Consider the following 57,067-nt stretch of genomic DNA (forward strand, 5'->3'; position numbering starts at 1 on the left):
GAGCTTCTATGCCGATGATGCGCTGGTGCGGGTGATCGACCGCAACAATCCGCCGAGCAAGCCGCGCGAAATCCGCGGGCGCGCGGCGATCACGACGTTCTGGGACGACATCTGCAGCCGGGCGATGACCCACAAGGTCGACACCACCATCGCCCACGGCGACAGCCTGGCATTCACCCAGGCATGCGCCTACCCGGACGGCACCAAGGTGTTCTGCGCGGCAATGCTGGAGCTGAAGAACGGCCTGATCGCGCGCCAAACCGTCGTGCAGGCCTGGGACGAGTAGATCAACCCGCGGCCTGAGCCGCAAGTGATGGAGGAGAACCAACATGTTCAGCGCCAGATGGCAGATCGATGCCAAGTTCGGGCACAAGCAGACGGTGCTCGAGCTGATGCGGAAATGGGAACGCGAGATCGGCTCGCAGGTCGGCCTCACCGAGCTCAAATTCCAGATCATGACCGGATCGATCGGCGCCCGTGAAGCGACGGTCGAGTCGCATCACCAGGTCGAAAGCCTGGCCCAGTTGGAGGCGATGTTCGCCAAGATCGGCAAGATCGACGCGCACGCCAAATGGGGCAAGGAGATGGAGCCCTATGTCGTGTCGGGCACCAGCCTGTGGAACATCTATCGCATCGTGGAGTAGCGGCTGGAGTTCTTCTCCCGTTCACGGGAGGAGATGCCGCAGGCAAATGAGGGGCAGCGCCGGCATCGTAGAAGCTTGCGCTGCCCCTGATCCGGCGCCCGGCCCTTCGCTATGGCTCCGGGCGTTCGTCGCTTCGATCGACAAATCGTTGTCGATTGATCGCCAGCGGCGACCGCTCCTCACCCATGCGCAACCATCACATGGCGCACGGCGGTATAATCCTCCAGCGCATAGAGCGACATGTCCTTGCCGTAGCCGGATTGTTTCAGGCCGCCATGCGGCATCTCGTTGGTCAGCATGAAATGGGTGTTGATCCAGGTGCAGCCATATTGCAGCCGCGCGGCGGTCGCCATGGCGCGCGAAACATCCTTGGTCCACACGGATGACGCCAGGCCGTAATCGCTGTCGTTGGCCCAGGCCACCGCCTCGTCCACTTCCGTGAAGCGGGTTATCGAAACGACGGGGCCGAACACTTCGCGGCGCACGATCTCATCCTCCTGCAGCGCGCCGGCGACGACAGTCGGCTGGTAGTAGAAGCCGGTGCCCTCGCCCGGCTTGCCGCCGGTGGTGATCTCGATGTGCTTCAGCTCCGAAGCACGTTCCACGAAGCTCGAGACGCGGTCGCGCTGGCGCCGCGAGATCAGCGGCCCGATTTCGTTCTCGGCGTCGTCTGATAGATTGTATTTGATGGTCGAGACGGCGGTGGAGAGATCGGCGACAAGCTTGTCGTAGATCTTCTTGCCGGCATAGATGCGGCAGGCGGCGGTGCAGTCCTGGCCGGCATTGTAGTAGCCGAAGGCGCGCAGGCCTTTGACGACGGCGCCAAGGTCGGCGTCGTCGAAAACGATGACCGGCGCTTTGCCGCCGAGTTCCAGATGCGTGCGCTTGACCGATTTGGCGGCGGCCTGCAGCACCTTCTTGCCTGTGGCGACGTCGCCGGTGATCGAGATCATGTTGACCTTGGGGTGGTTGATCAGCGTGTTGCCGACGCTGTCGCCGCGGCCAAGCACGACATTAACGACGCCCTCGGGCAGGACATCGGCCAGGATCGTCGCCAGCTTCAGCGCCGTCAACGGCGTCTGCTCCGACGGCTTGAAAACCACCGTGTTGCCGCCGGCGATTGCCGGCGCCAGCTTCCAGGCCATCATCATCAGCGGATAGTTCCATGGCGCGATCGAGGCGACGATGCCGATCGGGTCGCGCCGGACCATCGAAGTGTGGCCGGGCAGGTATTCGCCCGCGACCACACCTGGCATAGAGCGCACCGCCCCGGCGAAGAAGCGGTAGCAGTCGACGATGGCCGGGATTTCGTCATTGAGCACCGCATTGATCGGCTTGCCGCAATTCAACGCCTCCAGCGTCGCGAACTCCTGCGCCTCGGTCTCGATGCGGTCGGCGATCTTCAGGAGGTAGCCGGAGCGCTGTGCCGGCGTGGTGCGCGACCACAAGGCGAACGCCTTTTCGGCGGCGCTCACCGCCGCCTCGATCTGTGCCTGGCTGGCCTCGGGCAGATTGAGGATGGTCGCCCCGGTCTTCGGATTGAGGATCGGCTCCTCGGTCTCGGTGCCCTTCTCGAATTTCGAGCCGATCAGCATCTGGGTGTCCATTGGTGTCTCCTTGGGCAGAAGCGAATGGTAATTAGTGAGTAGTGAGTAGTGAGTACTGAGTAGTGGGTAGTTAAAGAGCGGACCAATCTACTCACTACTCACTACTCACTACTCACTACTTTCATTTGCCCGAACCGGCGATCTGGTCGCCGTCGCGGGTCAGGTAATAGGCAAACAGGATCGGCAGCAGCGTCACCAGCACGACCACCATGGCCACGACATTGGTGACCGGGCGCTGGCGCGGGCGGATCAGTTCCTCCAGCATCCAGATCGGCACGGTCTGCTGCTGGCCGGCGGTGAAGGTGGTGACGATGACCTCATCGAACGAGAGGGCGAAGGCCAGCATGCCGCCTGCGAGCAGTGCGGTGGCGATGTTGGGCAGCAGGACATGGCGAAAGGTCTGGAAGCCATCGGCGCCGAGATCCATCGAGGCCTCGATCATCGAACCGGAGGTGCGGCGGAAACGAGCGACCGCGTTGTTGTAGACGACGACCACGCAGAAAGTGGCGTGGCCGAGCACGATCGTCCAGAACGAGAACGGGATTTCGGCCAGCGAAAAGGCCGAGCGCAGCGCGATGCCGGTGATGATCCCGGGCAGCGCGATGGGCAGGATGACCAGCAGCGAGATGGTCTCGCGGCCGAAGAATTTCGTCCGTGACACAGCTGCGGCGCAGAGCGTGCCGAGCAGCAGCGCGATCGCGGTCGAAATGGCGGCGACGCGCACCGACAGCGACAGCGCTTCCCAGACATCGGGCCGGTTCCAGGTGACGGCGAACCATTGCGTGGTCAGCCCCGGCGGTGGCCAGACGAAGCTCTTCTCTTCCGTCGTGAAAGCATAGACGAAGATCAGCAGGATCGGCAGATGCAGGAACAGCAACCCGCAGGCGGCGGCGATCTTCAGGCCGAGGGGAGGGGATTGACCACGGTCAGAGCGCATCGAAAGCCCCCATTCGCTTGGCGCCCCAGAGATAGAAGCCCATGATGACGATGGGCACCACGGTGAAGGCGGCGGCGAGCGGTATGTTGCCGGCGGTGCCTTGCTGCGAGTAGACGGCCTGGCCGATGAAGAGGCGCGAGGTGCCGATGATCTGCGGGATGATGTAGTCGCCCAATGTCAGCGAGAAGGTGAAGATCGAACCGGCGACGATGCCGGGCAGCGCCAGCGGGAACAAGACGTTGCGGAATGTCTGCCCCGGCGAAGCACCGAGATCGGACGAGGCCTCGACCAGATTGCCAGGCACCCGCTCGAGGGCTGCCTGAACGGGGAGGATCATGAACGGCAGCCAGACATAGACGAACACGATGAAAGTGCCGGTGAACGACACCGACAGCGAATTGCCGCCGACGACCGGCAGTGACAGCCAGGCGTCGAGCAGCCACAACAAATGCAGCTTGGCGAGCAGCCAGGTTAAAATACCTTCCTTGGCCAGGATCAGCTTCCAGGCATAGATCTTGACCAGGTAGCTCGACCACAGCGGCAGCATGACGCCGAGATAGAACAGCGCCTTCCAGCGGCCGCGCGCATAGCGCGCCGCATAGTAGGCGATCGGGAAAGCGACGATGGCGGAGGCAAGCGTGACCAATGCGGCCATCGTCACCGTGCGCAAGATGATGTCGAGATTGGCCGCCTGGAGCAGGTCGCCATAGGTCTTCAGCGTGAACTGGCGGTTGATGAGGCCGGAGAACTCGTCGATGGAGAAAAAGCTCTGCGCCAAAAGCGCGAACAGCGAGCCAATATAGACGATGCCGAGCCACAGCACCGGCGGCGCGAGCATGAGCAGCAGCAGGATTTTTGGCTTACGCCAGAAGAGGTCGGAGAGCGCACCGCGCATGCCGCCGCTGCCGGGCAGGATGGCGGGCGCCGTGGCACGCGGCATGGTAGCGTCGAGGCTCATACCGGCTCGTCCATCAGGTGCAGATGCTCGCGGTTGAAGGTGAGCATGACCGCCTCACCTTCCGCCGGCAGGGGCGTTCCCGCAGGCACCACGGCGTGCAGTTTCAACCCGTCGGCATCGAGCGCCAGCCTTGTCGTGGCGCCGAGATAGTTGGTCGAGACGAGGCGCGCGGCGACGCCTTCGCCGCTCGCCGCGCGGCCGACACGAATGGATTCAGGGCGCAGGCTGCCCCAGCGGTGCTGGCCGGAATAACGCTGGACGAAATCCGGCGGCAGCACGTTGGAGGAGCCGACGAAATCGGCGACGAAACGCGTGCTCGGCCGCTGATAAATATCCTCGGGCGTGCCGATCTGCATGATCCTGCCATCGTTGAAGACGGCGACGCGATCGGCCATCGACAGCGCCTCGCCCTGGTCGTGAGTGACGAAGACGAAGGTGATGCCGAGCGCCTTCTGCAGCGATTTCAGCTCTTCCTGCATGTTTTCGCGCAGCTTGAGGTCGAGCGCGCCGAGCGGCTCGTCGAGCAGCAGCACCTTGGGCTGGTTGACCAGGGCACGGGCGAGCGCGACACGCTGGCGCTGACCCCCGGAAAGCTGGCCGGGCCGGCGCGCGCCATAGCCGGGCAGCCGCACCAGCGACAGCGCTTCTTCCGCCGCCTTGTGCCGCTCGGCCTTGCCGACACGCTTGACCATCAGCCCGTAGGCGACGTTGTCGAGCACGTTGAGATGCGGGAACAGCGCGTAGTCCTGGAACACGGTGTTGACGTTGCGGCGGTAGGGCGGCACGCCCTCGGCCCGCTCGCCGAAGATCGAGATGGAACCCGCCGTCGGCTGCTCGAAGCCGGCGATGAGACGCAGGCACGTGGTCTTGCCCGAACCGGACGGCCCGAGCATGGCGAAGAATTCGCCCGGCGCGATGTCGAGATCGACAGCGTCGACAGCGCGAACGCTGCCGAAATGGCGCGAGGCTTTTTGAAAGGAAACGGCTGATATCATGGGGTGTCCTGATCTTTCAGGCTCATCAAATTTTCAGGCGATCGCGCCGCCCCTCATCCGCCTGCCGGCACCTTCTCCCCGTATAGTGACGAGGAGAAGGGACAAGCACCAACGCTGGCAACTGCCTCTCCCTGATCTTCACGGGGAGAGGCAGGGGTGAGGGGCAGCGCCTACCTCTCTAGCGAAGCGAACTCACCGGCCGCCTATGACGCCGATGTAATCCGAGACCCAGCGGTAATAGGGCACGCATTGGTTGTTCTGGGTGGCGCATTTGGAAACCGGCGTCTTCCAGAACTTGATCTTGTCGAAATTGTCGTAGCCGTTGGTCTTGCAGCCTTCCTCGCCGAGCAGCTCGTTGCCCTTGCAGGCGGCCGGCACGACCGGCAGCGAGCCGAACCAGGCGGAGACATCGCCCTGCACCTTCGGCGCCAGCGAATGCTCGAGCCACATATAAGCGCAGTTCGGGTGCGCGGCGTCGGCTTCCATCATGGTGGTGTCGGCCCAGCCGGTGACGCCTTCTTCGGGCACGGTCGAGGCGACCGGCTTCTTGGCGGCGACCAGCGTGTTGACCTGGTACGGCCACGAGCCTGATGCAACGACGCCTTCGTTCTGGAAATCGTCGACCTGGATGGCGGCGTCGTGCCAGTAGCGGCCAACCAGCGTGCGCTGGACGCGCAGCAATTCGAGCGCCGCCTTGTACTGGTCCTCGTTCAATTCGTAGGGATCCTTGATGCCCAGTTCCGGCTTGTGGAACATCAAATAATTGGCGGCGTCCGCTATATGGATCGGTCCGTCATAGGCCTGGACGCGGCCTTTGTTGGACTTGCCATCCGGCAGCTTCATCTCCTCGAAGACGACGTTCCAGCTCTTCGGTGCTTCCTTGAAGACCTCGGTGTTGTACATCAGGATGTTGGGACCCCACTGATAGGGGACGCCGTAGTGCACCTTGTCGACGGTGAACCAGGGCGCGTCCTTCAGCCGGTCGTCCACCGTCTTCCAACTCGGGATGAGATCGGTGTTGATCGGCTGCACGCGCTTGCCGGCGACGAGCCGCAGCGAGGCATCGCCCGAAGCCGTGACGAGGTCGAAGCCGCCCTCGTTCATCAGCGAGACCATTTCATCCGAGGTGTTGGCGGTCTTGACGTTGACCTTGCAACCGCTCTCCTTCTCGAAGGCGCTCACCCAGTCATAGCCCTTGTCGGTCTCGCCGCGCTCGATGTAGCCCGGCCAGGCGACGATGTTGACCTGACCTTCGCCCTTGCCGAGTTCCTTCACCTGGGCGATGGCCTGACCGGAGAAGGTCAGCGCGACCGTCAAGGCAGTGCACGACTTCAGGAATGAATGCATATCGATCTCCCATTTTGGCACGTGATCCTGAAACCGCTCCGGTTGTCGCCAGATCACGCGCGGACTGAAAAACTTGTCAGCTCGTCCGTTGGACTTGACGCCACTCTGATGGCAGCTTTGGTCCTTCCAACGGAAGGTGCTTTGAAAATCCCGGTTTCGCAAATTCATTTATCAGAAGGCCGATATCGGTTTTTCCGATATACTCCCTCAGGCCAGCGCCGTCACCAGCCAGCAGGCGGCGTTGAAACGAGCCTGACCATCCTTTACGAAAGGGGCGAAGGCAGCAGGCAACACCGTGATAATTTTTTCGGCCGTCGCCTGGTCGACCTCGCGCAGCGCGGCGGCGAGCGGCCCTAGCCGGGTGGCATACATCATCAGATCCCCTTCGGCGATCTTACATGGTAAGTTCGCCTGTCTGACGTCGATTGACGACCAGCCGCTCGCCTCAAGTATCCGCTTCACCTTGGCGCCGTCGGCAAAGGCAAACTGCCCCGGCGCATCGGGGTCTGGCGCGGGTGCGGTCGGCAGGAAAGGCGCAGCCGCTCGCCCGGCGGTCGTCATGAAATCGTTCTCCGCCGGACTGCGCCAGGCAACAAAGGCGAGTTTGCCACCGCGCCTCGCTGCCTGTCTTATGTTGGAGAACGCGGCCACGGGATCATCGAAGAACATGATACCAAAGCGCGAGACAACAGCGTCGAAGCGACCTGATTCGAACGCATACGTCTGGGCATCGCCCACTTCAAAACTTGCGTTTGCCACCTCTTCCGCCTGCGTGCGTTCTGTCGCCAGAGCGACAAGCGGCTGCGAAATGTCCAGCCCAACACAACGTCCGTTGTTGCCGACGCGGCGCGCCACCGCCAGAGTTGTCGCGCCGGCGCCGCAGCCGATGTCCAGGACGTTGCCCCCTTCCCCGGGATAGCCGGCATCGACTACCAGCCGCTCGAACGGCGCCAGAATCTCGTCAAGGATCGGCTGCATTTCGACCCAGGCCTTTCCGCTGGCGTCGTTCCAGAGCGCGGCTTGCCGTGTGTTTGGCTGTGCGGATCGCGACATAACGGACCTCACTTTTCTGTTGCTCTCACCAATCGAGCCATCACTTTACGAGTTCAAGCCGACTTGAGGTCAAGCATGAAAGATATGGACATTGCCGAAGTGTCGCGCCGCACCGGCGTACCCGCATCGACACTTCGTTACTACGAGGAGAAGGGCCTAATTGCTTCGACCGGCCGTCGCGGCCTGCGTCGCTTGTTCGATCCGGCTGTCCTGGAACGGCTCGCCTTGATTGGGCTTGGACGCGCCGGCGGATTCGCACTGGACGAGATTTCCGCGATGCTGACGCCCGACGGCCTGCCGAAAATGGATCGGGCGCGCCTGGATGCGAAGGCTAACGAACTGGACCACACCATCCAGCGCCTGACCGCGATCCGGGAGGCTTTGCGTCACGCCGCCCGATGCCCCGCCGCTCGGCCGATGGAGTGTCCGACGTTTCGCCGCGCCGTCAGGCTTGCCGGCGCCGGCCGCTTCGAGGTTGCTCCGCTCGGGCCTTTCAAAGCGGAGCCGGTTCCCGCCACAAAGCGCAAGCGCAAGACTGACGGCGTCGCCGGGAGCAGACCACACTAGCGGCGCACCGTCCGCTGCGACTGGGCAAGACCCACAAAATCGCGCGCCGCGGCGGCCAAGCCAGATCCCCGCCGCCAGACCATGCCAACCTGCACCACCGGCAAGGAACCGGAAATGTCGCGCGATTCGATGCGGTCGCCCTCCAGCGACCAGGGTCGATAGACGAGGTCAGGCAGCAGCGCCACGCCGGCCCCGGTGGCGACGAGGCTGCGAACGGCCTCCACGGAACGGGTGCGGAAGGCGACATGCGGCCTGGCGCCGATCGCCGTCAGCAGCTTGCCGGTGTTTTCCTCGATCTCGTCAACGGTCAGCATGATCAGCGGTTCGGAGGCGATATCGCCGATGCCGATAATGTCGGCGCCAGCCAGAGGATGGCCGAGCGGCAGCCACAGCCGGTAAGCCGAGACTTCGAGGATTTCCGATTGCAGTGCAGTGCGGTCGCGCAAATTGGAGGTGACCATGACGGCAATGTCCAGCTTGCCGCCGATCAGGAGATGTTCGAGGTAGTCGCCATTGTCCTCGATGGCCGAGACCTCGACGCCGGGATAGGCGCGGCGGTAGCGTGAGAGCAGATCCGACAGCACATAGCCGGCGACCAGCGAGGTGACGCCGAGTTGCAGCCGCCCGCCCGCCACGGCCTGCTCGCCGGAAAAAGAGCGGCGGGCGTCGGACACGTCGGCGAGAATCTTTGTCGCGTGACGCAGGAACTGGTGACCCTTGTGGGTGATGTTGAGGCCGCGCGGATGGCGCTCGAACAGTTCGACGCCAAGATCGCTTTCAAGTTCCTTGATCGCCTCGGTGACCGACGATTGCGAGATGGAGAGGTTTTGCGCCGCGCGCGATACCGTGCCTTGCTCGGCGACGGCGATGAAGAACTGCAACTGCCGGATGGTGAAGGCCATTGCCGGACTAAACACCGACGCAGCCGCGAAGAAAAGCCGATGGCGAAGCTTATCCCATGGCTGGATGCCTGGCCCTGGCTCAGCCCGGCATCGGTCGGATGCGCCGCCAGCATGCCGGGCCATAGCGCAAGGCAAGCATGAATGCCGTTTCCAGCGCCAGGACAATAGCGACGATGCGAAAGCCGACGGCGAGCGGGCTCTGGCCGCTGCCATGCAGCGCATAGCCTGTAAGCAGAAAGCCGGCATTCCAGAGCGTGGCTCCGGCTACCGTCGCGACCACGAAAGGTAAGGCTGGCAGGCAGAGCGCGCCGGCCGCGATCGGCAAATAGTTGCGCACCGTCGGAATGAACTGCGCCAGCAGGGAAACCCTGACATGGTTGCGGCGATAGGCCTGGCCAAGCTTGCGGTAGGTCTCGGGGCGCAAGAAGACATATCTGCCGAACCGCTCGACCAGCCTGTCGGCGCGATCGATTCCGATCCGGCGGCCGACAGTGTACCAGACGAGACAGCCTGTCGTTGAGGCCAGCGTGGTCACGCCAAGCAGAATTGCCAGCGTCCCATCGTCAGGCGCCGCCGTCATGCCGAGGAACAGCAGCAGCACATGCGAGGGCGGGATCGGCAGAATCTTCTCGGTAAAGGCGAGGCAGAAGACGCCGAACAGGCCGAAGCCGAGAATGGCCGACAATGGTCCCGTCATGCGAAGCGCCAGTCGTAGGTTCCTGACGTGTTGAGCCTGGTGATGCGATAGACCGTCGCCGGCGGGAAGTTGCGAAAGGTATGGCCAACCCGCGTAACCCCGAGATCGAGCCTGTCGAGCAGCGACTGGTCGAATGGACAGCGCCGTCCGAGCGTGAACTGGTAGAGCGCTCCGCCGGGGCGAACGTTGGCGAAAACACCTTCGAGAATCGCAAATGTCCTGCGCGGCGAAATCAGCCGGAAAGGCAAGCCGCTGACGGCGGCGCCAATCGCAGGCCGTTGGAAGAGCGAGAGATGGCGCAGACCGACGGCGTCCATTTCGAAAATCCGGGCGGCAGGAAAACGACGCATGAGCAGTGCGGCGAAATCCGGATCGGATTCGATCAGCGTCAAATCTTCCTCCTTCACCCCGCGCGACAGCAGCGCCCTCGTGAACGGCCCGGTTCCTGGGCCGAGTTCCAGCACGGGCCCGGTCTCGGGTCCAATGTCACAGGTCATCAATGCCGCCAGGCTGGAACTGGACGGCGTGACGGAGCCGACCCTGAACGGCGCGACCGTCCACGCCATGAGAAAGGACAGAGCATCATTTGCGGGCATGGTAACCTCGATCCCGGACAACATCACGCCAACCAGTTTGGTGTGGCCACGTGGTTTCGTTTCAGCGCCATTGGTTTCGAGCGTCAGGCCCGACCTGTTGCATATTCGGGCCTGACGCCTTCACGTCGGCGCGAGCGATTCGTGCCGACCCGGGTTGTTTGCCGCGATTGGGTTGCATAGACATTGCGCAATTTCGCTGAGGCCAAGAAAGTGCCTGTCGACCGCAGTCCTTCGGCTTTGCCATGTTTACGCAATGTTGGCGCGGTAGCGCCCGGCGCGGTTTTCTGAGGGATTGTCGATGCGTATCTTGCTGGTCGAAGACGAACCCGAGATGGTTTCGGCCCTGCGTGCCGCGCTGAAGCGCCACGATATGGTGGTCGATCACGCCGGCACATTGCTGGAGGCGGAGGGGTTCGTTGCCGTCGACAGCTATGACGCCATCCTGCTCGACCGCCAGTTGCCGGATGGCGACGGGCTGTCGCTGGTGCCGAGACTGCGTTCGGCCAGGAACACCTCGCCCGTGCTGGTGCTGACGGCGAGAGGCGACACGTCGGACAAGGTCGATGGGCTGGACATGGGCGCGGACGATTATCTGGCAAAGCCATTCGCGTTCGAGGAACTGCTTGCCCGGTTGCGCGCGCTGCTCAGGCGCCCGGCGCCGCTGCAGTCGCAGTTCATCCGCGCCGGCGATCTGGTGCTCGACGTCGGACATCGCGAAGCCTCTATCCGCGCCGAACCGCTCAGCCTGCCGCGCCGCGAACTCCTTGTGCTGGAGGCTCTGATGCGCCGCACCGGCCGCATGGTGCAGCGCGAGGCGCTGATGGAGGCGGTGTTCGGTCTCGACGACGAGATCCAGTCCAACGCGCTCGACACGCACGTCTCGCGCCTGCGCCGCAAGCTCGCCGATGCCAATGCCGGGGTGACGATCAACGGCATTCGCGGCGTCGGCTATCTCCTGCGCGAGACGACATGAGCGCCAAGCGATGAGCCTCAAGCGCCCGCATTCGCTGAAATGGAGCTTGGTGCTGCGCATCGCCTTGCTGCAATGCGCCATGCTGACCCTGATCATCGTCGGCATTCTCGGCGCCATGCTGGCCACCGGCCTTATCCCGCACGATTACGAGGACGGCACGATGGACGTGCTGGCGGATGCGGTGACACGCGATGCCGGCGGCAAGTTGGTTCTGCGCGAGACCTCGGACCTGACGAAGCTGCGGTCGGGTGTTCCCGACCTCTGGTTCATCATTCGAGACAAGCAGGGGCAAAGGCTGCAGGAGGGGACCGTGCCGCCCACCTTCCAGCCTTTCACCGGACTGCTGGACACGATCAGCGACGCCCGTATCGACCATGCAATCGGACAAGCCGCGCCGCCGGAGGGAAAGATCCGCTGGACCGACACGATGGCCGGCAACGTCCAGATTTTCAGCGGCACCAAGGGCGGGCTTTCGCTGCTGCGTCTGCTCGGCCAGGCGCCGCAATTCTTCCTGCAGGGCATATTGCCGCTCGCCGGGCTGATGGCGCTGGCCACGCTGTTCGCGACGCCATGGGTGGTGCGTGGCGCTTTGTCGGGACTTGGCCATGCGGCGGCCGAGGCTGAGCGCATCGACATCGACCAGCGCGGCGTGCAGCTGCCGCTGAAGGACGTGCCGACGGAAGTGACGCCGCTGGTCAAGGCCGTGAATGCCGCCCTTGCGCGCCTCGACAAGGGCTATGAGCGCCACAAGCGCTTCCTCACCGACGCCGCCCATGAGCTCAGGACACCGGTAGCCATCCTCAACACGCGCCTCGCCTCGCTGCCGGCGACACCGGAGCGGGCACGGCTGCTGCAGGACGCGGCCAGGCTTTCGACGCTGACCGACCAGTTGCTCGACCTGCAGCGCCTCGACCGGCAGACGTCGCCGTTCGAAGCGGTCGATCTCGTGGCGACCGCGCGCGGCGTTATCGTGGACCTCGCGCCGATGGCGTTTTCTGCCGGTTACGAAATGTCGTTCGAGCCGGAACGGGACACGATTTTCGCCACCGGAGACCGCACCGCCATCGAGCGCGCGGTGACCAACATCGTCCAGAACGCCATCGAGCATGGCGGTCGCGCTGGCAAGATCACCGTCGGCGTCACAACGCCCGCCATCATCGAGGTCCGGGACGAAGGCGACGGCGTCCCGCCGGGCGAGCGGGAGCGCATCTTCGAGCCCTTCTATCGGCTGCGCCCGCAGGATCATGGCGCCGGCCTCGGCCTCAATCTCGTGCAGGAAATCATGTATCTCCATGGCGGCCGCATCGATATCCTCGATGGCAAGCCCAGCGGCGCCTGCTTCAGGATGAGTTTTCGCGCTTTACCCGTTTAGCCTTGCCGCCAACCTCGCAAGGCCGCTGGTGCGTTTGACATTGCGACAAATCGTAACTAACTAAGTTACATGAAGCGTAATAGCCGACTGTCCTCCACTCTGCACATCCTCGTTCACATGGCCGAGAAGCCCGAGCAGGCTCTGACCTCCGAGCAGCTTGCCACCTTCATCCATACCAATCCGGTGGTGGTGCGCCGGACCATCGCAGGCTTGCGTGACGCCGGCATCGTCACCTCGTCACGCGGACATGGCGGCGGCTGGCTGCTCGGGCGCGCGCCCGAGAACATTTCACTGGCCGAGATCAGCCTTGCCCTTGGCGAGACGCTGCTGCCGTTCAGCACCGAACCGGAAAGCCCGGGCTGTCTCGTCGAGCAAGCGGTGATCGCCGTGCTCGACGATTTTCGCATCGCGGCCGAGAAGCTGCTGGCGGAGAAGCTCAGCCGCATCACGCTGGCCGACCTGACAGCCGATTTTCACCGTCGTTTCGACCTCGTTGGAGTTTCCAGCCATGCAGTATGATCTTGCCGTTATCGGCGGCAGCTTCGCCGGCCTGTCCGCCGCCATGCAGGCGGCGCGGGCGCGGCGCACCGTGCTGGTGATCGACGCCGGCCAGCCGCGCAACCGCTTTGCCGCGCATTCGCACGGCTTTCTCGGCCAGGACGGACGCACGCCTGGAGCGATCCTGGACGATGCAAGGCGGCAATTGCTTGCCTACCCGACGGCCAGGCTTGTGACCGCACGGGCGGACAAAGCCATTGCCAACAGCAGCAGCGATTTCGAAATCACCACCGATGGCGGCGAGACGTTCGGCGCCGCACGACTGGTGCTGGCAACCGGCGTGCGCGACATCCTGCCGGAGGTTCCGGGGCTTGCCGAGCAATGGGGCAGAACCGTGCTGCATTGCCCCTATTGCCACGGCTACGAGGTTTCCACCGGGCCGCTCGGCGTGCTCGCGACCGGCCCGATGTCCATGCATCAGGCGCAACTGATTTCCGATTGGGGCGACATCACGCTGTTCGGCAACGGACTGATCAAGCCCGATGCCGACGAGATGCATGCGCTTGAGAGCAGGAATGTAAGGTTCGAGCCCGCGACGGTCAACGAACTGAGCGATGATGGCTCCGGCGGCTTGGTTGTCCATCTCGTCGATGGCCGGCAGGCTGGCGTCAAGGCGATATTCACCGCGCCACGCAACACGATGGCGAGCCCGCTGGCCGAACAACTCGGCTGCGGCCTCAAGGACGGCCTGCTCGGCCCGATGATATCAGTCGATGACCGGCAGCAAACGACGGTTCCCGGCGTCTATGCCGCCGGTGACGCGGCACGTGCGATGCACAACATCGCCTTCGCCGTGTCGGGCGGCACCTTCGCGGGCGTGTGCGCCCACCAGTCGCTGGTCTTCGGCTAAATTCCGCCGGCCACGCTGAGGCGCGCCCCGGCTTGCGCCAGTGCCGCGGCAATGTCGTGCGGCGGCGCGCGGTCGGTGGCGAGTTCGGAAAAGCCGTCGAAGCCGCAGACCTGGACCAGGCCATGGCGGCCGAACTTCGTGTGGTCAGTGACGACCAGCGAGCGCTGGCCCCGCGACAGCACCATGCGGGCGAATTCCGCCTCGTCCAGATCAAAGTCCATGACACCCGTCACCGCATCCACGGCGCCGGTGGAGATGATGGCGTGGCTGACCGAGAAGCGGCTGACGAACTCGATGGCCGACGTCCCGAACGCGGCGCCTGAATCGCTGCGCAGCTCGCCGCCGGCCATATAGACCTTGTTGCCGTTGATGGTGGCCAGGGTGCGGGCGATGTCGGACGAGTTGGTGACGACCGTCAGGCGCCGGTGGCCGAGCAGTTCGCGCGCCAGGAACGAGGTCGTGGTGCCGGTGTCGAGCATGATCGATTCGCCGTCGCGGATAGTGGCCGCGACCGCGCGGGCAATGCTTCGCTTGGCGTCGGCATGCTCGCGCATGCGCCGTTCGAACGGCGCTTCGCCGACCATCGACGGCAGGCCGATGGCGCCATGCATCTTCAGAACCGAGCCGTCGCCGGTGAGCGGCTTGACGTCGCGGCGCACGGTCTCGAGCGAAACGCCCAACCGGTCGGCCAGGCTGGCGATAGTGACGGTTCCCTCTTCCTGCAGCAGCCGCAGGATCTCGCCATGCCGTTTCGAGTGGTTCATATGGGCGTCCCAAATGACCGTTTCTAAGGCATTCTTAGCGCTTTTAAAGGAGCTGCCCATGCTTTCGGGCGAAACACCCAAAAAAAGTCACATCTTTTCGTTGACAGAAGAGCAACCCCGGCGTGAAATCCATCTTCAACGGGTTCGGAACTGCAGCGGGATGGTAATTGGCAGAGCCGCAATTCACTGACCCCAGGCAGCCTGTAACGTGTCTGGCGCAAGGAATTTTCAGATCCGCGGGGGCGGATGCCGGGCTCAAAAACCTGGCCAAGGGGCTCGTCGGTGCGGTGCGGGATACCGATCCTGGCATCCCGCACCGACGAGATTGTTTGCGTTTCACCACGCCGCCGTTGCGCGGCCCATGGCGCCATATCGAAGCCCAGCAAACCAGGCCTGCCAACCAGGGATGATCCCGTGATTGCCGAAGACCGCATCCACGCCCTGCCGTGCTGGACGGGCGCCATCGAGATCGCGCCGCTGCCCGGCGGCCTGAGCAACGCCAATTATGTGGTCACCGATGCGGCCGGCAAACATGTGGTGCGTTTCGGCCAGGATTATCCGTTCCACCATGTCTTCCGCGAACGGGAGGTGATGACCGCGCGGGCGGCTCACGCGGCGGGCTTCGCACCGGCGGTCCGTTATGCCGAACCGGGGATCATGGTGACGGCGTTTCTTGGCGCCAGAACCTATCTGGCCGAGGACGTGCGCGCCAATCTCCGCCGCGTCGCGACGCTGATGCGCGGCTTTCACCGCGAGATGCCCAACCATATCTCCGGCGCCGGCTTCATGTTCTGGGTGTTCCACGTCATCCGCGACTATGCGCGCACGCTCGACGAGGGCAACAGCCGCAAGCGCGGTGACCTGCCGCGCTTTCTGGCGTTGGCCGACGAACTGGAGCGCGCCCAGAAATTGCTGCCGATCGTCTTTGGCCACAATGATCTTTTGCCGGCTAATATTCTCGACGACGGCGGCAGGCTTTGGCTGATCGATTTCGAATATGCCGGCTTCAATACGGCGATGTTCGACCTTGCCGGCGTCGCCTCGAACGCGGGCATGAGCGACGAGGAATCCTTCGCCTTCCTGACCGCCTATTTCATGAAGGAACCGGACGAGGCGATCCGCCGCTCGCACGCCGCCATGCAATGTGCCTCGCTGCTACGCGAGGCGATGTGGAGCATGGTGTCGGAGCTCTATCTCGACGCCCCGGGCATCGACTACGTCGCCTACACCGAGGAAAACCTGGCGCGGCTCGACGCGGCGCTGGAAAACTACCGGATAAAATACGGGATCCTGAAATCATGACCTTGCCTAGCCAGGCCGAGATCGTCGTCATCGGCGGCGGCATCATCGGCTGTTCGACGGCCTATCATCTGGCGCGTGACCACAAGGCCGACGTGGTACTGCTCGAACAGGGCAAGCTGACCTCGGGCTCGACCTGGCATGCCGCCGGCCTGGTCGGCCAGTTGCGCTCGTCGGCCTCGATCACGCGGGTACTGAAATACTCGGTCGACCTCTACAAGGGGCTGGAAGCCGAAACCGGTCTTGCCACCGGCTGGAAGATGACGGGGTGCCTCAGGCTCGCCACCAATGCCGACCGCTGGACCGAATACAAACGGCTGGCGACCACGGCGAAAAGCTTCGGCATGGACATGCAGCTGCTGTCTCCGGCGGAGGTCAAGGCGATGTGGCCCTTGATGGAGACCGGCGATCTCGTCGGCGCCTCCTGGCTGCCGACCGACGGCCAGGCGAGCCCTTCCGACATCACGCAGTCGCTGGCCAAGGGCGCGCGCATGCACGGCGCCAATCTCTACGAGGACGTGCGCGTCACGGGTTTCGAGATGAAGGGCGACCGCATCACGGCGGTGAAGACCAATCAAGGCGACATCGCTTGCGACAAGGTGGTGAACTGCGCCGGGCAATGGGCGCGGCAGGTCGGCGCGATGGCCGGCATCAACGTGCCGCTGCAGCCGGTCAAGCACCAGTATATCATCACCGAGAAAATCGCGGGGCTGGCAACCGACGCGCCGACGCTGCGCGACCCCGATCGGCGCACCTATTTCAAGGAGGAGGTCGGCGGGCTGGTGATGGGCGGCTATGAGCCGAACCCGCAAGCCTGGACGACCAATCTTCCCGGGGGCGACGTGCCCAATGATTGGGAGTTCCGGCTGTTCGACGACGACTACGATCATTTCGAGCAGCACATGGCGCAGGCGATCGCGCGGGTGCCGGCGCTGGAGACGGTCGGTGTCAAGCAGATGATCAACGGATCGGAAAGCTTCACGCCGGACGGCAATTTCATCCTCGGTGTGGCGCCCGAATGCGCCAACATGTTCGTCGGCGCCGGCTTCAACGCCTTCGGCATCGCCTCGGGCGGCGGCGCCGGCTGGGTGCTGGCGCAATGGGTGGTCGACGGCGAGGCGCCGCTCGACCTTTGGGTGGTCGACATCAGGCGTTTTTCCAACCTGCACCGCGACCGGCAATGGGTGAGCGAACGTACGCTGGACGCCTATGGCAAACATTACGCGATCGGCTTCCCGCATGAGGAATACACCAGCGGCCGGCCGCGCATCGTCTCCCCGCTCTACGACAGACTGAAAGACCATCGCGCCGTGTTCGGCTCCAAGCTCGGCTGGGAACGGCCGAACTGGTTCGCGCCGGAGGGCGTCGAGCCGAAGGACATCTATTCGATGGGCCGGCAGAACTGGTTCGCCGCCGTCGGCGACGAACATCGGCACGTGCGCGAGCATGTCGGTATCTTCGACCAGTCGTCCTTCGCCAAGTACGAGCTGAGCGGGCCCGACGCGGCGAGGGCCCTGGACTGGATCTGCGCCAACGATGTCGGCAAGCCGGTCGGCCGGCTGACCTACACGCAACTCCTCAACACGCGCGGCGGCATCGAGGCCGACCTAACCGTGTCGCGGCTGGCCGAGGAAAAATTCTATATCGTCACCGGCACCGGTTTCCGCACCCATGATGCCTCGTGGATCAGCGACCATATTGGCCACGGCCTCGATGCACAGCTCGCCGATGTCACCGAGGACTTCGGCACGCTGTCGCTGATGGGACCGCGCGCCCGCGACGTACTTTCGGCGGTGACCGATGCGGATGTGTCGAATGCCGGCTTCCCGTTCGGCCATGTGCGCGAGATCACAATAGCCGGTCACACGGTCCGGGCGCTGCGCGTCACCTATGTCGGCGAACTGGGCTGGGAACTGCATGTGCCGATCGCCGCCACCGGCGAAGTCTTCGACGTGCTGATGGCGGCCGGCGGGAAGCACGACATCCGGCCGGTCGGTTACCGCGCGCTGGAATCGCTGCGGCTGGAAAAGGGTTATCGCGCCTGGGGCTCCGACATCACGCCCAACGACACACCGCTGGAGGCTGGGCTCGGCTGGGCGGTCAAGCTGCGCAAGAACACCGACTTCGTCGGACGGCGCGCACTCGAGAAGGTTGGCGGCGCCTCGCTGAAGAAGTGCTTTGCCGGTTTCACGGTCTATGATCCGGAGATCGTGCTCGTCGGACGCGAGACCATCCTGCGCGATAGCCAGCCGGTCGGCTATCTCACCAGCGGCGGCTATGGCTACACGGTGGGAAAGAACATCGGCTACGGTTATGTGCGCAACGCTGACGGAGTAAGCGATGATTTTCTCGCCTCGGGCAGCTATGAACTTGTGGTGGCGATGGAGCGGACGCCGGCTCAAATCCATCTTGAGCCGCTATACGACCCGGCAATGGAGCGCGTGAAGGCTTAACTCACGCGCAAGGCGAGGCCACGGCTGGGGACGGTATCGGCCTCGCCTGGCATTGAGACATATGGTCGTGTTTCCTCGACCCGCGTGACCAGGCCTTGTGCCTCAAGTTCGGCGATGCGCGCGGCAAAACCGTGATCCCACAACGTGTTCTTGACCGTCAGCACGATCACCCCACCCGGCCGGCAGATGCGGATCAGTTCGTCCAGTCCCTCGGCGCCGACATGGCCGGAGGTAAAGACGCCGGCCGAGATGATGCCGGCATAGGTGCTGTCGGCAAATGGCAAGGCGCCGCCGAGCGCCAGGCAATGCAGCGCCGAATAGACGCCCTTGCGCGCGGCCTGATCCAGCATGCCTTGCGAGATATCCAGCGCCTCGACCTGGGGATAGCCGGCAATATCAAGCCACTCGCCGATCAGCCCGGTGCCGGCCCCGGCGTCGAGCAGCGGGGCTGACCCGCGCGGCAGATGGCGGGCGAGCAAAGCAAGGCAGATGGTCGGGTGGCGGTAGCCGGCTGCCGACATGTCGGCGTCGTAGGTTTGCGACCAGCGGTCGTACAGTGCCGCCACCTCTTCCGGGCGCTTGGCCGCGTAGACCTCGCCGAGCGCGCCTTGATGTTTGCTGTCCGCCACGTGCCCACCATTCCTCGTCTCGCCGCGATGATAGCCAAACGGCGAAAATTGTGGAACCGTGCAGCCGAGAAATAACGCGTGGGGACGCAGGCATGGGGACAGACGAGGCGCGGGCAAAACTTGCCGTCATTCCGGTACTGGCCGGCTATACTGGGCGGCTGGAACGGCTCGGCGGCTTGACCAACCTCGTCTTCAAGGCCGGCGATTACTGCCTGCGTATTCCAGGCAAAGGCACCGAGGAATACATCAACCGCGCCAACGAGGCGATTGCCGCGCGTGAGGCGGCAATAGCCGGGGTCAGCCCCGAAGTGCTGCATGCCGACGCTGCCAGCGGCCTCATGGTGACGCGCTATATCGCCGGCGCCGAGACGATGTCGCCGGAGAAATTCAGGGAGCGGCAGGGCAGCCCGGCCCGAGCGGCCGAGGCCTTCCGCAAGCTGCACGCGTCCGGCGCGGTGTTCCCCTTCCGCTTCGAACTGTTTTCGATGATCGACGACTATCTCAAGGTGCTGTCGACCAGGGATGTCGCCCTGCCCGCCGGCTATCATGACGTGGTGCGCGAGGCCGAGAGCGTACGTTCGGCCTTGGCCGTCCGCCCCTTGCCCCTCGTCGCCTGCCATTGCGATCCGCTGTGCGAGAACTTCCTCGATACGGGCGAGCGGATGTGGATCGTCGACTGGGAATATTCGGGGATGAACGACCCGCTCTGGGACCTCGGCGACCTCAGCGTGGAAGGCAAGTTCGACGCCGCCCAGGACGAGGAGCTGATGCGCGCCTATTTCGGCGGCGAGGCGAGGCCGGCGGAGCGCGGCCGCATCGTCATCTACAAGGCGATGTGCGATCTGCTCTGGACGCTGTGGGGGCTGATCCAGCTTGCCAACGAAAATCCCGTCGACGATTTCCGCGCCTATGCCGACGGCCGCTTCGCCCGCTGCAAGGCGCTGATGGAGACAGAGGAGTTTTCGCGGCACCTGGCGGCGGTACGCAAGGGCTAGGCACCAGAAATCCAGCCTTAGTTCACGCCTTTCGGCACGTTCTCCGGCGGCACCGTGGTGTCGACCACCTTCTGGCGGTGGAAGATGAACATGCCGGCCAGGACGATGATGCCCGAGCCGATCAGGATGCGCGGGCCGGGAACGTCGCCGAAGAACACCAGCCCGAACACCACCGCCCACAAGAGCAGCGTGTAGTGCAGCGGCGCCAGCGTCGAGGCCGGCGCCAATTTCAGTGCCCTGGTGATCATCAGATGCGCCCCGCAGGAAACGATGCCGAGCAGCAGCATGGCGCCGAAATCAAGCGCAGACGGCGTCTTCCAGGCGCCGATGGTGAGGGCGCCGCCAACCGCCAGCGTGCCGATCGTCTGCCATGTCACCAGATTGGTGTCGCTGGTGCCGCGCAGGCGCCGGTTAAGGATGATGGCGAAGGCGAAGGCAAGGCTGCCGACAAGTGCGAAACTCGATGACAGCGAAAACGCGGCAGAGGAGGGTTTCAGCATGATGACCACACCGCAGAAGCCAAGCAGGATCGCCACCCAGCGGCGCCAGCCGACCTTTTCGCCAAGCAGGAAATGCGACAGCGCCGCCACATAGATCGGCCCGGCCATGTAGAAGCTCATCACATCGGCAAGCGGCAGGTAGACGACGGCGGCGTAGAACAAGGCGGTGTCCAGTGTCGTCGCCACCACGCGCAGGATCTGCAACCCTGGCCGCTCCAGCTGGAACAGTCTGCCGGCGCCCTGGTTGGCGATCATCGGACCCAGCACGAAGAAAGCGCCGATCGAGCGGATCAGCACCACCTGGCCGACGGAGAAGCTGGCGACCAGCCACTTGCCCATCGCATCATTGAGCGCAAACAGGAAGTCGCCGGCCAGCATCAGCAGGATGCCGGCCAGGAGGACATTCTTGATTGTGGAATTCCGCGCCACGGGTTGCGTCATGCCGGCCCCGATTCCTCCCTCGCCCGAGCCGCGTCGTAGACGGAAGCGCCGGCTTTGACGAGGAGAAATCGGGAAATAGGTAAGACCAGCGTCGGGAATCGGCTGTATCTAGGTGGATATGTGCCTGCGATTCACCTGCGACGGCCTGCCGGAGATGGAAAGCCTGGTATCCTGCCTCGTCCGCTTCGCCACCACCTTGCCCCTGGCAATGACGCAGATGCGCTCGGCGCGCAGGCGCAGAGCCTCGATCGGATTGCCGGCATCGAGGATCACCAGGCTGGCGCGCTTGCCGACGCCGAGGCCGAGATGGTCGAGGCCCATGATCGCGGCATTGACGTTGGTGACCATATCGAAGCAGCGCGCCATGTCGGCGGGGCTCGACATCTGGGCTACATGCAGGCCCATGAAGGCGACGTCGAGCATGTCGGCGGTGCCCAGCGAATACCAGGGATCGAGCACGCAATCCTGACCCCAGCCGACACGGATGCCCAGCGCCAGCATCTCCTTGACCCGCGTCATGCCACGCCGCTTCGGGAATGTGTCGTGGCGGCCCTGCAGCATGATGTTGATCAGCGGATTGGGGATCGCGGAAACGCCGGCTTCGGCGATCAGCGGCAGAAGCTTCGAGACGTAGTAATTGTCCATCGAATGCATCGAGGTGAGGTGCGAACCGGCCACCCTGCCCTGCAGGCCGAGGCGCTGCGCTTCATAGGCGAGCTGTTCGATGTGGCGCGACAGCGGGTCGTCGGTCTCGTCGCAATGCAGGTCGACCATGAGCCCGCGTTTTGCCGCGATCTCGCACAGTTCGGTAACCGAGCGTGTGCCGTCGGCCATGGTGCGCTCGAAATGCGGAATGCCGCCGACGATGTCGACGCCAATGTCCAGCGCGCGAATGGTGTTTTTTCGCGCGGTCGGCGAGCGATAGAAGCCGTCCTGAGGGAAGGCAACCAATTGCAGATCGATATAGGGGGCGACGATTTTCTTGACCTCCAGCAGCGCCTCGACGGCCAGCAGCCGGTCGTCGCAGACGTCGACATGGGTGCGGATGGCGAGCAGCCCCATCGACACCGCCCAGTCGCAATAGGCGAGCGCCCGGTCACGCACGGCCTCGTGCGTCAGGAGCGGCTTCAGTTCGCCCCATAGCGCTATGCCTTCGAGCAGCGTGCCCGACGCGTTGATACGCGGAAGGCCGTAGGAGAGCGTCGCGTCCATGTGGAAATGCGGATCGACGAAGGGCGGTGACACCAGATTGCCATGGGCGTCGACCTCGGTCCGCGCGGAACCGTCGAGCTTCGGCTCGATCGCGGCGATCGTCTCGCCGCTGATGCCGATGTCGGCGATGCCGCCATCCGGAAGCGTGCCGCCGCGCACAATAAGATCGAAATCCATCTGTCATCATCCTGCTTGAAGAATCACTGCCGCATCGTGTCTCAAAAGACACCCCGCCGCAGCGGTTTCTTTCCATGGCGGCGAAAGGTTCCCTCCGGCGGCATCTCCCTCTATAAGCCGCCTTCGTCATCCCGGCATCAAGGATCAGCCGTTGTTTCGCTTCTTCCGCTCGACGGAGAACCAGCGCCTCGTCGCAAGGCTGCTCCGGGAATCGTTCCGGCAACACAGGGCCGGCTACGCCGCCGCCATCCTGTCGATGCTCGTGGTGGCCGGCATGACGGCCGCCAGTGCCTGGATCCTGCGTGAAATCACCAATGAATTCGTCATCGATAAACGGGTCGACCGCGTCAATATGATCGCCGTGGCGGTCGCCGGGATCTTCATCGTCAAGGGCATCGCCAATTTCGTCCAGGCCTATTTCATGAGCCGCGTCGGCAACGCCATCATCGCCGAACGGCAGCGCAAGATCTATGACCGCATCCTGGCGCAAGGCATCGAATTCTACCATTCGACCTCGTCGTCCGACCTGATCACCCGCATGACCAACAATGCCCAGGCGGCGCGCAACGTGCTCGACCTCATCGTCACTTCCTACGTGCGCGATCTGGTGACGCTGGCTGCCCTGATTGGGGTCATGGTCTGGCAGCAGCCGGCGCTGTCGCTGATCTGCTTCGTCGTCGGTCCGTTGGCCATCTATGGCGTCAACCGCATCCTGAAGCGCGTGCGCAAGTTCGCCGCCATGGAGTTCCGGTCGGTCGGCCAGATCGTGCAGGTGATGCAGGAAACCGCGATCGGCGTGCGCGTGGTCAAATCCTTCAACCTCGAAGGCCTGATGCGCAAACGCATGTACAGGGCGGTGGCGGACGTCGAGGATCGGGCCAACAACATCGCCGCGCTGGAAGCGGTGACCAATCCGGTGATGGAAACGCTGGCCGGCCTGGCGATCGCCGGCGCCGTCATGGTCAGCGGCTTGCTGGTCCTGCAGGGCGGCCAGATGCCTGGCAACATCATGGCCTTCATCGCCGCGCTGCTGCTTGCCTATGAACCGGCAAAGCGCCTGGCGCGGGTGCGCATATCTCTGGAAAGCGGCATTGTCGGCGTGCGCATGATGTTCGAGCTCGCCGACCAGCCGCTGACATTAGCCGAGAAGCCGGATGCGAAGCCGCTTCGGGCCGGACCGGGCGAGATCCGGTTCGATGCCGTCAGCTTCGCCTATCAGAACGGTCCGCCGGTGTTGGACCGGTTCGACCTGACCCTGGCGCCCGGCAAGATGACGGCGCTGGTCGGCCCCTCCGGCGGCGGCAAGTCGACGATCCTGAACCTGATCATGCGCATGTATGACCCGAAGAGCGGCAGGGTGCTGCTTGACGGCCAGGACATTTCCCATGCCACGCTCGCCTCACTGCGGGAAAAGATCGCCTATGTCAGCCAGGATACGTTCCTGTTTGCCGGCACGATCATGCACAACATCCGGCTTGGGCGCGAGGATGCGACCGACGACGAGGTGATCGCCGCGGCCAGGGCCGCCAACGCGCATGACTTCATCGTCGCGCAGGCGAAAGGCTACGAGACGGATGTCGGTGAGAATGGCGGCCTCTTGTCGGGCGGCCAGCGCCAGCGCATCTCGATCGCGCGCGCCATGCTGCGCAATGCCGAAATCCTGCTGCTGGACGAGGCAACGAGTGCGCTCGACGCCGAGTCGGAAGCGCTGTTCCGCGACGCGCTGCAACAGCTGACGGAAGGGCGCACCACAATCGTCATCGCACACCGCCTCTCGACCGTGCACCAGGCCGACACGATCGTGGTGCTGGAAGCCGGCAAGGTGGTGGAAAGCGGGCCGCACAAGATGCTGCTCGGGCAAGGCGGGCTTTACCAGAAGCTGTATGAATATCAGCTGATGCCTTAATGTGGAGCGGCGCAAGTCGAGACAGGTAGTCCTGCGGAGTTTGTGCCGCAGCGCCTGCCTGACGAGATTCGAACTTTACTCCGGCACGTGCCTCACCGCCCCCTTGTCGGCGCTGGTGGCGAAGGCGGCGTAGGCGCGCAGCGCCGTCGTCACCTTGCGCTTGCGCTTTTCCCGCGGCTTCCAGGCGTCCGCGCCCCTGGCCTCCATCGCCGCTCGGCGCGCATCGAGTTCCGCGTCATCGACGGCAAGGCGAATGGTGCGGTTCGGGATATCGATCTCGATCGTATCGCCCTCCTGCACCAGTCCGATCAGCCCGCCTTCCGCCGCTTCCGGCGAAGCATGGCCGATGGACAGGCCCGAGGTGCCGCCGGAGAAGCGCCCATCGGTGACCAGCGCGCAGGCCTTGCCGAGGCCTTTCGACTTCAGATAACTGGTGGGATAGAGCATCTCCTGCATCCCGGGGCCGCCGCGCGGACCCTCATAGCGGATGACGACGACGTCACCAGCCTTGATCTCATTGGCAAGGATCGCCTTGACCGAAGCATCCTGGCTTTCGAAGACGCGAGCCGGTCCGGTGAATTTCAGGATCGATTCGTCGACGCCGGCTGTCTTCACGATACAGCCGTCGAGCGCCAGATTGCCTTTCAGGACGGCAAGGCCGCCGTCTTTCGAGAAAGGCGTATTGGCCGAGCGGATGACGCCTGTCTCGCGGTTCATGTCGAGCTCGTCCCAGCGACCGTCCTGGCTGAAGGCGACCTGCGTGGGCACGCCGCCGGGCGCGGCGAGAAAGAAGTCGCGCACATTCTGGCTCGAGGTGCGCGAAATATCCCAATGGTCGAGCGCCTCGCCGAGGCTCGCCGTATGCACGGTTGGCAAGTCGCGGTTGAGCAACCCGGCATTGTCGAGCTGGCCAAGGATGGCCATGATGCCGCCAGCGCGGTGGACGTCTTCCATGTGGACGTCGGACTTGGCCGGCGCCACCTTGCATAGCACCGGCACCCGCCGCGACAGCCGGTCGATGTCTTCCATGGTGAAATCGACCTCGCCCTCATGCGCGGCGGCCAGAATGTGCAGCACGGTGTTGGTGGAGCCGCCCATGGCGATATCGAGCGTCATGGCATTCTCGAAGGCGCCCTTCGAGGCAATGCTGCGCGGCAATGCACTCTCGTCATCCTGCTCGTAGTAGCGCTGGGCGAGATCGACGATGAGATGGCCGGCCTCGACGAACAGGCGCTTGCGGTCGGCATGCGTAGCCAGCGTCGAGCCGTTGCCGGGCAGCGACAGGCCCAGCGCCTCGGTCAGGCAGTTCATGGAATTGGCGGTGAACATGCCCGAACAGGAACCGCAGGTCGGGCAGGCCGAGCGCTCGATGACCTTGACGTCCTCGTCGGAGATCTTGTCGTCGGCGGCCGCAACCATGGCATCGACGAGGTCGAGCGCCTGCGTCTTGCCGGCCAGCACAACCTTGCCGGCTTCCATCGGGCCGCCGGAGACGAAGACGGTCGGGATGTTGAGGCGCAATGAGGCCATCAGCATGCCGGGCGTGATCTTGTCGCAATTGGAAATGCAGACCATGGCGTCGGCACAGTGCGCATTGACCATGTATTCAACGGAATCGGCGATCAGCTCGCGCGACGGCAGCGAATAGAGCATGCCGTCATGGCCCATGGCGATGCCGTCGTCGACGGCGATGGTGTTGAATTCCTTGGCGACACCGCCTGCCTTCTCGATCTCGCGCGCGACGAGCTGGCCTAGGTCCTTCAGATGGACATGGCCCGGCACGAACTGGGTGAAGGAGTTGACCACCGCAATGATCGGCTTGCCGAAATCGCTGTCCTTCATGCCAGTAGCGCGCCACAGGCCGCGGGCGCCGGCCATGTTGCGGCCATGGGTGGTGGTGCGGGAGCGATAGGCGGGCATGAATTTTCCTTGGCTGTCTGGCTGCGCTCGATGCGGAGCGTGGCGGCGCTGAATTTTGATCGCAGGGTTTATAGACCGCCAAGTATGGTCTGGCCACATTTTTGCAATGCGCCAGGTTCTCCTGAAAAAACGAGCGTCTCAGAAAAATTCGATGTCTATGTCGGGTCGGGCGTATTAGGGCCGTCCTTGGGCAGACGGCAAGAAATGGCACCATTCTCGGAGTCAGCCGTTTCATTGTAACAGCAGGAAGCAACCTAGGAGCACGACATGCAAAAGATCACCACCTGCCTGTGGTTCGACGGCCGGGCAGAAGAGGCGATGAATTTCTACGTCTCCATCTTCAAGAATTCGAAGGTTACGAGCGTTCTGCGTTGGCCCGAGGGTCACGCCGATGCGGGCAAAGTGCTGATGACCACGTTCGAGCTCGACGGCGTGCCGTTCCAGGCGCTCAATGGCGGACCGCAATTCAAGTTTAACGAGGCGATGTCACAGTCGATCGACTGCAAGACGCAGGAAGAGGTCGATTACTTCTGGGAGAAGCTTATCGAAGGTGGCGGCGAACCTTCGCAATGCAGCTGGCTGAAGGACAAATTCGGTGTGTCTTGGCAGGTCGTGCCGGAGCAGCTGCCGCGCCTGCTTCTGGATCCGGACAGGGCCAAGGCCGGCCGGGTGATGTCGGCAATGATGCAGATGAGCAAGATCGATATCGCTGAGATCGAAGCGGCGGCCAAGGGGTGATCATAAGAGTAGAGTAGTGAGTAGTTGCTAGTGAGTAGTGCGATGGGAGAACGAGGCGCACCTACTCACTACTCACTACTCACTACTCACTAGAATCACGCCGCCTTGTCTCGCACCTGATAATCCTTGATCGTGGCGAAGCGGATCGCCTTCCAGCGTTCGGCTTCGTAGTTCAGCGAGAAGGCATGCTGGGCGAGGAAGACCGGGTCGTTGTCGAGGTCGCGGGCGATGTCGCCGCGATGCGCCTCGATGAAGCGAAGCACCTCGCCCTTGTCGTCGGCCGATATCCAGCGGCAGATGGAAAAGCGCGACATCTCGAATTCGACCGGCAGCGTATATTCGAAGTTCAGCCGCTCTTTGAGCACATCGAGCTGGAGGGCGCCGACGACACCGACGATGGCCGGCGAGCCGTCTTCCGGCGAGAACAGCTGGACGACGCCCTCCTCTGCCATCTGGTGCAGCGCTTCCTTGAGCTTTTTCGCCTTCATCGCGTCGCCGAGACGGACGCGACGCAGGATTTCCGGGGCGAAGTTGGGCACGCCGCGAAACAGGATTTCCTCGCCTTCGGTCAACGTGTCGCCGATGCGCAGCGTGCCGTGGTTCGGAATGCCGACGACATCGCCGGCAAACGCCTCGTCGGCGGTGACGCGGGTGCGGGCAAAGAAGAATTGCGGCGCCGAGAGTGACATCGGCTTGCCGGTGCGCACCAGCTTGGCCTTCATGCCGCGCTCGAGCTTGCCCGAGCAGACGCGCACGAAGGCGATGCGGTCGCGGTGATTGGGATCCATGTTGGCCTGGATCTTGAAGACGAAGGAAGTCATTTTCTCCTCCGTCGCCTCGATAGTGCGGGTATCGGCCTCCTGCGCGCGCGGCGGCGGGCCAAAGGCGCCAAGCGCCTCGATCAGGTCGCGCACGCCATAATTGCGCAGCGCCGAGCCGAAATAGACCGGCGTCAGATGGCCCTCGCGAAAGGCCTCGATGTCGAGCGGACGGCAGGCTTCTCGCGCGAGCTCGAGTTCCTCGATGAAGGCCTCGCGCTCGTTTTCCGGCAGAAGGCCGGCAACGCGGTTGGAATCGGGACCGTTGACGGGGGTGCGTTCCTTCTCGTCATCGCCCTTGCGCACGGCGTTCAGCGCCAGGTGATAGGTACCGGAGAAGGTCTTGCCACGGCCGATCGGCCAGGTGATGGGCGCTGTGTCCAGCGCCAGCTTCTGCTCGATCTCGTCCAAAATCTCGAACGGATCGCGGCTTTCACGGTCCATCTTGTTGACGAAGGTGATGATCGGGATGTCGCGCAGCCGGCAGACCTCGAACAATTTCAGCGTGCGCGGCTCGATGCCCTTGGCGGCGTCGATGACCATGACGGCCGAGTCGACCGCCGACAGCGTGCGATAGGTATCGTCGGCGAAATCCTCGTGGCCCGGCGTGTCGAGCAGGTTGAAGACGTTGTCCTCATATTCGAAGGTCATCACCGAGGTGACGACCGAAATGCCGCGCTCGCGCTCGATCTTCATCCAGTCGGACCGGGTCTGGATACGGTCCTTCTTGGCCTTCACCTCGCCGGCAAGCTGGATGGCGCCGCCGAACAAAAGCAGCTTTTCGGTCAGCGTCGTCTTGCCGGCGTCGGGGTGGGCGATGATCGCGAAAGTGCGGCGGCGCGCCACTTCCTCTGGGATAGTTTCGGGCATTCTCTTGGGATTTCCGTGTGACAGGCCGGGCTTCTAGCAGCGCAGCGCCGGGCTGTCGACCGGTCCGGCGGCGTGAACACCGCCGGTTGCGGGGCTTGCTTCAGGCTGGCTCGTTCAAGCGGCCTGCCTGAACGACCCCCGGAAGCCATCCGGCATGGCACTGCCGCGCCGCGAGATGAAAGGCAAGGGCCGTGCCCCAATCCTGGGCGACCAGCACCATGTCCTGGATGCCGAGCGCGTCGAGGAAGGCATCGAGATAGCGCACATGGTCGAAGAAGCGATGATGTCAAGATGCATAATTTTGCGCTGCCAATGTTGGCAACGGGCCGCCGGAATGGCACTGGGATGAACCGTCCCCAATCACGAGGCAAAGGAGCGACCATGACCGAGGCGAAACAAGTGATCGTCATCGGCGCCGGCATCATCGGCGCTTCCATCGCCTGGCATCTGACCATTGCGGGCGCGCAGGTGACAGTCATTGCCGAAAGCGAACGCGGCGGCGTGGCGACCCCTAACTCGTTTGCCTGGATCAACGCAAGCTGGGGTAACCCGGAGCCGTATTTCCGGCTGCGCACCCGCGCCATGGCTGAGTGGGCTCGCCTAGCGCGGGACCTGCCCGGCCTGCCGCTCAATTGGTGCGGCGGCCTGTGCTGGGATCTGCCGGCGGCCGACATGGAGACCTATGCAGCGGAGCATTCTGAGTGGGGCTACGGAATCGAGCGCGTCGACCGCGGCGAGGTGGCGCTCATCGAACCCAATCTCACCGAGCTTCCCGATTTCGCCCTGCATGTCGCAGAAGAGGGTGTCGCCGAGCCTGTCGCGGCCACCAAGGCACTGCTGGCCGATGCCGAACGGCGCGGCGCGCGAATCCTCTTCAGCACGGTGACGGCGCTTGTCCAAAGCGTCGGCAAGGTCACCGGCGTGGACACATCGCATGGACTGTTTGCCGCCGACGAGGTGGTGATCGCGGCCGGCGTGGGTTCGCCAGACATTGCCGCGACCGCTGGCATCAACCTGCCGATCGAGACACCGCCCGGGTTGATCGTCCACTCGCGGCCTTACAAGAAACTGCTCAACGGGCTGGTGCTGGCCGAGCGCCTGCACATGCGTCAGACCGCCGAGGGTCGAATCATCGCCGGCTCGGATTTCGGCGGCGCCGATCCCGGCATGGACGCCGAAGCCACGGCGCGTGAATTGTTCGCGGCCATGAAGGCCATGCTGCGCGACAGCGACGGGCTGGAGCTGGATTTCCACACCGTTGGCTACCGGCCGACACCGATCGACGGCTTTCCGATCATCGGCCGCGCCAAAGGCAAGGAGGGTGTCTATATCGCGGTCATGCATTCCGGCATCACTCTGGCGCCAGCCATCGGTCTGTTCGCCACGCGCGAAATTCTTGATGGCAAGCGCGACACGCTGCTGGCGCCCTATGGATTGGATCGCTTCGCTCAATAGCCGGGCGGACGGCGAAAGCCGCTGGTCAAGGGCATCATCGCCCTGGCGATGCCGAGCAGCCGCGCCTCCGACCAGCGTTTGCCGACCAATTGCAAGCCGATCATCACGCTGCACGCCATGATTGAGGTCGTCACTCTACGGCGCCCCCTTTGTCCTGCCGGACATCTCCCCCACGGGTGGGGAGATTGGCAGTTTTCGGCGCTTCGCTCTGTCCTGCAACGCTGGGGATTGGCGAAAGCCATTGAGGCATCCGATCTCCCCCTTGTCGGGGAGATGTCCGGCAGGACAGAGGGGGGCGCTGTCCCGCGACGTTACTCAATGCGACGAAAGCCTATCCAACCAGCGCCAGTTTCGCCGCGACCGGAGCGAATGGATGTATGTCGATGCCATCCCTGGTCATGGTGACGAAGCTCGATGGCGGAGTCGCCTGCCAGTCGCCGCCCTCGCGATCGAAGGGCTCGGAGACGATGCAGCGGCCGGCCCCTTTGCGGAAAATGGACGTATAAAGCGTCGGAGCCAGGGCATCGGTGGCATAGCGCACCGCATACAATGCCTGTCCGTCGGAGAAGGCGGCGGTCAGTTTCAGCGCCGGCTCGAGACCGGCACGACGCCAGGCTTCCAGCACCCGGCTGGTGGCGCGCGAGACGGCGCCTTGCGGGTCGGCCGAAAGACCCTCGTCGATCATGAGCAGAAAAAAGAGTTCGGAATCGGTGGTGCCTTCGCGCTGGTCGAAAACGGCGGACAGCGAGTTCTCCAGCGCGCGGCGGATTTTTTCGAAACCGCCGATCTGGCCGTTATGCATGAACGACCAGCGTTCTGAGATGAACGGATGGCAGTTCATGCGGCTGGTGGCGCTGCCGGTCGAGGCTCTGACATGGGCGAGGAACAGGCTGGACTTGATCTGCCGGCACAGGCTTTTCAGATTGGGATCGGACCAGGCCGGCAGGATATCGCGGTAGAGGCCGGGTTCTGGTCTCTCGCCATACCAGGCAAGGCCGAAGCCGTCGCCATTGGTGGGCGACTTCGCTTCCTGGGCGCAATGGCTCTGGGCGATCAGCGAGTGACAGGGCGCCGTTAGGATGTCCTCGAGAAAGACCGCTTCACCGAGATAGGCCGCCCACCGGCACATCGCTTCTGTCTTCCTCTAGGCGCGATCCGAAAGAGCAGCGGGCTCGTTGATCGCGTGCGTGCCTCTGTTGTGCGTCCGCTCGTAGAGCTCGCGAATGATTCGGCTGGCGGTAGTCTCGAAGAGAAATGGCAAGAAAGCGTGAACAAAAGCTGCTCCCGCCGCCATCAGAAGGCGCGAGGAAAACCAGGCGGCGAAGGCCATATGGCTGAAATAGGTCTCGCCGACCTTGGCCGGATGAGAGGTGAAGATCCTTGCGACCGACATGCTGGTTCCCCTTCAGCGCTTTTCGTTTCGATATGAGTATCCTGACACGCCTCACCGGTTCATTGGTCCCAAAATATCCTTGTATTTTGCTATTCCATGGGACAAATATCCCAATATGAGCTTTGACATCGACGAAATTGATCGAAAACTGCTCGCCGAATTGCAACGTGACGGCACGCTGTCGGTCGACCAGCTGTCGGAGCGGGTAGCCTTGTCGCGGAATGCCTGCTGGCGTCGCGTCAAGCGGCTGGAGGAAGATGGCATCATCACCGGCCGTGTGGCGCTGGTCGATGCCGAGAAGCTCGGACTCGGCCTTTCGGTGTTCATCCTGATCCGCACATCCAATCACGACCCCGACTGGCTGCAGAAATTCCGGGCGGCGGTGAACGGTCTTTCCGAGATCATCGGGGTCTACCGGATGTCCGGTGATCTCGACTATGTGCTGCGCGCCCGCGTCGCCGACGTGAAAGCCTATGACCGGCTCTACCAGCGGCTCATCGCCAAGGTGGCTTTATCCGATGTCTCCGCCTCCTTCGTCATGGAGGAGATCAAGGAGACGACGGTGGTTCCTATGGAACTCCGCTAGGCCACAGTGATGCCTGAAAGAAAGCCGTTGATAGCGCCGCGGTCGAGTTGACCGAATCGACATTCGCGCCGATAGGATCGATTTTATGCGCGCAGCCCTTCAAACACCTTCCGTCATCGGTCCCACCGTGGGCTTCGTCAGGTTGCCGCATGGCGAGGGACTTCCGCTTCCCGCCTATGAAAGCGCCGGCGCCGCCGGCATGGATTTGCGCGCGGCGGTGCCTGAAGACCGGCCGCTTCTGATCCTGCCGGGCAAGCGCGCCTTGGTAGCGACGGGGCTGATCCTGGAAATTCCCGAAGGCATGGAAGGCCAGGTGCGGCCCCGCTCGGGCCTTGCCTTCAAACACGGCCTTACCGTCCTCAATTCACCGGGCACGGTCGACAGCGATTATCGCGGCGAGGTGAAGGTGCTGCTGGTCAATCTCGGCGACGAGGATTTCGCGGTGACGCGCGGGATGCGCATTGCCCAGATCGTTTTCGCCGCGGTGACGCAGGTGGCGGTTGAAGAGCGTTCGCTGGCCGGCGGCACGGCGCGTGGCTCGGGCGGATTCGGATCGACCGGCACTGCCTGATGCCTGGCTGTGTTTCGGCACAGTGAACCGTTTTGCCGGGTAGACTGATCCAACATGACTGAAACACGCCCCCTGCCAAAGCTCGTCATCTTCGACTGCGACGGGATCCTGGTCGATACCGAGAACCTCGCCAACCGGCGCCTGGCCGAATGGCTGAGCGACGCCGGTTTTCCAACGACCTTCGAATATTGCCGCAAGAACTTCTCCGGCCGCAGCATGGTCTCGGTGCAGAAGGAGATCGAAGAGACGACCAGCGTCAGGCTCGGCGCCGATTTCGTCGAGCGCTGGAATGCCGGCCTGCCGGATCTGTTCGCTCACGGTGTCGAGGCGATCCCTTATGTCCGGGAGTTCATCGAGGCGGTCCGCGCGGCCGGCATCGCTTATTGCGTCGCCACCTCGGCCAGGATCTCCAAGATGCACATAACGCTTGGCCAGACCGGTCTGTTGCCGCTGTTCGAACATGCCATGTTCAGCGCCACCATGGTGTCGCGCGGCAAGCCGTTCCCCGACCTGTTCCTGCATGCGGCCAAAACGATGGGCTTCCCGCCCGCCGACTGCATCGTCATCGAAGACAGCGTCGCCGGCACGCAGGCTGGCATCGCCGCCGGCATGCGGGTGTTCTCCTATCATGGCGACCCCTATTCCGACCTCGACGGCTTGATCCAGGCCGGCGGCATCCTGTTCGACGACATGCGCGAACTCGCCGGGCTGGTGCCGATCCACTGATCCGCTGCACTGGACGCCACGAAGCGCGGTGCTACCTTCCGCGCGCCCGACAATGGGGCGCCGCCATGCCAACGTACCTGCTTCGCTTCATCCTCACCTGGGGTGCTGCTGCGGCTTTTGGGGATGGCGGCCTCTGCACAAGCCGTCAGCTTCCCTGACCTCGGCAGCGCGCTGCCCGTCACAAGGATGCCACCTCCGTGCCTGTCGAGATGCGCCACATCAACGCTTTCGAGAAATTGGCAGCAGAGAACGAGAAACGCTTCTGAACCAACCGCATTCGTTTGCCCGGCCGCAAACAGCGCGGTAGCATCCGCCCCAATACTCGTTATGGGGGAGCATTCATGGACAAGGGCAAGATTTTTCGCGACCTGCATGCCTCGACCTTCGTCATGCCCAATCCCTGGGATCCGGGCACGACGAAGCTGCTCGGATCCTTCGGCTTCAAGGCACTGGCCACCACCAGCGCCGGCTTTGCCTTTTCGCGCGGCCTGCCGGATGGGGCCGTGACCTTCGACCAGATGATCCATCATTGCCGCGAGGTGACGGGCGCGACCGACCTGCCGGTCTCGGCCGATCTCGAGAAGGGCAAGGGGGACAGCGCCGAGCAGGCCGCCGAAACCATTTTCGCGGCGGAAGCGGCCGGGCTTGCCGGCTGCTCGATCGAGGATCACACCGGCGATCCTGAAAAGCCCATCTACGAGTTTTCGCACGCGGTGGAGCGCGTCGCCGCAGCGGTGGAGGCGGCGCGGGCGCTGAAGCGCGACTTTGTCTTCACGGCGCGGGCCGAGAATTTCCTCTGGGGCAAGTCGGACCTCGACGACACGATCAAGCGGCTGCAGGCGTTCGAAAAAGCCGGCGCCGACGTGCTCTATGCACCTGGTATCGGCGATGTCGAGATGGTGCGGACCTTGTGCTCTGCGGTCGGCAAGCCGGTCAATGTCATGGCGAGGCCCGGCTTCACCATCGCCGACCTCGCCATGGCCGGTGCCAAGCGGATTTCGCTTGGGCCATGGCTGACCAATTTCGCCTACGGCATGCTGGAGACGGCGGCGCGCGAGATCCAGCAGGACGGCACGTTCGGCTTCACCCGCGCCGCCATGCCGTTCGGCAAGCTGCAGGCGCTGTTCGGCAAATCCCAGGGCTAGGATGGGTTCGGCCGCATGAACCTTACCGTTGTCGACATGCATACGGGTGGCGAGCCGCTACGGATCGTCACGGGCGGTTATCCCGCTATCCCCAAGGGCACCATTCTTGAGAAGCGCGCCTATGTGCGGGACCATCTCGACCATTTGCGCAAGTTGCTGATCTTCGAGCCGCGCGGCCACTATGACATGTATGGCGCTTTGCTGGTCGAGCCCGATTTGCCCGGCGCCGACCTCGCGGTGCTGTTCATGCACAATGAGGGCTATTCGACCATGTGCGGCCACGCCATCGTCGCGCTCGGCCGCTACGCCGTCGATCAGGGGCTGGTGGCGAAGCAGGAGCCGTTCACCACCGTGAACATCGAGGCGCCGTGCGGCCTGGTCGTCGCCTCGGTCGCGGTCAGCGATGGCAAGGCCGGCGCGGTGTCGTTCGAGAGCGTGCCGGCGTTCCTGTTCGCCGGCGATCGACAGATCGAGCTGACAGGCTATGGCAAGATCGGTTTCGACATCGCCTATGGCGGCGCCTTTTACGCGCTGGCCGACTGTCATCAATTCGGGCTGGAGTTCGGCCACGACCGCCTGCGCGATTTCGTCGACGCGGCAACCGCGCTGACGAACCGGCTGAAGGCCGAGTTTCCGCTGTCGCATCCCGATCATGATGACCTCGCCTTCCTCTATGGCACCATCCTGACGGATGGAAAGGACGCTTTTTCCGGAGAGGCCACCAGGAATGTCTGCGTCTTCGCCGAGGCGGAGGTCGACCGCTCGCCAACCGGTTCCGGCGTCACCGCCCGGCTGGCGGCCATGCATGCCAAGGGCGAGATCGCCGTGGGGCAGACGCGAACGTTCGAGAGCATCGCCGGCTCACGCTTTTCCGGTGCGGTGGCGCGAACAGCGCAGGCCGGCCCGCATGAAGCGATCGTCGCCCGCGTCGGCGGCCGTGCCTATTATTCCGGACGAGCCGAATTCATTGTCGAGCCGGACGACGAGTTGGGGCGGGGATTTCTGCTACGCTGAAGAGATTTGGCGCCGCGAGGCGCGCGCGACTTCCCGTGCCGAGATCGCCTTGTGCAGATGCACCATCATGGCGGCGGCGAAGAGCGGCGTCAGCAGGTTGAGCAGCGGCACGGCGAGGAAGGCCGCGACAACCAGCCCGGAGAGAAACACCGTACCGGCATACTGCCTGCGCAGGGCCCGGGCCTCTTCTTCCCCGCGAAAGCGCATGGCGGCGAATTCGAAGAATTCGCGTCCGAGCAGGTAGCCGTTGACGATGAAGAAGGCGGCGATGTTGATGCCCGGCACCAGCAGGAGCATCAGCGCCACGACGTTGCCCAGGATGACGACGCCGAAGAATTTTATCGCCAGCACCAGCGAGCGCAATACCGGCATGGCGCGTCCGACTGGGTCGCCGGGATAATCGGTGCGCTCGACCACTTCGGCCACATCGTCGAGGAACAGGCCGGCGATTACCGCCGTGACTGGCGCGATCAGAAGCGCCATGCCGAAGGCCAGCGCGATGGCCGCGACGATGCCGCCCAACCAGCCGGCCCAGGACGGCATGCCGGGCAACAATGTGTGCAGCCACGGCAGGGCAAGCCATTCGACAAGGCTGGTCAAGCCGAACCACAGGGCGACCAACGCCAGCAGGGTCAAGCCGAGCGTCTTGATGAACACGGCGCGAAACGGAGGCGAGAGCAGCTCAAGGGCCGCAGTGCGGGCAGCGTCGAAAATCACGTGCTTCACCCCCAGGTCAGCGGACACAGCCACAAGGCAGGACGCCTCCGAGATAGGCGGTGCGGCCCGCGAGCACAAGCGCGGGCCGTTGCTTGCCTTCGTATGTTCCCCAGATCTGCCTATCGGGCTAAGCCCGGCTTACGAACCGGTATGGTCATGGCCGCCACGCCGGCGACGACAAACCCCATGCCGAGCCAGGCCGTGGGCCCCAGGCTTTCGCCGAGGAAGACGGCGCCGATGCCGACGCCGATCGGCACCCGCAGATAGGCCTGAGACGTGGTGCCGACCGAACCCAGCGTGTGGATCAGGCGGAAATAGATGACGAAAGCCAGTGCCGTCGAAAACACGGACAGGCCGAGCAGGGCAAGGATGGAAGCCGTCGAAGGCGCCAGCGTCCATGGCTGGTCGACCGCCAGGCTGAGCGGTACCAGCATGACAGCGCCGCACAGCATCGAACCGGCGGCGGGAAGCATCGGATCGAGGCCCTTGAAGCCTCGGCCGAAAATGGCGGCCCCGGCATAGCAGATCGTCGCCGCGACGATGGCGATCTGTGCCCAGAGCTGGTGGCCGATGCCGCCAAGCGCCTGCGTGCCGACGATGAGGCAGATGCCGGCGATGCCGGCGCCAACGCCGACCAGCTTGCGCACGGTCACCGGCTCATGACGGGTGATAAGCGCCGTCAGCAGGAAGGTGAAGATCGGCGAGGTGGCGTTGAGGATGGTGGCAAGGCCGGCGTCGACCGAACGCTCGGCCGCGGCGATCAGCGTGAACGGGACGACGCTGTTGAGGCAGGCCTGGAAGGCGAAGCGGCGCCAGCTTGCCGCATCGCCCGGCATGGCAAGCCCGCGCCAGCGGATGATGGCGAACAGGATGGCGCCGGCGATAAGGGTGCGGGCGGCGATGAAGGTGATGGGCGGGATGGTCTCTACGCCGATCTTGATGAAGGTATAGGAGGCTCCCCAAAGCACCGCCAGCACGCCCAGCAATGCCAGGTCGATGGTCGTGTTGTTTTTGGCAGGCATGGGCTCGCGCCTTCGGACCGTGATTGAACAGGCGCAGATGTAGGCGACATCGCGACGAAATGTTTCGGCCACGGTCGAATTGTCGTAGCGCCTGGCTGGCGCGGCAAGGACAGAAAATCGGTTGCCAGTTTTCAGGGTCATGCTGTAGACCCGCGCGGGCATGGCAAGAAGCCGGCCCGGGTTTTTGGCGGAGACATTGATGCCGGATTATGACGTGCTTTGCATCGGCAATGCGATTGTCGACATCATCGCCCAGTGCGAGGAAGAATTCCTCGAGACCAACGGCATCATCAAGGGCGCGATGAATCTCATCGACACGCAGCGCGCCGAATTGCTCTACAGCCGCATGGGCCCGGCGATCGAGGCCTCCGGCGGCAGCGCCGGCAACACGGCGGCCGGTGTCGCCTCCTTCGGCGGACGCGCCGCCTTCTTCGGCAAGGTCTCCAGCGATGCGCTGGGCGAAATCTACGCGCACGACATCCACGCGCAGGGTGTCGCCTTCGACACCAAGCCGCTCCAGGGCGAGCCGCCGACGGCGCGTTCGATGATCTTCGTCACGCCCGATGGCGAGCGCTCGATGAACACCTATCTCGGCGCCTGCGTCGAACTCGGCCCGGAAGATGTCGAAGCCGACAAGGCGTCCGGCGCCAAGGTGACCTATTTCGAGGGTTATCTGTGGGACCCGCCGCGCGCCAAGGAAGCGATCCGGCAGACGGCGAAACTGGCGCACGCTGCCGGTCGCGAAGTATCTATGACCTTATCGGATTCGTTCTGCGTCGACCGTTACCGCGACGAGTTCCTAGACCTGATGCGTTCGGGCACGGTCGATATCGTTTTTGCCAACAGCCACGAGATCAAGTCGCTTTACCAGACGTCATCGTTCGAGGAAGCGCTGGCGCGGATCCGCAAGGATTGCAAGATCGCGGCGGTTACCCGCTCCGAAAAGGGCTCGGTTATCGTGCGTGGCGACGAGACCGTGGTCATCCAGGCGACCGCCATCAAGGAACTGGTCGACACGACGGGCGCCGGCGATCTCTACGCCGCCGGTTTCCTGCATGGCTACACACAGGGACGCGACCTCCAGACCTGCGGCGATCTTGGCTCACTGGCGGCCGGATTGGTGATCCAGCAGATCGGCCCCAGGCCAAGGCAGAATCTGCGCAAAGAGGCCGAGCGGGCGGGGTTGCTGTAACAACGCCCTTTCTCTTCGCCCGCTGTTGGGGAAAGGAGGCAAGCGCGGACCGCTTCTCATCGTCGCGCAGTTGTCACATACCGCCCCTACACGCAAATGCGAGCGTGCCGTGACTGACATTTCGACATGCTAATCGGGGTGTGAAGCAATGCAGGACAGCAACCTGTCGGGTCGCTGCATCTGTTGCCGTCGCACTTTCCACTTTCCGCCGTAACCGTTCAACAACCGGCCGCGGCCAAGGGAGGAGAGCGCGCGGCCAGAAAACAGATGCATGACAAGATTTCAGACCAAGACGACATTCCAGACCAAGACGACCGGCATCACGCAGGACGATTTCGCCGACATGGTGGCGGAAAGGGTCGAGCGTGCGCTTGCCCACTATGACGAAGCCATCAACGGCCCCACAATGGTCTCGGTCGGCAAGATCGCCGGCTCGATAGCGTCCGCCGTCACCTTGCTGTCGCCCAAGCACCAGCGCGCCATCGACGCCATCCATGCCGACCTTCCGGGCCTGGCCCAGAAATTCGTGCGGGCGCTGGCGGCGGAAGCCGCACGCCGCGGCGAAGCCGGCGCCATGACCGCCACGACGCTGTCGGCAGAGGCTGAAACAGTTGCCGCGCTTCCCCAGTCCGACGACCTCGAATCGATGCTGATCGAGGACTGGGCCGGACGCGTCGCCGGCTCGACCTATCTGGAAGAGAACCTGCGCATCGCCCGCTCCACCCTGCACCGCTGGCAAAGGCGCGGCGACGTCATCGCTCTGCGCAAGGGTGGCCGCAAGCACGTCTTCCCGCTGGCGCAGTTCGTCGATGGCAGGCCGGTCGCGGGCATAAGCGACGTGCTGGAGCTGATCGGCAATCCGAGACTCGCATGGCTGTGGCTGACCCGTCCAGCGGCACAGCTCGACGGCCGCATTCCGATCGACCTGCTGCGGCAGGACCAGGCGGAGGAAGTCGTGGAGGCGGCGCGGGCGTTCGCGCCGGGGTGAAGTCGGCGCGGTCATCCCTTTCGTTCCGCGAGCAGGCCGAGATAGTGCTGCAGCACCGCCGCCCCGGCAAGCGACGTGACATCGGCGTGGTCATAGGCGGGCGCCACCTCGACAACGTCGGCGCCGACAATGAGTGCCCGTGCCGGGAGATAGGCCGGTCGAGGCAATCGATGTCGAAGGTCAGACGCGAGCCCGATCTTCCACGACCCGGCGCTTGCCGTCCGTGAGGCCGTCAATGGCGGCGGCGTGGCGCTGGCCGACAACATCATGGTCAAGGACCTGCTGGCCAGCGGCCAGCTGGTCGCGCCCTTCACGATCCGCCACGCAATTCCACAGAGCTACTGCCTGTGGCAGAAGCCGGGCAACCGCATTTCAATCAGCGTCAGGCTGTTCCGGGATTGGCTGCTGTCGGAGATCGCCAGCCACAAGCAGGTGATGCGGCTGGCGTGAGGCGTCCAACACGGGGGAAGCCCCTCAAGCCCCCGCCGTATAGGCGGCGATCGCCGCCATGTTGACGATATCGCTGTCCTTGGCATTCAGCGACACGATCTGCACCGGCTTGTTCAGGCCGACCAGCAGCGGGCCGATGACGGTCGAGCCGCCCAGTTCCTGCAGCATCTTGGTCGAGATGGAGGCCGAGTGGAAAGCCGGCATGATCAGGACGTTGGCCGGACCGGTCAGCCTTATGAACGGGTATTGCGCCATGGCGCGGGCGTTGAGCGCGACGTCGGCGGCCATTTCGCCATCGTATTCGAAATCGACGCGGCGCTTGTCGAGGATGCGCACGGCTTCCTGGACGCGCTCGGAACGTTCGCCCTGTGGATGGCCGAAAGTGGAATAGGCAAGCATGGCGAGCCTTGGCTCGTAGCCCATGCGGCGCGCGAAGCCCGCCGCTTCCTCGGCGATGTCGGCGATCTGCTCGGCGTTGGGCATGTCGTGCACGGCGGTGTCGGCGACGAGCACCGTCTTGCCGCGCGCGAGCACGATCGAGACGCCGATGACGCGGTGACCGGGCTTGGCGTCGATGACGCGCCTGATGTCGTCGAGCGCGGTCGAATAGTTGCGGGTCACGCCGGTGACGATGCCGTCGGCGTCGCCCAGCGCCACCATGCAGGCGGCGAAATGGTTGCGGTCGTTGTTGATCAGCCGCTGGCAGTCGCGGAACAGGAAGCCTTTGCGCTGCATGCGCTCGTAGAGATAGTCGGTGTAGATCGAATTGCGGCGCGACAGGCGCGCATTGATGATCTCGATGCCTTGCTTGTTCAGGTCGATGCCAGCGTGCCTGGCGTTCTCCTTGATGACGTCGTCGCGACCGAGCAGGATGGCGGTGCCGAGCCGCTGATTCACGTAGGAGACGGCGGCGCGCATCACCTGCTCCTCCTCGCCCTCGGCGAAGACGATGCGCTTGGGCTGGCGGCGCACGCGGTCGTAGATGCGCTGCAGCGTCGAGGCGATCGGGTCGCGGCGGGCGGAAAGCTCCTGCGCGTAACGGTCGAGATCGAGGATCGGCTTGCGGGCGACGCCAGAATCCATTGCAGCCTTGGCCACGGCGATCGGGATGGCCGAGATCAGGCGTGGGTCGAACGGCACCGGGATGATGTAGTTGGGGCCGAATTTCGGCCGGTTGCCCTGATAGGCCGCGGCGACGTCGTCGGGCACGTCCTGGCGCGCCAGTTCGGCCAGCGCGCGGGCGGCGGCGATCTTCATGTCGTCATTGATGGTCGTGGCCCTGACATCCAGCGCACCGCGGAAGATGTAGGGAAAGCCGAGCACGTTGTTGACCTGGTTGGCGTAATCCGACCGCCCGGTGGCCATGATGGCGTCGGTGCGGATCTCGGCCACTTCCTCCGGGGTGATCTCGGGATCGGGGTTAGCCATGGCGAAGATGATCGGGTTCTTGGCCATCGACTGCACCATGGCGGTGGTCAGCGCCCCCTTGGCCGAAAGGCCGAGGAAGACGTCGGCGCCGTCCAGCGCTTCGGCCAGGGAACGCGCCTCCGTCTTGACCGCATGCGCCGATTTCCACTGATTCATGCCCTCGGTGCGGCCCTGGAAGACAACCCCCTTGGTGTCGCAAAGGACGATGTTTTCTGGCGAAAAACCCATCGCCTTCATCAGCTCGATACAGGCGATGCCGGCCGCGCCCGCACCGTTGCAGACCAGCTTCGTGGTCTTCATGTCGCGGCCGGTTATTTCCAGCGCGTTGATCAGACCGGCGGCCGAGATGATGGCGGTGCCGTGCTGGTCGTCATGGAAGACCGGAATGTCCATCAGTTCGCGCAGGCGCTGTTCGATGATGAAGCACTCCGGCGCCTTGATGTCCTCCAGGTTGATGCCGCCGAAGGACGGACCGAGGAAGCGCACGCAGTTGATGAACTCGTCGGCATCCTCGGTGTCGACCTCGAGGTCGATGGAATCGACATCGGCGAAGCGCTTGAACAGCACCGCCTTGCCTTCCATCACCGGCTTGGAGGCCAGCGCGCCGAGATTGCCGAGGCCAAGAATGGCGGTGCCGTTTGAGATGACGGCGACCATGTTGCCGCGCGTCGTGTAATCGAAGGCCCTGGATGGGTCCTCGGCGATGGCGCGCACGGGCACTGCCACGCCTGGCGAATAGGCGAGGCTGAGATCGCGCTGCGTCGTCATCGGCTTGGTGGCGACGATCTCCAGCTTGCCGGGCCGGCCCATGGCGTGGAATTCGAGCGCTTCCTGCGCGCTGACGGACGGACCGTTGTTCTCGGTTTTCCTGGCCATGATGCTTTTGATTTCCTCGCCGGTGCGGCACCTCCTTGAAGCGGGTACCTGTGTGCTTGCGAATTAAGACCACGGGCCGCCGCGTGTAAACCACGAAGCTGGGCAAAGCTGCTTCAAAGCGGAAACGGCCGGTCAGAAGCCGTTTGGCCGCCTCCTTAATGCCGTGATTTCATTCGCGTGCCGGCGCACCGCCGCCCAGCGCCGCAGCAGCCCAATTTCGGGAAACGGCCATTGCGTCAGCGGCGGTTGGCTGCTTCCCATCCTCTTCAACAGGTCGGACAGGAACACTGTGAGTTCCTGCCGTTGAGCCCGCACCTTGGCCAGCGTGCGGTTGCGAATCTCATCGCGGGGAATGGCGCGGTCGCGCAACGTCTCGACCGCGCGCCGGAGCGCCGCCGGATCGGGCTCGGCGATGATGCAATAGTCCGGATCGAAAAAGACGTCCCGGCCGCCAAGACTGGGCGTGCTCACCACCGGCAACCCCGCCATCAGATATTCCATGCTGGAGCGCATCGCTCCTTCCGCCGCCGACAGACAGAGACCAACCGCGGCCTGGTTGTAGACGCGGTTGATCTCCTGCGGCGGCAGCCAGCCAGTCAGGCCATCGATGATCGGGTTGGCGATGCGATGCAGCGGCGATTGCGCCTGCAAGCGCCGGATGAAGGCACGGTTGCCGACCCGCGGCAGCTCGCCGATCGAAAAGGTGATGTGGGCGAGCCTTTCGATATCGAAGGCGAGGTGGTGGCGCTTGGTGTGCGAGATGCGAGCATTATAGACCGCGTCGAACTCGACGGGGACATCCGGCAAGGGCCGAAAGATGTCCTCGCTGACCATCAGATTGTGGTTGGAGAAGATCGCGGTTCCTCCGACAGTGGTGACCAGGCGGCGTTCTTCCTCGGTGTTGCAGAGAAAAATCAACTCATGAGCTGGAAACCGCTCGCGGTGCCAGGCGAGGTCCCTGGCGAGCTTTGGGATGAGACGCGGCCGCTCGAGTGTCCAGTTAGGCATCATCAGAAAGGAGGCGCGACGCGAAGCGAAGCGCCGGGCGATCGCCACGATCGAGCTGAGCGGCCGTGCCCCGCCGATCGGCGTGTAGATCACCAGCGGATCATGACTGAGGACATGGACAGCTACCCGGATGCTTCCGTCGAGACCCGAGAAAGGGCCGGTAGTCGGAAGGATGAAAGGAAGCCGATTGGCCGCCAGCTGCTTCAGATTGCCTACACTTTGGCCGGCCTGCCGAGCAGCATTGAGCCAGAAGCGTTCGAGCGCCGAGTCGATAGGTCCCACCATCTCCTCGAACGTTTCGTGCCCGTCTTTGTCCATGACGCCCCCGCCATTATTGCCCAAGATGACAGATATTCGCGATCGCCGCGTCGGGCAATGCAGCTGAACAGCCGTTCCATGAAGACAGCTCGCGGTCTTCCCCTGCTTTTCGATGGCCTGGCATTAAACCCCGCCATCACATCTGCTAGCGTGCCGCGCCATGAACATGCACAGCCCAAACGAGCCCGACGCCGCCCCCGAGGCGATGACGCCGCCGCAGCCCGGCGCTGCCGCCGTCACGCCGATGATGGAGCAGTTCATCGAGATCAAGGCGGCTAACCCGGATTCGCTGCTGTTCTACCGCATGGGCGATTTCTACGAGCTGTTCTTCGACGATGCCGAGAAGGCGAGCCGGGCGCTGGGCATCGTGCTCACCAAACGCGGCAAGCATCAGGGCCACGACATTCCAATGTGCGGCGTGCCGGTGCATGCGGCCGACGACTATTTGCAGAAGCTGATCAGCCAGGGCTTCCGCGTTGCCGTCTGCGAGCAGATCGAGGATCCGGCCGAGGCCAAGAAGCGCGGCTCCAAATCGGTCGTGCGCCGCGACGTGGTGCGGCTGGTGACGCCGGGAACCATCACCGAGGACAAACTGCTGGCGCCGTCGGAATCGAGTTATCTGATGGCGTTGGGTCGGGTGAAGGGCGGCAGCGAGCACAGCTTTGCAATTGCCTGGATCGACATCTCGACTGGTGCTTTCCGCGTCGCCGAGACCACCGCCGACCGGCTGCTGGCCGACATCTTCCGTGTCGATCCGCGCGAACTCATCGTCGCCGAGCCGGTGTTCCATGATCCCGACCTGAAGCCGGTGTTCGACGTGCTCGGCCGTGTCGCCAGCCCACAGCCGCCGAGCCTGTTCGATTCGGCCTCGGCCACGGGGCGGATCGCGCGTTTTTTCGAGGTGGCGACACCGGACAGTTTCGGCACGTTTTCGCGCGCCGAATTGTCGGCGATCTCAGGCGCCATCGCCTATGTCGAGAAAACGCAAAAGGCCGAGCGGCCGCCGCTGTCGCGGCCCGAGCGCGAGGAGCAGGGCTCGACCCTGTTCATCGATCCGGCGACGCGCGGCAATCTCGAACTGTTGCGTACGCTGTCCGGCAGCCGCGAGGGTTCGCTGTTCAAGGCAATCGACCGCACGGTGACCGGTGGCGGCGCGAGGTTGCTCGCCGACCGGCTGATGGCGCCGCTGACCGACCCGGCGGCCATCGGCGCGCGGCTGGACTCCGTCTCGTTCTTCCGCTCCGAGGTCAGGCATTGCCAGGCGGTGCGGATGAGCCTGAAGAGCGTCGCCGACATGCCGCGCGCCCTGTCCAGGCTGGCACTCAACCGGGGCGGGCCACGCGATCTCGGCGCGCTCCGCGCTGGTTTCGAGGCGGCCGGTGCCATCGCCGAAACCTTTGCCGCGACCGCCCTGCCCCAGGAGTTGGCCGGCGCGATGGCCGCGATCAAGGCGCTGCCCGAGGCGCTTGCCCAACATCTCACCCAGGCGCTCGGCGAGGAACTGCCGCTGCTCAAACGCGACGGCGGCTTCGTTCGTGGCGGCTACCACCCGGAACTCGACGAGATGCGGGCGTTGCGCGACGAGTCGCGAAAAGTGATCGCCGGACTGGAGCGCTCGCTGATCGAGGAAACCGGCATCCGCTCCCTGAAGATCCGGCACAACAATGTGCTGGGTTACTACATCGAGGTGACGGCCAATCATCACGCCGCCATGACTGGCAGCGATGGCGCCAAGGCGCGCTTTATTCACCGCCAGACCATGGCCAACGCCATGCGTTTCACCACGACCGAACTCGCCGAACTCGAGACCAAGATCGCCAATGCCGCCGACCGGGCACTGAGCATCGAACTGGCCGCCTTCGATGCGCTGACGGCGGAAGCCGTCGGCGCGGCCGAGGCGATCCGCGCCGGCGCCGACGCGCTCGCCGTGCTCGACGTGTCGGCGGCGCTTGCGCTTTTGTCGGAAAGCGAGGCCTGGTGCCGGCCGGTGGTGGATTCTAGCCTTGCCTTCGAGATTTCTGGCGGGCGGCATCCAGTGGTCGAACAGGCGCTGCGCCGTTCGGGCGAAGGCCCGTTCGTCGCCAATGATTGCGACCTCTCGCCGGAGGGCAATGCCAGGAACGGCGCGATCTGGCTGCTGACCGGCCCCAATATGGGTGGCAAGTCGACGTTCCTGCGGCAGAACGCGCTGATCGCCATCCTGGCCCAGACCGGCTCCTTCGTGCCGGCGACATCGGCCCATATCGGCGTCGTCGACCGGCTGTTCTCACGCGTCGGCGCGTCGGACGACCTGGCGCGCGGCCGCTCGACCTTCATGGTCGAGATGGTGGAGACGGCGGCGATCCTCAACCAGGCCGGCGAACGGGCGCTGGTGATCCTCGACGAGATCGGCCGCGGCACCGCCACCTTCGACGGGCTGTCGATTGCCTGGGCGGCGGTGGAGTATCTGCACGAGAAGAACCGCTGCCGGGCGATCTTCGCCACCCACTTCCACGAAATGACGTCGCTCGCCGGCAAGCTGGCGCGGCTTTCCAACGTCACCATGCGGGTCAAGGAGTGGGAAGGCGACGTCGTTTTCCTGCACGAGGTCGGCAAGGGTGCCGCCGACCGCTCCTACGGCGTCCAGGTAGCCCGCCTTGCGGGCCTGCCGGAAGCGGTGGTCGACCGCGCCAAGGCGGTGCTGCACCAATTGGAGCAAGGCGAGGTCTCCGGCAAGACCAACCGGCTGGTCGATGACCTGCCGCTGTTTTCGGTGGCGATGAAGCGGGAAGCGCCAAAGCTGGTGAAGAGCGACGCTGTGGGCGCGGCACTCGGTGAGATCAATCCCGACGAGATGACCCCCAAGGAAGCGCTGGAGGCGCTTTACCGGCTGAAGGGGCTGGCGGAGAAATAGTCAGATCATTTCCAGTCCGCGCTTGCGCGTCGGTGGGGGGAATGCACGGTCGAGATCGGCGAGGTCATCGGCCGTAAGCTTTATGTCCAGCGCGGCAAAATTCTGGCGGACGTGCTCCTGGCTGCTGGCCTTGGGAATGGCGATAACGCCGTCCTGATGCATCACCCAGGCCAAGGCGATTTGCGCAGGGGTCGCATTGTGACGGGCGGCGATGGCGTCAAGCCTGCTGTTGCGCGCCAAAGCACCCTGCTCCACCGGCGAATAGGCCATCAGCGGAATGCCGCGCTGGCGGCTCCATGGTGCAAGGTCGAATTCGGGGCCGCGCCGGATCAGATTGTAGAGCACCTGATTGGTCTGGACATTGCCGCCCGAGCGCAAACCGGTGAGCTCTTCCATTTCATCGGTATCGAAATTGCTGACGCCCCAGTGGCGGATCTTGCCGGCCTTCTTCAACGCCTCGAAGGCCTCGACCGTCTCGCCCAAAGGCACGCTGCCCGGCCAGTGCAGGAGATAGAGATCGATGCGGTCGGTGCGCAGCCGCTTCAGGCTTTTCTCGCAAGCCGCCGGCACGCCGGTGCGCGAAGCATTGGACGGCAGCACCTTGGAGACGAGAAAGAGTTCTTCGCGCCGGCCGGCGATGGCTTCGGCCACCACCTCCTCGGCGCCGCCGCTGGCATACATTTCGGCGGTGTCGATCAGCGTCATGCCGAGGTCCAGCCCAAGCTTCAAGGCATTGACCTCCCCGGCTCGACGGCGGGCATCCTCGCCCATTTTCCAGGTGCCCTGTCCCAGCACCTGGACGGCTTCGCCCGAAGGCAGCTTGGTGGTTCTTGTCGTCGTGGGCATGGGGGCTCCTGGGTAAGCGATCGAGGCGCTTGGCATCACAAGCATACGGAGAAATCCAGGATGGAGCTCGGGTTCTCCGGTCGCCGCCGTTGATGCCTTACTTCACCGGATGGGCGGCGAGCCAGTCCTGCATCTGCTTGATTTCGGCTTCCTGCGCGGCGATGACGTTTTCGGCGAGTTTGCGGATTTCCGGATCCTTGCCGTTGGCCAGTTCGACCTTGGCCATGTCGATCGCCCCCTGATGATGCGGGATCATGCCGCGGACGAAATCGACATCGGCGTTGCCGGTATATTGGGAGGCCATCATGTCGGTATGCATCTTGTCCATCGCCGCCTTGTAGCCCGCCGTGGAAGGGCTTTCCGCCCCCATGGCCATGGCACCCATGTCGTGCTTCATCTCCTCGCTCTGCGCCGGCACGCTTTCGAGGAAAACGGCAAGCAGCATTCCGGCGGCCATCAGCAGCAGCACGAGTTTTTTAGCCAAGGTCATTCATGGTCTCCTGTCGGTTGGGTTTCGTATCTGGGGGTTAATCTCAGAGTTTCAACGTTCTCAGGCGCAATGCGTTTGCGATCACGGAAACCGAGGACAGGCTCATCGCCGCCGCCGCCAGCATCGGCGACAGAAGCGTGCCGGTGAGCGGATAAAGCACGCCGGCCGCGACCGGCACGCCAAGCACATTGTAAAGGAAGGCGAAGAACAGGTTCTGCCGGATGTTGCCGATGGTGGCCTGCGCCAGGGTTCGGGCGCGGACGATGCCGTTGAGGTCGCCCTTGACCAAGGTGATGCCGGCGCTTTCGACCGCGACATCGGCGCCCGTTCCCATGGCGATGCCGACATCGGCGGCGGCAAGCGCGGGCGCATCGTTGACGCCGTCGCCGGCCATGGCGACGGCGGCACCCTTGCCGCGCAGTTCCTCGACCAGCGCTGCCTTCTGTTCCGGCAACAGACCTGCCCGAACCTCGTCTATGCCGAGATGTCCAGCGATCGCCCTGGCCGTGCGCTCATTGTCGCCGGTCGCCATGATGATCCGCAGCCCGCTGCCATGCAGCGCCTTGATCGCCTCGGCCGTGGTCGCCTTGACCGGATCGGCGACGGCGACGATGCCGGCCAGCTTGCCGTCGACAGCGACGAACATCACCGTCTTGCCATCGCCCTGCAAGGCTTCCACCCTGGCCAGGGCCCCGGAAACGTCGATGGCGAGATCGGCCATCATCGCGGCATTGCCGAGCGCGACCTTCTTGTCCGACACCGTGCCGGAAACGCCTTTGCCGGTAACCGCCTCGAAGCTGCCGGCCTCGGCGATCTTCACGCCGCGCTGGCCGGCTCCGTCGACGATGGCCTCGGCCAGCGGATGCTCCGACCCTTTTTCCAGGGCCGCGGCGCATCTCAGCAATTCGTTCTCGGAAAAGCCGCTGGCAGCCACGACATCGGTCAATTTCGGCCGGCCCTCGGTCAGCGTGCCGGTCTTGTCGACGATCAGCGTGTCGACGGAGGCGAAGCGCTCGAGCGCGGCGGCTTCCTTGATCAGCACGCCGGCATGCGCGCCGCGCCCGGTCGCGGTCATGATGGACATCGGTGTGGCGAGACCCAGCGCACAGGGACAGGCGATGATCAGCACCGAAACCGCCGAGACGATGGCGAAGATCAGGCTGGGCTCGGGGCCGAAGATCGCCCAGGCGACGAATGCGGCGATCGCGACCAGGACGACGGTCGGGACAAAGTAGAAGGAAACGCGGTCGGCCAGGCCTTGGATCGGGGCGCGCGAGCGCTGTGCCTTGGCGACGAGTTCGACGATGCGCGACAGCGTCGTCTCGGCGCCGATCCGTTCGGCGCGCATGATCAGCGAGCCATTCTTGTTGAGCGTGCCGCCGGTCAAGGCGTCGCCTTCGGCCTTCTCGACTGGCAAGGGCTCGCCCGTAATCATCGATTCATCGATGGAGGAGCGGCCTTCGAGCACCGTGCCGTCGACCGGGACGGCATCGCCGGGACGGATGCGCAGGCGATCGCCGGTCTTGACCTCGTCCAGCCCGACATCGATCTCGGCGCCGTCCTCGGCGACCCGCCGCGCGGTCTTCGGCGCGAGGTCGAGCAAAGCTCGGATCGCCGATCCGGTCTTCTCGCGGGCGCGCAGTTCCAGCACCTGGCCGAGGAAGACCAGCGCGACGATGACGGCGGCCGCCTCGAAATAGACCGGCACCGCACCGCCATGGCCGCGAAACTGATGCGGAAATATGTCCGGGAAGAGCGTGGCCATGACGCTGTAGAGATAGGCGGCGGCGACACCCAGCGAAATCAGCGTCCACATGTTAGGGCTGCGGTTGAGGATCGAGTCCCAGCCGCGATGGAAAAACGGGAAAGCGGCCCACAGCACCACCGGGCTCGCCAGGACCAGTTCGATCCAGACCTTCGCGCGCTCCTCGACCAGGCCCTCAAGCGACAGGCCTATCATCGGCGCCATGGCGACGATCAGCAGCGGGACCGACAGCACCGCGCTCACCCAGAGGCGTCTGGTGAAGTCGACCAGTTCGGGATTCGGCCCTTCATCGCCCGTCGGCACGCCCATGGGCTCGAGCGCCATGCCGCAGATCGGGCAGGAGCCGGGCTTGTCGCGGATGATCTGCGGATGCATGGGGCAAGTGTATTGCGTGCCCTTGGGCATCGGCGCCGGCGCCGGCCTGTCGCCGAGATAGGTTTGCGGCGCTGCCTCGAACTTCGCCTTGCAGCCGGCGGAACAGAAATAGAAGCCCTGGCCTTCATGGCGGACGAAATACCTGGCGTCGGCGCGGTCGACGATCATGCCGCAGACAGGGTCGACGGCGGTCAGGTAGCGGTCCGGCTCGGCCTGGAACTTCGAATGGCAGCGCTCGCTGCAAAAATGATAGAGGCGGCCGCCATGCTCGAATGTCGGCTTGCCGGCGGGCGGCTCCACCGTCATGCCGCAGACCGGATCGCGCAGAACCGCATCCGAATCTCCGCCCGTGCCCTTTGCCGCGCAGCAGCCGCCATGAGCGCCATGCGTGTGATGATCGTGATCTGAATGCGTCATTTCTAATGCCTCGATGCACCTGCTTCGAGGCAGAGGTAGTGCTTCCAGTAACTGGAAGGTCAAGGGCTGTTTTGAATTCGGTTCTCCGAACCCAGCGGATTGACCAAATGGCGAAAACTGTACACAACCGCGCGCCCACACTAAAAAGCGCGCCGCTTCTAATATATCGTTCACCGCCCATCCCGCTGGACCTTTGTCGACAATGAAGTGCCTGGTCATAAACCTAGATCGGTCCCCGGACCGACTTGCACACATAAGTGCAGAGTTCGCCCGGATCGGCGTCGCGTTCCAACGCGTTGCGGCGGTCGATGCACGTAGCCACCCTGAACTCGGGCAGCAACCGCAACATCCGATTTATGCGTCCCGGCGTTTGTTGGCCAGCGAGGTCGCCTGCCTGCACAGCCACCGCGTCTGCTGGACGATGCTGGCGCAGGACGAGGCTCGCTACGGCGCCATCTTCGAGGACGACGTGGTTTTTTCAGCAAAGGCCGGTCCGTTGCTTGCTGACGACGGCTGGATTCCGCCAGATGCCGACATTGTCAAATTGGAAACGTACTTCAAGAAGACCCTCATTCACCGACGAAGGATCGCCACCGGTCATGGTTTTTCCGCGTTCAGGCTCTACAAGAACCATCCGGGGACCGGGGGTTACATCATCTCCAGACAGGCCGCGCGCGATCTCCTCGAAGCGACCGAAACGATCAATATCACCGCCGACGATCTACTTTTCACCCCGGCGTTCGGAGTTTCGTCCAGCAAGACGATCTACCAGCTCGTCCCTGCGCTGTGTGTGCAGGACCAGTTCGTCAGCGACCGACTGCCAAGCCTGCTTGGGGAGGAGCGGGATGCCGCAAGAACCGGCAATGAGCTTGTCGCGAAACGCAGAAGGCCGACGGCTGAAAGAATTATGAGCGAAGGCGGACGGACAGCGCGGTGGGTTCTCGGCTTCTGCAGAGGCCGGCGACACATCGTTGTCCCCTTCGAGACGACTGGGAAGCCGACTAATCTTGCCTGACGGCCGGCAAGTCCATATCCGGCGCCGCAAGAATGCGCTTGAGCTCCGCCGGAAGGCAAGCCCGACCGACATCTATGGCAAGCTCCAAAGCCTGCCAAGATAAATATAGAGCTTCGCGTTGCTTCCACCTTGCCGTGTGGCGAGCGGACAAAGAAATTGAATCCTGCTCTATCCAAAATATCGATAGTGATTCCAGCCAGGCGATGGTAAACATCCGTGTTTCCCTGTTTATTGACAAAAAACCAAGTCCTTCTCATAAATAAAAGACTCTGGTTCCGCATGTGCTATAGAGCGCCATAAGAAAAAAGTTTTGTTGAAGAAATGAAGTGTCTGGTCATCAACCTCGATAGATCCCCCGACCGGCTTGCCCATATGACGGCGGAGTTTGCGCGCATCGGCCTCGGATTCGAGCGGGTTGCCGCAATCGATGCAAGGGACCGGCCAGACCTCGCGCTGCAGCGCCAGCATGCACGATATGCGGTGCGACGTCTGTCCGGCAGCGAGATCGCATGCTTGCACAGCCATCGCGCCTGCTGGGCCATCATCGCGCAAGACGACGCGCCGTACGGCGCCGTCTTCGAGGACGACATGGTGTTTTCCGCGAAAGCCGATAGGCTGCTTGCCGATGCGAGCTGGATCCCCGCCAACGCAGATGTCGTCAAGCTCGAGACATTCTTCCACACAACCGTGATCCAGCGGGAGAGGTTTCCCGTCGGCGGCGGGTTTTCCCTGTTCAGGCTCCGCAAGAACCATATAGGGACGGGCGGATACCTGCTCTCCCGGCAGATGGCACGCGCCCTTCTCGAGACAACCGCCGATGTCAATGTGGCGGTGGACAATCTCATCTTCGATCCCACATTCGCGATCTCGACCGGCAAGACGATCTACCAGCTTGTTCCGGCGCTCTGTGCGCAGGACCAGTTCGTAGGCAACAGGTTACCGAGCCTGCTCGAACAGGGTCGGGAGGCCGAGTGGGTCGCGAGCGGGCTCGCCAATGGACACAGGATACGGGCACTCGCGCGTATCCGCAGGGAGGCCAGCCGGGCAGCGCGGCAGATCACCGATCTCTGCAGGCTACGGCGGCAGATTGTCGTCCCGCTCGCTCCAGTCGAGGCAAACGACTAGAGCGTTTGCGGGATTGACAGCAGGCCCATACCCAGCGCCGCGAAAACACGCTATAGACGCCGCCCAAAAGGCAAGGCCGACCGGTATCTATGGCAAAAATCTCCCTGAAGCTCGATGAACTGATCGACGGCGAAGCCTTGCGCAGCGAGACGACCGCGCTGACCACGGCCAGCGCCGGCGACGGTTCCAGCAAGGCCATCCGCACGGCCGTCCTTCAGCTTCTCAAGGGGCGTCTCGCCGAGGGCCGCAAGACAGCCGAGGCCATGCTGAGGCAAGATGGCGGCGGCAATGCCTGCGCCGAACGGCTGTCGCACCTGATGGACGAGCTGATCCGCTCGCTCTACGATTTTGCCGCAACCCATGTCTACCGGGTGAAGAACCGATCCTCGGCCGAACGCATGGCGGTCGTTGCCGTCGGCGGCTATGGCCGCGGCACGCTGGCGCCGGGATCCGACATCGACCTTCTGTTCCTGCTGCCTTACAAGCAGACGCCATGGGGCGAACAGACGGTCGAATATATGCTCTACATGCTGTGGGACATGGGGCTGAAGGTCGGCCATGCCACCCGCAACATCGATGAGTGCCTCAGGCTGTCGCGCACCGACATCACCATCCGCACCTCGATCCTGGAAGCCCGTTTCCTGTGGGGCGAACGCAAGCTCTATGACGAGTTGATGCTGCGCTTCGACCATGAGGTGGTGCGCACGACCGGCCCGGAATATGTGCAGGCCAAGCTTGCCGAACGCGACGAGCGTCATGCCAAGGCCGGCGAAAGCCGCTATCTGGTCGAGCCCAACGTCAAGGACGGCAAGGGCGGCCTGCGCGACCTGCAGACGCTGTTCTGGATCGGCAAGTATTTTTACCGGGTGCGCACCGGCGAGGAACTGGTCGAAAAAGGCGTCTTCACCGAAGCCGAGTACCGCGAGTTCCAGAAGGCCGAGGATTTCCTGTGGGCGGTGCGCTGCCACATGCACTTCCTCACCGGCAAGGCCGAGGAGCGGCTGCATTTCGACATTCAGCGCGAGATCGCCGAACGGCTCGGCTATACGACCCATCCCGGCCTGTCGGCGGTCGAACGCTTCATGAAGCACTATTTCCTCGTCGCCAAGGATGTCGGCGACCTGACCCGCATCTTCTGCGCCGCGCTGGAGGAGGAGCAGGCCAAGCATGTTCCCGGCTTCAACCGCATCTTCCTCACCTTCCAGCGCCGCAAGCGCAAGCTTGCCGGCACGTCGGACTTCATCGTCGACAACCATCGCATCAACATCGCCGACGACGGCGTCTTCGAGCGCGACCCGGTCAATCTTCTCAGGCTGTTCTGGTTTGCCGACAAGCACGGGCTGGAATTCCATCCCGATGCGCTGAAACTGCTCACCCGTTCGCTCGGCCTGGTCAACAAGTCGCTCAGGCGCGACGAGGAAGCCAACCGGCTGTTCCTCGACATATTGACCTCGGACCGCAACGCCGAGCTCAACCTGCGGCGGATGAACGAGGCGGGATTGCTGGGCCGGCTGATCCCGGATTTCGGCAAGATCGTCGCCATGATGCAGTTCTCGATGTACCACCACTACACGGTCGACGAGCACCTGATCCGCTGCATCGGCGTGCTGGCCGAGATCGAGCGCGGCGACGGCGAGAAGGTGCATCCGCTGTCGCATGCGCTGATGCCCGGGCTGAAGAAAAGCCGCGAGGCGCTCTATGTCGCCGTCCTGCTGCACGACATCGCCAAGGGCAGACCAGAGGACCATTCCGAGGCTGGCGCCAGGATCGCAAGGCGGATCTGCCCGCATATGGGGCTTTCGCCGGCCGATACGGAAACCGTCGCCTGGCTGGTCGAGAACCACCTCGTCATGTCGATGACGGCGCAGACCCGCGACCTCAACGATCGCAAGACGATCGAGGACTTCGCCTCGATCGTGCAATCGGTAGAGCGGCTGAAGATGCTGTTGATCCTCACCGTCTGCGACATCAGGGGCGTCGGACCGGGCGTGTGGAACGGCTGGAAGGGCCAGTTGCTGCGTACGCTCTACTACGAAACCGAACTGCTGCTGACCGGCGGCTTTTCGGAAGTCTCGCGCGCCCAACGCACGGCGGCGGCGCGCGAACGCCTGGCCGAGGCGCTCGCCGACTGGCCCGACAAGGCGCGCAAGCGCTATGTCGGGCTGCATTATGAAAACTACCTCCTGACCGTGGACTTGCCGGACCAGCTTCGCCACGCCGAGTTCATCCGTGAGGCGGACGCGGCGGGCAACAAGCTCGCCACCATGGTCAAGACCCACCAATTCGAGGCGGTGACCGAAATCACCGTGCTGGCGCAGGACCACCCCCGTCTTCTCTCGGTCATCGCCGGGGCATGCGCCGGCGCCGGCGGCAACATCGTCGACGCGCAGATCTTCACCACGTCGGACGGCCGCGCGCTGGACACGATCCTGATCTCGAGGGAATTCGACCGCGACGAGGACGAACGCCGGCGGGCCGAGCGTGTCGGTCGGCTGATCGAGGACGTGCTGTCGGGCAAGAGCTGGCTGCCGGAGATGATCGAGAAACGCACCAAGCCAAGGCGCGGATCCAAGGTCTTCAAGATTCCGCCACGCGCCGAAATCCGCAACGCATTGTCGAACCGGTTTTCGGTGATCGAGGTCGAGGGGCTCGACCGCCCCGGCCTGCTGTCGGAAATCACCGGAACACTGTCCGACCTGTCGCTCGACATCGCATCGGCGCATATCACCACCTTCGGCGAGAAGGTCATCGACACCTTCTATGTCACCGACCTGACCGGCCAGAAGATCGACAACCCGGCCCGCATCGCCACCATCCGCAACCGGCTGATAGCGACGCTCGAAGGTGTAGCGCTCGAACGCGGCGGCAAGGCCAAGGCAGCCGCCGAGTGACGGCCATCATCCCCTTCTTCTTCCAATCCCACAGGCAGTTTGCGAACGCATGAGTCTCGTCAAGAAATTCGCTACCGTCGCGTCCGGCACGCTGATGAGCCGTGCGCTCGGTTTCGGCCGCGAGATGCTGATGGCGGCCGCACTCGGCACCGGACCGGTCGCGGACGCCTTCAACGCCGCCTTCCAGTTCCCCAACACCTTTCGCCGGCTGTTCGCCGAGGGCGCGTTCAATGCCGCCTTCGTGCCGCTGTTCGCCAAGGAGATCGAGACGCACGGCACCGATGGCGCCAAGCGTTTTTCCGAAGAGGTGTTCGGGGTGCTGTTCACCGCGCTCCTGGCGCTGACCATCGCCATGGAACTGGCGATGCCGCTGATCGTGCGCTACCTGGTGGCGCCGGGCTTTGCCGACACGCCGGGCAAGTTCGAGACGACCGTCACGCTTGCGACGATCATGTTCCCTTATCTGATCTGCATGTCGCTCGCCGCCATGATGGCGGGCATGCTGAACTCCTTGCGGCGCTATTTCGCCGCGGCAATCGCGCCGGCGTTCCTCAACATCATCCTCATCAGCGTGCTTGGCTATGCCTGGTACCACGGACTGGATGCACACGCTGTCGGCTTCGGCCTGTCCTGGGGCGTGCTGGCGGCCGGCGTCGTGCAACTCGCCATCGTCTGGGTGGCGGTGCGCAATGCGGGCATCTCGATCGGCTTCCGCCGGCCTCGGATGACGCCGAACGTGAAGCGGCTCCTGATCCTGGCGCTGCCGGCGGCGATCACCGGTGGCATCACCCAGATCAACCAGCTGATCGGAACGGCCATCGCCTCGGCGCAGGACAGTGCCGTGTCCTCGCTGGCTTATGCCGACCGCGTCTACCAGTTGCCGCTCGGTGTCGTCGGCGTCGCGGTGGCGATCGTGCTGTTGCCCGAACTGTCGCGGGCGCTGAAGTCAGGCAATCTGATCGAGGCAGCCAATCTGCAGAACCGCTCCGTCGAATTCACCCTGTTCATGACCTTGCCGGCGGCGGCGGCGCTCTGGGTAATGGCGGAGCCGATCGTGCGGCTGGTCTATGAGCGCGGCGCGTTCGCCGCCAACCATTCGACACCTGTCGTGGCGGCGATCCTGGCGATCTTCGGTCTCGGCCTGCCGGCCTTCGTGCTGATCAAGGCCTTCACCCCAGGCTATTTCGCCCGCGAGGATACGCGCACGCCGATGATCTTCGCCGCAATCTCCGTGGCGGTGAACGTCGCCACCGCGCTGACGCTGTTCCCGAGGATGGGTGCACCCGGCATCGCCGTGGCCTCCGCCGTCGCCGGCTGGGTCAACGCGCTGATGCTGCTTGCCGTGCTGATCCGGCGCGGCCATTGGGGCCGCGACGTGCCGCTGTTGAGGCGCATCCCACGGCTGGTGCTGTCGGCGGTGGTCATGGGTGTCGCCCTCTATTTCGCCGAACATTGGTTGGCCACAAGGATCGGCCCCGGCTCGCCGCTGGTCGTCAAGGCGACGACGGTGCTGGCGCTGGTGGCCGGCGGGGCGGTGCTCTATTTCGCCACCGCTTTCGCCACCGGCGGCGCCGATTTCAGCA

52 protein-coding genes and 2 pseudogenes (2 of these 54 cut by a window edge) are annotated in these 57,067 nt (G+C 63.9%); 26 read left to right on the plus strand and 28 right to left on the minus strand.

Features of this window, described 5'->3' with window-relative positions:
* Positions 1-286 carry the 3' portion of a nuclear transport factor 2 family protein gene (locus LB516_RS02325; protein ID WP_224718846.1) on the plus strand. Its footprint begins 77 nt before the window's first position, so 286 of the gene's 363 nt are visible here — the last part of the coding sequence; the start codon falls outside the window, past its left edge; the stop codon is at positions 284-286.
* A gap of 43 nt (positions 287-329) precedes the next feature.
* Positions 330-644 (plus strand): hypothetical protein, encoded by a 315-nt coding sequence (locus LB516_RS02330; RefSeq protein ID WP_015314126.1) that lies wholly within the window; start codon positions 330-332, stop codon positions 642-644.
* A 179-nt stretch (positions 645-823) separates the two neighbouring features.
* Here the strand turns inward: LB516_RS02330 and LB516_RS02335 are convergent, their stop codons facing one another.
* From LB516_RS02335 to LB516_RS02360, 6 genes are all read right to left on the minus strand, one after another.
* Positions 824-2,251: a gamma-aminobutyraldehyde dehydrogenase gene (locus tag LB516_RS02335; protein WP_140786986.1), complete on the minus strand. Its 1,428-nt coding sequence runs from the start codon at positions 2,249-2,251 to the stop codon at positions 824-826.
* Between the two features lie 121 nt (positions 2,252-2,372).
* A complete protein-coding gene (locus LB516_RS02340) occupies positions 2,373-3,188 on the minus strand; it encodes an ABC transporter permease (RefSeq protein ID WP_224718847.1) in 816 nt (271 codons plus the stop codon).
* A complete protein-coding gene (locus LB516_RS02345; RefSeq protein ID WP_224524627.1) occupies positions 3,178-4,128 on the minus strand; it encodes an ABC transporter permease in 951 nt (316 codons plus the stop codon). Before LB516_RS02345 ends, LB516_RS02340 begins: the two co-directional genes overlap by 11 nt.
* 14 nt (positions 4,129-4,142) lie before the next feature.
* Entirely contained in the window at positions 4,143-5,141 is a 999-nt protein-coding gene (locus tag LB516_RS02350; protein WP_140821508.1) for an ABC transporter ATP-binding protein, read from the minus strand.
* Positions 5,142-5,333: 192 nt separating this feature from the next.
* Positions 5,334-6,488: an ABC transporter substrate-binding protein gene (locus LB516_RS02355; RefSeq protein ID WP_224524345.1), complete on the minus strand. Its 1,155-nt coding sequence runs from the start codon at positions 6,486-6,488 to the stop codon at positions 5,334-5,336.
* Between the two features lie 207 nt (positions 6,489-6,695).
* A complete protein-coding gene (locus tag LB516_RS02360; protein ID WP_224524343.1) occupies positions 6,696-7,541 on the minus strand; it encodes a class I SAM-dependent methyltransferase in 846 nt (281 codons plus the stop codon).
* A 75-nt stretch (positions 7,542-7,616) separates the two neighbouring features.
* Here LB516_RS02360 and LB516_RS02365 point away from each other — a divergent pair, with 75 nt between their 5' ends.
* The gene (locus LB516_RS02365) at positions 7,617-8,108 is read left to right on the plus strand and encodes a helix-turn-helix domain-containing protein (RefSeq protein WP_224524626.1); all 492 of its coding nucleotides are present in this window, start codon (positions 7,617-7,619) and stop codon (positions 8,106-8,108) included.
* On the opposite strand, the gene LB516_RS02370 is transcribed toward LB516_RS02365, so the two are convergent.
* From LB516_RS02370 to LB516_RS02380, 3 genes are all read right to left on the minus strand, one after another.
* On the minus strand, positions 8,105-9,010 hold the full coding sequence (locus tag LB516_RS02370) for a LysR substrate-binding domain-containing protein (protein WP_015314134.1): 906 nt from the start codon (positions 9,008-9,010) through the stop codon (positions 8,105-8,107). The two genes, LB516_RS02365 and LB516_RS02370, sit on opposite strands and share 4 nt — an antisense overlap.
* A 79-nt stretch (positions 9,011-9,089) precedes the next feature.
* Positions 9,090-9,707 (minus strand): DedA family protein, encoded by a 618-nt coding sequence (locus tag LB516_RS02375; protein WP_224718848.1) that lies wholly within the window; start codon positions 9,705-9,707, stop codon positions 9,090-9,092.
* Entirely contained in the window at positions 9,704-10,303 is a 600-nt protein-coding gene (locus LB516_RS02380) for a class I SAM-dependent methyltransferase (RefSeq protein ID WP_224718849.1), read from the minus strand. Before LB516_RS02380 ends, LB516_RS02375 begins: the two co-directional genes overlap by 4 nt.
* Positions 10,304-10,601: 298 nt before the next feature.
* On the opposite strand from LB516_RS02380, the gene LB516_RS02385 reads away from it, so the two are divergent.
* The 4 genes from LB516_RS02385 to LB516_RS02400 all read left to right on the plus strand — a co-directional run bounded on the left by LB516_RS02385 (position 10,602) and on the right by LB516_RS02400 (position 14,056).
* A complete protein-coding gene (locus LB516_RS02385) occupies positions 10,602-11,276 on the plus strand; it encodes a response regulator transcription factor (protein WP_140660565.1) in 675 nt (224 codons plus the stop codon).
* Positions 11,277-11,286: 10 nt separating this feature from the next.
* Positions 11,287-12,648: a sensor histidine kinase gene (locus LB516_RS02390; protein WP_140875615.1), complete on the plus strand. Its 1,362-nt coding sequence runs from the start codon at positions 11,287-11,289 to the stop codon at positions 12,646-12,648.
* A 69-nt stretch (positions 12,649-12,717) separates the two neighbouring features.
* Complete coding sequence (locus LB516_RS02395) at positions 12,718-13,167, plus strand: RrF2 family transcriptional regulator (RefSeq protein ID WP_140660563.1); 450 nt, start codon at positions 12,718-12,720, stop codon at positions 13,165-13,167.
* A complete protein-coding gene (locus LB516_RS02400) occupies positions 13,157-14,056 on the plus strand; it encodes an NAD(P)/FAD-dependent oxidoreductase (RefSeq protein WP_140723157.1) in 900 nt (299 codons plus the stop codon). The genes LB516_RS02395 and LB516_RS02400 overlap by 11 nt, the downstream gene beginning before the upstream one ends.
* Here LB516_RS02400 and LB516_RS02405 read toward each other — a convergent pair.
* A complete protein-coding gene (locus LB516_RS02405; protein ID WP_015314141.1) occupies positions 14,053-14,820 on the minus strand; it encodes a DeoR/GlpR family DNA-binding transcription regulator in 768 nt (255 codons plus the stop codon). The two genes, LB516_RS02400 and LB516_RS02405, sit on opposite strands and share 4 nt — an antisense overlap.
* A gap of 414 nt (positions 14,821-15,234) precedes the next feature.
* Between LB516_RS02405 and LB516_RS02410 the strand changes: the two genes are divergently transcribed.
* Both LB516_RS02410 and LB516_RS02415 read left to right on the plus strand, forming a co-directional pair.
* Entirely contained in the window at positions 15,235-16,122 is an 888-nt protein-coding gene (locus tag LB516_RS02410) for a phosphotransferase family protein (RefSeq protein ID WP_140614878.1), read from the plus strand.
* On the plus strand, positions 16,119-18,572 hold the full coding sequence (locus tag LB516_RS02415) for an FAD-dependent oxidoreductase (RefSeq protein ID WP_224718850.1): 2,454 nt from the start codon (positions 16,119-16,121) through the stop codon (positions 18,570-18,572). Before LB516_RS02410 ends, LB516_RS02415 begins: the two co-directional genes overlap by 4 nt.
* Here LB516_RS02415 and LB516_RS02420 read toward each other — a convergent pair.
* Positions 18,569-19,201: a class I SAM-dependent DNA methyltransferase gene (locus LB516_RS02420; RefSeq protein ID WP_140614880.1), complete on the minus strand. Its 633-nt coding sequence runs from the start codon at positions 19,199-19,201 to the stop codon at positions 18,569-18,571. The two genes, LB516_RS02415 and LB516_RS02420, sit on opposite strands and share 4 nt — an antisense overlap.
* Positions 19,202-19,293: 92 nt before the next feature.
* Here LB516_RS02420 and LB516_RS02425 point away from each other — a divergent pair, with 92 nt between their 5' ends.
* Positions 19,294-20,196: a phosphotransferase family protein gene (locus tag LB516_RS02425; RefSeq protein WP_140875619.1), complete on the plus strand. Its 903-nt coding sequence runs from the start codon at positions 19,294-19,296 to the stop codon at positions 20,194-20,196.
* Between the two features lie 17 nt (positions 20,197-20,213).
* Here LB516_RS02425 and LB516_RS02430 read toward each other — a convergent pair whose 3' ends face one another.
* Both LB516_RS02430 and LB516_RS02435 read right to left on the minus strand, forming a co-directional pair.
* Positions 20,214-21,137 (minus strand): DMT family transporter, encoded by a 924-nt coding sequence (locus LB516_RS02430; protein WP_140875621.1) that lies wholly within the window; start codon positions 21,135-21,137, stop codon positions 20,214-20,216.
* A 108-nt stretch (positions 21,138-21,245) separates the two neighbouring features.
* The gene (locus LB516_RS02435; protein ID WP_140875623.1) at positions 21,246-22,526 is read right to left on the minus strand and encodes an amidohydrolase family protein; all 1,281 of its coding nucleotides are present in this window, start codon (positions 22,524-22,526) and stop codon (positions 21,246-21,248) included.
* Between the two features lie 151 nt (positions 22,527-22,677).
* Between LB516_RS02435 and LB516_RS02440 the strand changes: the two genes are divergently transcribed.
* Positions 22,678-24,432 (plus strand): ABC transporter ATP-binding protein, encoded by a 1,755-nt coding sequence (locus LB516_RS02440; protein WP_140714208.1) that lies wholly within the window; start codon positions 22,678-22,680, stop codon positions 24,430-24,432.
* A gap of 75 nt (positions 24,433-24,507) precedes the next feature.
* Here the strand turns inward: LB516_RS02440 and ilvD are convergent, their stop codons facing one another.
* Positions 24,508-26,352, minus strand: coding sequence for a dihydroxy-acid dehydratase (gene ilvD, locus LB516_RS02445; protein ID WP_224718851.1), 1,845 nt, complete (start codon positions 26,350-26,352; stop codon positions 24,508-24,510).
* A gap of 267 nt (positions 26,353-26,619) precedes the next feature.
* On the opposite strand from ilvD, the gene LB516_RS02450 reads away from it, so the two are divergent.
* Positions 26,620-27,090, plus strand: a complete 471-nt coding sequence (locus LB516_RS02450) for a VOC family protein (RefSeq protein WP_015314150.1) — start codon at positions 26,620-26,622, stop codon at positions 27,088-27,090.
* A gap of 95 nt (positions 27,091-27,185) precedes the next feature.
* Here the strand turns inward: LB516_RS02450 and LB516_RS02455 are convergent, their stop codons facing one another.
* Together LB516_RS02455 and LB516_RS02460 are read right to left on the minus strand one after the other, a co-directional pair.
* A complete protein-coding gene (locus tag LB516_RS02455; RefSeq protein WP_140614886.1) occupies positions 27,186-28,778 on the minus strand; it encodes a peptide chain release factor 3 in 1,593 nt (530 codons plus the stop codon).
* Between the two features lie 160 nt (positions 28,779-28,938).
* Positions 28,939-29,061, minus strand: a pseudogene (locus LB516_RS02460) (alpha/beta fold hydrolase); the annotation flags it as partial.
* A 98-nt stretch (positions 29,062-29,159) separates the two neighbouring features.
* On the opposite strand from LB516_RS02460, the gene LB516_RS02465 reads away from it, so the two are divergent.
* Positions 29,160-30,233, plus strand: coding sequence for an NAD(P)/FAD-dependent oxidoreductase (locus LB516_RS02465; RefSeq protein ID WP_140614887.1), 1,074 nt, complete (start codon positions 29,160-29,162; stop codon positions 30,231-30,233).
* Here LB516_RS02465 and LB516_RS02470 read toward each other — a convergent pair.
* The 3 genes from LB516_RS02470 to LB516_RS02480 all read right to left on the minus strand — a co-directional run bounded on the left by LB516_RS02470 (position 30,227) and on the right by LB516_RS02480 (position 31,626).
* The gene (locus LB516_RS02470) at positions 30,227-30,367 is read right to left on the minus strand and encodes a hypothetical protein (protein WP_157163613.1); all 141 of its coding nucleotides are present in this window, start codon (positions 30,365-30,367) and stop codon (positions 30,227-30,229) included. The genes LB516_RS02465 and LB516_RS02470 overlap by 7 nt on opposite strands.
* Positions 30,368-30,564: 197 nt before the next feature.
* Positions 30,565-31,362 (minus strand): class II glutamine amidotransferase, encoded by a 798-nt coding sequence (locus LB516_RS02475; protein ID WP_224718852.1) that lies wholly within the window; start codon positions 31,360-31,362, stop codon positions 30,565-30,567.
* Between the two features lie 15 nt (positions 31,363-31,377).
* Positions 31,378-31,626, minus strand: a complete 249-nt coding sequence (locus LB516_RS02480; RefSeq protein ID WP_140660550.1) for a DUF6356 family protein — start codon at positions 31,624-31,626, stop codon at positions 31,378-31,380.
* 115 nt (positions 31,627-31,741) lie between these two features.
* Here LB516_RS02480 and LB516_RS02485 point away from each other — a divergent pair, with 115 nt between their 5' ends.
* From LB516_RS02485 to LB516_RS02505, 5 genes are all read left to right on the plus strand, one after another.
* Positions 31,742-32,212 carry an Lrp/AsnC family transcriptional regulator gene (locus tag LB516_RS02485; protein ID WP_140723189.1) on the plus strand — a complete coding sequence of 157 codons (471 nt, stop codon included), beginning with the start codon at positions 31,742-31,744 and terminating at the stop codon, positions 32,210-32,212.
* Between the two features lie 85 nt (positions 32,213-32,297).
* A complete protein-coding gene (gene dut, locus LB516_RS02490) occupies positions 32,298-32,783 on the plus strand; it encodes a dUTP diphosphatase (RefSeq protein WP_140723192.1) in 486 nt (161 codons plus the stop codon).
* Positions 32,784-32,837: 54 nt separating this feature from the next.
* Positions 32,838-33,509, plus strand: coding sequence for an HAD family hydrolase (locus LB516_RS02495; protein WP_140723195.1), 672 nt, complete (start codon positions 32,838-32,840; stop codon positions 33,507-33,509).
* Positions 33,510-33,850: 341 nt separating this feature from the next.
* Complete coding sequence (locus LB516_RS02500) at positions 33,851-34,654, plus strand: isocitrate lyase/phosphoenolpyruvate mutase family protein (protein ID WP_015314158.1); 804 nt, start codon at positions 33,851-33,853, stop codon at positions 34,652-34,654.
* 15 nt (positions 34,655-34,669) lie between these two features.
* Positions 34,670-35,668, plus strand: a complete 999-nt coding sequence (locus LB516_RS02505) for a proline racemase family protein (protein ID WP_140723198.1) — start codon at positions 34,670-34,672, stop codon at positions 35,666-35,668.
* On the opposite strand, the gene LB516_RS02510 is transcribed toward LB516_RS02505, so the two are convergent.
* Together LB516_RS02510 and LB516_RS02515 are read right to left on the minus strand one after the other, a co-directional pair.
* On the minus strand, positions 35,660-36,385 hold the full coding sequence (locus LB516_RS02510; protein ID WP_224718931.1) for a sulfate transporter family protein: 726 nt from the start codon (positions 36,383-36,385) through the stop codon (positions 35,660-35,662). The two genes, LB516_RS02505 and LB516_RS02510, sit on opposite strands and share 9 nt — an antisense overlap.
* A gap of 119 nt (positions 36,386-36,504) precedes the next feature.
* Positions 36,505-37,407: an EamA family transporter gene (locus tag LB516_RS02515; RefSeq protein ID WP_140723201.1), complete on the minus strand. Its 903-nt coding sequence runs from the start codon at positions 37,405-37,407 to the stop codon at positions 36,505-36,507.
* Between the two features lie 199 nt (positions 37,408-37,606).
* Between LB516_RS02515 and LB516_RS02520 the strand changes: the two genes are divergently transcribed.
* Together LB516_RS02520 and LB516_RS02525 are read left to right on the plus strand one after the other, a co-directional pair.
* Entirely contained in the window at positions 37,607-38,599 is a 993-nt protein-coding gene (locus tag LB516_RS02520; RefSeq protein WP_224524306.1) for an adenosine kinase, read from the plus strand.
* Positions 38,600-38,870: 271 nt separating this feature from the next.
* Positions 38,871-39,587, plus strand: a complete 717-nt coding sequence (locus tag LB516_RS02525) for an antitoxin Xre/MbcA/ParS toxin-binding domain-containing protein (RefSeq protein WP_140723207.1) — start codon at positions 38,871-38,873, stop codon at positions 39,585-39,587.
* A gap of 11 nt (positions 39,588-39,598) precedes the next feature.
* Here LB516_RS02525 and LB516_RS02530 read toward each other — a convergent pair.
* Positions 39,599-39,771 (minus strand): annotated as a pseudogene (locus tag LB516_RS02530) (arginase family protein); the annotation flags it as partial.
* Positions 39,772-39,833: 62 nt separating this feature from the next.
* Here LB516_RS02530 and LB516_RS02535 point away from each other — a divergent pair.
* Positions 39,834-40,037, plus strand: a complete 204-nt coding sequence (locus LB516_RS02535; RefSeq protein WP_224593328.1) for a hypothetical protein — start codon at positions 39,834-39,836, stop codon at positions 40,035-40,037.
* 24 nt (positions 40,038-40,061) lie between these two features.
* On the opposite strand, the gene LB516_RS02540 is transcribed toward LB516_RS02535, so the two are convergent.
* Positions 40,062-42,341, minus strand: coding sequence for an NADP-dependent malic enzyme (locus tag LB516_RS02540; protein ID WP_224593326.1), 2,280 nt, complete (start codon positions 42,339-42,341; stop codon positions 40,062-40,064).
* A 132-nt stretch (positions 42,342-42,473) separates the two neighbouring features.
* The gene (locus LB516_RS02545) at positions 42,474-43,667 is read right to left on the minus strand and encodes a glycosyltransferase (RefSeq protein ID WP_224593324.1); all 1,194 of its coding nucleotides are present in this window, start codon (positions 43,665-43,667) and stop codon (positions 42,474-42,476) included.
* Positions 43,668-43,827: 160 nt separating this feature from the next.
* Between LB516_RS02545 and mutS the strand changes: the two genes are divergently transcribed.
* Entirely contained in the window at positions 43,828-46,560 is a 2,733-nt protein-coding gene (gene mutS / locus LB516_RS02550; protein ID WP_224718853.1) for a DNA mismatch repair protein MutS, read from the plus strand.
* On the opposite strand, the gene LB516_RS02555 is transcribed toward mutS, so the two are convergent.
* From LB516_RS02555 to LB516_RS02565, 3 genes are all read right to left on the minus strand, one after another.
* Positions 46,561-47,406 carry an aldo/keto reductase gene (locus tag LB516_RS02555; RefSeq protein ID WP_140614899.1) on the minus strand — a complete coding sequence of 282 codons (846 nt, stop codon included), beginning with the start codon at positions 47,404-47,406 and terminating at the stop codon, positions 46,561-46,563.
* Between the two features lie 97 nt (positions 47,407-47,503).
* Positions 47,504-47,896, minus strand: coding sequence for a DUF305 domain-containing protein (locus LB516_RS02560; protein ID WP_140614900.1), 393 nt, complete (start codon positions 47,894-47,896; stop codon positions 47,504-47,506).
* A gap of 43 nt (positions 47,897-47,939) precedes the next feature.
* Positions 47,940-50,453, minus strand: coding sequence for a heavy metal translocating P-type ATPase (locus tag LB516_RS02565; protein WP_224718854.1), 2,514 nt, complete (start codon positions 50,451-50,453; stop codon positions 47,940-47,942).
* Between the two features lie 202 nt (positions 50,454-50,655).
* Between LB516_RS02565 and LB516_RS02570 the strand changes: the two genes are divergently transcribed.
* On the plus strand, positions 50,656-51,468 hold the full coding sequence (locus LB516_RS02570) for a glycosyltransferase family 25 protein (protein ID WP_224718855.1): 813 nt from the start codon (positions 50,656-50,658) through the stop codon (positions 51,466-51,468).
* On the opposite strand, the gene LB516_RS02575 is transcribed toward LB516_RS02570, so the two are convergent.
* Positions 51,455-51,682: a hypothetical protein gene (locus LB516_RS02575; protein WP_224718856.1), complete on the minus strand. Its 228-nt coding sequence runs from the start codon at positions 51,680-51,682 to the stop codon at positions 51,455-51,457. The two genes, LB516_RS02570 and LB516_RS02575, sit on opposite strands and share 14 nt — an antisense overlap.
* Positions 51,683-51,789: 107 nt before the next feature.
* Here LB516_RS02575 and LB516_RS02580 point away from each other — a divergent pair, with 107 nt between their 5' ends.
* The 3 genes from LB516_RS02580 to murJ all read left to right on the plus strand — a co-directional run.
* On the plus strand, positions 51,790-52,593 hold the full coding sequence (locus LB516_RS02580; protein WP_224718857.1) for a glycosyltransferase family 25 protein: 804 nt from the start codon (positions 51,790-51,792) through the stop codon (positions 52,591-52,593).
* Positions 52,594-52,682: 89 nt separating this feature from the next.
* Complete coding sequence (locus LB516_RS02585) at positions 52,683-55,484, plus strand: [protein-PII] uridylyltransferase (RefSeq protein ID WP_224718858.1); 2,802 nt, start codon at positions 52,683-52,685, stop codon at positions 55,482-55,484.
* A 49-nt stretch (positions 55,485-55,533) separates the two neighbouring features.
* Positions 55,534-57,067, plus strand: the 5' portion of a protein-coding gene (gene murJ, locus LB516_RS02590) for a murein biosynthesis integral membrane protein MurJ (protein WP_224718859.1). It continues 74 nt past the right edge of the window; the window shows 1,534 of its 1,608 coding nt (coding positions 1-1,534); the start codon lies at positions 55,534-55,536; its stop codon lies off the right edge, out of view.

It is taken from the genome of Mesorhizobium sp. CO1-1-7 (genome assembly GCF_020164885.1).
Classification (GTDB): Bacteria; Pseudomonadota; Alphaproteobacteria; order Rhizobiales; family Rhizobiaceae; genus Mesorhizobium; species Mesorhizobium australicum.

Coding starts and splice junctions, on each gene's coding strand:
- LB516_RS02545 (WP_224593324.1), bottom strand. CDS start 43,667: ATGGACAAAGACGGGCACGAAACGTTCGAGGAGATGGTGGGACCTATC.
- LB516_RS02480 (WP_140660550.1), bottom strand. CDS start 31,626: ATGTCGGTCGCAAGGATCTTCACCTCTCATCCGGCCAAGGTCGGCGAG.
- LB516_RS02340 (WP_224718847.1), bottom strand. CDS start 3,188: ATGCGCTCTGACCGTGGTCAATCCCCTCCCCTCGGCCTGAAGATCGCC.
- LB516_RS02360 (WP_224524343.1), bottom strand. CDS start 7,541: ATGTCGCGATCCGCACAGCCAAACACACGGCAAGCCGCGCTCTGGAAC.
- LB516_RS02350 (WP_140821508.1), bottom strand. CDS start 5,141: ATGATATCAGCCGTTTCCTTTCAAAAAGCCTCGCGCCATTTCGGCAGC.
- LB516_RS02515 (WP_140723201.1), bottom strand. CDS start 37,407: ATGCCTGCCAAAAACAACACGACCATCGACCTGGCATTGCTGGGCGTG.
- LB516_RS02455 (WP_140614886.1), bottom strand. CDS start 28,778: ATGCCCGAAACTATCCCAGAGGAAGTGGCGCGCCGCCGCACTTTCGCG.
- LB516_RS02555 (WP_140614899.1), bottom strand. CDS start 47,406: ATGCCCACGACGACAAGAACCACCAAGCTGCCTTCGGGCGAAGCCGTC.
- LB516_RS02560 (WP_140614900.1), bottom strand. CDS start 47,896: ATGACCTTGGCTAAAAAACTCGTGCTGCTGCTGATGGCCGCCGGAATG.
- LB516_RS02415 (WP_224718850.1), top strand. CDS start 16,119: ATGACCTTGCCTAGCCAGGCCGAGATCGTCGTCATCGGCGGCGGCATC.
- LB516_RS02375 (WP_224718848.1), bottom strand. CDS start 9,707: ATGACGGGACCATTGTCGGCCATTCTCGGCTTCGGCCTGTTCGGCGTC.
- LB516_RS02485 (WP_140723189.1), top strand. CDS start 31,742: ATGAGCTTTGACATCGACGAAATTGATCGAAAACTGCTCGCCGAATTG.
- LB516_RS02500 (WP_015314158.1), top strand. CDS start 33,851: ATGGACAAGGGCAAGATTTTTCGCGACCTGCATGCCTCGACCTTCGTC.
- LB516_RS02525 (WP_140723207.1), top strand. CDS start 38,871: ATGACAAGATTTCAGACCAAGACGACATTCCAGACCAAGACGACCGGC.
- LB516_RS02405 (WP_015314141.1), bottom strand. CDS start 14,820: ATGAACCACTCGAAACGGCATGGCGAGATCCTGCGGCTGCTGCAGGAA.
- LB516_RS02435 (WP_140875623.1), bottom strand. CDS start 22,526: ATGGATTTCGATCTTATTGTGCGCGGCGGCACGCTTCCGGATGGCGGC.
- LB516_RS02585 (WP_224718858.1), top strand. CDS start 52,683: ATGGCAAAAATCTCCCTGAAGCTCGATGAACTGATCGACGGCGAAGCC.
- LB516_RS02330 (WP_015314126.1), top strand. CDS start 330: ATGTTCAGCGCCAGATGGCAGATCGATGCCAAGTTCGGGCACAAGCAG.
- LB516_RS02395 (WP_140660563.1), top strand. CDS start 12,718: ATGAAGCGTAATAGCCGACTGTCCTCCACTCTGCACATCCTCGTTCAC.
- LB516_RS02345 (WP_224524627.1), bottom strand. CDS start 4,128: ATGCCGCGTGCCACGGCGCCCGCCATCCTGCCCGGCAGCGGCGGCATG.
- LB516_RS02385 (WP_140660565.1), top strand. CDS start 10,602: ATGCGTATCTTGCTGGTCGAAGACGAACCCGAGATGGTTTCGGCCCTG.
- LB516_RS02475 (WP_224718852.1), bottom strand. CDS start 31,362: ATGTGCCGGTGGGCGGCCTATCTCGGTGAAGCGGTCTTTCTCGAGGAC.
- dut (WP_140723192.1), top strand. CDS start 32,298: ATGCGCGCAGCCCTTCAAACACCTTCCGTCATCGGTCCCACCGTGGGC.
- LB516_RS02425 (WP_140875619.1), top strand. CDS start 19,294: ATGGGGACAGACGAGGCGCGGGCAAAACTTGCCGTCATTCCGGTACTG.
- LB516_RS02400 (WP_140723157.1), top strand. CDS start 13,157: ATGCAGTATGATCTTGCCGTTATCGGCGGCAGCTTCGCCGGCCTGTCC.
- mutS (WP_224718853.1), top strand. CDS start 43,828: ATGAACATGCACAGCCCAAACGAGCCCGACGCCGCCCCCGAGGCGATG.
- LB516_RS02495 (WP_140723195.1), top strand. CDS start 32,838: ATGACTGAAACACGCCCCCTGCCAAAGCTCGTCATCTTCGACTGCGAC.
- LB516_RS02390 (WP_140875615.1), top strand. CDS start 11,287: ATGAGCCTCAAGCGCCCGCATTCGCTGAAATGGAGCTTGGTGCTGCGC.
- LB516_RS02540 (WP_224593326.1), bottom strand. CDS start 42,341: ATGGCCAGGAAAACCGAGAACAACGGTCCGTCCGTCAGCGCGCAGGAA.
- LB516_RS02430 (WP_140875621.1), bottom strand. CDS start 21,137: ATGACGCAACCCGTGGCGCGGAATTCCACAATCAAGAATGTCCTCCTG.
- LB516_RS02520 (WP_224524306.1), top strand. CDS start 37,607: ATGCCGGATTATGACGTGCTTTGCATCGGCAATGCGATTGTCGACATC.
- LB516_RS02450 (WP_015314150.1), top strand. CDS start 26,620: ATGCAAAAGATCACCACCTGCCTGTGGTTCGACGGCCGGGCAGAAGAG.
- LB516_RS02370 (WP_015314134.1), bottom strand. CDS start 9,010: ATGGCCTTCACCATCCGGCAGTTGCAGTTCTTCATCGCCGTCGCCGAG.
- LB516_RS02355 (WP_224524345.1), bottom strand. CDS start 6,488: ATGCATTCATTCCTGAAGTCGTGCACTGCCTTGACGGTCGCGCTGACC.
- LB516_RS02565 (WP_224718854.1), bottom strand. CDS start 50,453: ATGACGCATTCAGATCACGATCATCACACGCATGGCGCTCATGGCGGC.
- LB516_RS02580 (WP_224718857.1), top strand. CDS start 51,790: ATGAAGTGTCTGGTCATCAACCTCGATAGATCCCCCGACCGGCTTGCC.
- LB516_RS02575 (WP_224718856.1), bottom strand. CDS start 51,682: ATGTTTACCATCGCCTGGCTGGAATCACTATCGATATTTTGGATAGAG.
- LB516_RS02505 (WP_140723198.1), top strand. CDS start 34,670: ATGAACCTTACCGTTGTCGACATGCATACGGGTGGCGAGCCGCTACGG.
- LB516_RS02365 (WP_224524626.1), top strand. CDS start 7,617: ATGAAAGATATGGACATTGCCGAAGTGTCGCGCCGCACCGGCGTACCC.
- LB516_RS02335 (WP_140786986.1), bottom strand. CDS start 2,251: ATGGACACCCAGATGCTGATCGGCTCGAAATTCGAGAAGGGCACCGAG.
- LB516_RS02465 (WP_140614887.1), top strand. CDS start 29,160: ATGACCGAGGCGAAACAAGTGATCGTCATCGGCGCCGGCATCATCGGC.
- LB516_RS02380 (WP_224718849.1), bottom strand. CDS start 10,303: ATGCCCGCAAATGATGCTCTGTCCTTTCTCATGGCGTGGACGGTCGCG.
- LB516_RS02570 (WP_224718855.1), top strand. CDS start 50,656: ATGAAGTGCCTGGTCATAAACCTAGATCGGTCCCCGGACCGACTTGCA.
- ilvD (WP_224718851.1), bottom strand. CDS start 26,352: ATGCCCGCCTATCGCTCCCGCACCACCACCCATGGCCGCAACATGGCC.